The organism is Streptomyces sp. NPDC020807, from assembly GCF_040641575.1.
In the GTDB taxonomy this organism is placed as follows: Bacteria; Actinomycetota; Actinomycetes; order Streptomycetales; family Streptomycetaceae; genus Streptomyces.
In genome coordinates this window covers 1-57,671 of sequence record NZ_JBFADU010000034.1, presented here as the reverse complement: position 1 = coordinate 57,671, position 57,671 = coordinate 1, and the positions used below count along the sequence as shown (strand labels likewise).

The following is a 57,671-nucleotide window of genomic DNA, read 5'->3' as shown; positions in this document are numbered from 1 at the left end:
GACCTTGAGGTTGCCCAGCGGACCGTGGAAGTCGAGGACCGCGAGGTCGGCGGCGGCCGTGTTCGGGCCGAAGAGGAGCTTGCCCTTGCCGCTCGTGCGGAGCTGCTCGAAGGAGGACGACGGGACCATGTAGGCGCCGTCGGTCGCGCCGGACAGCAGCGCGTTCGAGCGGGCCGCCGGGTCCTCGATGAAGCTGAACTTCACCTCGTTCGACTTCGGGGCGAGCTTCGTGTCCCAGTACGCGGCGTGCTTCTTCAGCGTGATGCCGGAGCCCTGGTCCCAGGAGGCCATGGAGAAGGGGCCGGTGCAGTTCACGCCGCCCTTGGGCGTGCCGTAGTCCTTGCCCGCCTTCTTCAGGTAGGCGGCGCTCTCCACGGTGCCGGGGGAGACGGCCATCATCTCGTGGAAGAGGGCGTCGGCCTTGCTGAGGCGGACGGTCACCTCCAGGGGGCCGGTCTTCTCGATGACGTCGACGTTCTTGAAGGCCGATCCCCACGGCGAACCGGTCGCGGGGTCCATCTGGCGCTTCAGGGAGGCGACGACGTCGTCCGCCGTCATCGTCGTGCCGTCGTGGAACTTCACGCCGGAGCGCAGCGTGTAGACGAGGGTGCGCGGGTCCGGCTGCTTGTACGACGTCGCGAGCGCCGGCTCGATCCTCATGTCGGGGGTGACCCGGTACAGCGACTCGCAGACGTTGGCGAGCACGGTGTTCGGCGGGTAGTCGTACGCCAGGGCGTAGTCCATCGTGTACGGCTCGGCGTACAGAGACCAGGTGAAGGAGTCGAGCGACCCCTTCGCGGGGTCCGAGGTCGGGGAGACCGTGTAGCCGGCTCCTCCCTCGGAAGGCGTGGGGGGCTTCGTGGCGCCGGAACAGGCGGCGGTCGTGGCCGCGACGGCGGCGGTACAGGCGAGAAGCGCGATGGTTCTGTACATGCGCATGCAGACTCACCCCTTTACGGGTGTAGTGACGGGCGCTGGGGGATGCAGCGAGTATTAATGCGGGAACGTTCCCGCACAAGGCCCTGCGGGAACGGTTTTGCAAAGGTCACAGGGGTGGCAACATCGTCCTCATGACCGATGCCTCACGCCACCGCGGGCAGCCCTCGCCGCCCACCCCGCGCGTCCGTCTCGTCGATGTGGCCCGCGAGGCGGGACTCTCCAAGACGACCGTCTCGGCGGCCCTCAACGGCACCGGGAGGCTCTCTCCCGCCGTGCGCGAGAAGGCCCGCGAGACAGCGCGCAGAATGGGCTATCGGCCCAATGCCACCGCGCGCCAACTACGCGCGGGACGAGCCAAGTTGATCGGATACGTGCTCGGGGAGCTGGCCGGTGCGCCCTGGGCCTTCGTCGAGTCGCCCTACTTCGCCCGGCTGACCGGGGCGGTGGCGGCGACCGCCCTGCGGAACGGGTACGCGATGGTCCTGCTGCCCGCCGGATCGCTCCAGAGCGAGTGGGCCGACCTGCCGCTCGACGGCGTGATCGTCACCGACCCCGCCGCCGACGACCGGATCGTCGACGAGCTCCTCGCCGCCCGGATCCCGGTGTTCTCCGACCGCTCCGTGGAGGGGCGGCCCGGGGCCCACTGGGTGGACGTGGACACGGAAGCGGCCGTCCGCTCGGTCCTCGACCACTTCCGCGAGCAGGGGGCCCGCAGACCGGTCGTCGTCGTGCCGGACAGCACCACCCGCTTCCACGCCGACGTGGACGCGGCGCACCGGGCGTGGTGCGCCGAGAACGACGCGGAGGTACGGGTCGTACGGGCCGCGCAGACCGGCAACGGGGCGGTGGTCCACGCCGTCGAGACCGCGCTGACCGACCACGGGGACCGGCCGGACGGGGGAGACCGGCCGGACCCGGGGGCCCGGCCCGAGGCGGGAGACCGACCCGACCCGGCAGACCGGCCGGACGCCCTGCTCGTCGTCGCCGAGGCGAGTCCGCCGCTCGTCCTGGAGGCGGCCCGCCGGCTCGGCTACGACGTACCCGGAGACCTGCTCCTCGCCTGCGTGAGCGAGGACGTCACCGCCGAGCACACCGAACCGCCCGTGACCACCGTGAGCCTGCGCCCCGACGCCGTCGCCGAAGCGGGCGTCGAGCACATGCTCGCGGTCCTGGAACACGGCCGCGTGGAGCAGTCCGGGACGCTCGTCCCGACCAGGCTCGACGTGCGCGGCTCCTCCCTGCGGCGGGAGGGCCGGGAGCGGCAGGGATGACATGACCGGCCGGCCCCGCCCGGTCAGACCGCGTGGACGAGCTTGCCGCCGACGTAGGTCCGCTCGACCCTGGCCGCGGCGATCTCCTCCGGCGGGGCCGTGAGGATGTCGCGGTCGAGGACCACGAGGTCGGCCAGGTTGCCCGCGCGCAGGCTGCCCGCGTCCTCGTGCCCGTTCACGTGGGCCGTGCCGGCGGTGTAGGCGGCCAGCGCGGTCGGCAGGTCGATCCGCTGCTCGGGGTAGAAGACCGGCGCGTCGGGCGACTCCGGGTCCTGGCGGTTCACGGCCACGTGGATGCCGAGGATCGGGTCCGGGCTGGACACCGGCCAGTCGCTGCCCGCGGCGAGTGTGGCACCGGCGCGGACGAGCGAGGCGAACGGGTACTGCCAGGCCGCGCGCTCCGGGCCGAGGAACGGGATCGTGAGCTCGTCCATCTGCGGCTCGTGGGCCGCCCACAGGGGCTGGATGTTGGCGATGGCGCCGAGCTTCGCGAAGCGCGCCAGGTCGTCGGGGTGCACGACCTGGAGGTGCGCGAGGTGGTGGCGGTTGCCGCGGCGGCCGTTGGCGGCGACCGCCGCCTCGACCGCGTCCAGGGCCTCGCGGACGGCACGGTCGCCGAGCGCGTGGAAGTGGACCTGGAAGTCGAGGGCGTCGAGCTCGGTCACGTACCCGCGCAGCGCCTCGGGGTCGACGAAGCTCAGGCCCGAGTTCGTCGTCGCGCAGCCGCAGCCGTCCAGGTACGGGTTGATCATCGCCGCGGTGAAGTTCTCCGCCACGCCGTCCTGCATGATCTTGATCGAGGTCGCGCGGAAGCGGCCCGTGGTCAGCTTCTCGCGGCGCGCCACCAGCTCGGCGAGCTGCTCGGTGCCCCGCTCGCGGTCCCACCACAGCGCGCCGGTCACCCGGGCGGTGAGCGTGCCGTCGTTGGCGGCCGTCACGTACGCGTCGGAGGGGTCGGGCTGGCCGTGCAGCTCGCCGAGGAGCGCGTCCTGCCAGCCGGTGATGCCGAGGGAGTGCAGGAGGGTCTGCGCGCGGTGCAGCCCCGCCAGGCGGTCCGCGGCCGTGCTCGGCGGCGTCAGCCTGCTGACGAGCGCCGTGGCGCCCTCCTGGAGCATGCCGCTGGGGAAGCCGTCGGCCTCGCGCTCGATGCGGCCGTCGGCCGGGTCGGGGGTGGCGGCGGTGATTCCGGCGAGTTCCAGGGCGCGCGTGTTGGCCCAGGCGCCGTGGTGGTCGCGGTTGGTGAGCAGGACCGGGCGGTCCGGGACGACGGAGTCGAGGAGCTGCCGGGTCGGCAGGCCGCCCTCGAAGCTCTCCATCGACCAGCCGCCACCGGTGATCCACTCGCGGTCCGGGTTCGCCTCCGCATAGGCGCGGACGCGCGTCAGGTACTCGGCGACGTCGACGGTCTCCGTCAGGTCGCACTGGGACAGCTCGGCGCCGCCGAAGACCGCGTGGATGTGCGCGTCCTGGAAGCCGGGGAGCAGCAGCTTCCCGGTCAGGTCGACGACCTCGGTGTCCGGACCGATGAGCTCGCGCACCTCGTCATGGCCGACGGCCGCGATCCGCTCCCCGGTGACGGCGAGGGAGGTCGCCCGGGTACGGGCGGAGTCCGCGGTGAACACGGGACCCCGGGTGAAGACCAGATCGGCCTTGGCCATGGAACGCTCCAAACGTGCTGGACGACGATGAGACGGACGTCATATCGACGGGAGCAAGGGAAGCGTGAGCCCGTTTACACGTCAATGGTGTTGTCGTAAGGTTCCGGCCATGTCCGAACGCGTGGTCCCCGAAGTCAGCAGGCAGCGCCGCCGCCCCACCAAGCAGGGCGCCGTCCTCTCGGAGCAGCTGATCATCGACACGGCGCTCCGCCTCGTCGCCCAGCACGGCGCGGACGCGCTGTCCGTACGGCGGCTCGGAGCGGCGCTCGGGGCCGACCCGAGCGCGCTCTACCGCTACTTCCGCAACACCGACGCCCTGCTCCTCGCCATCGCCGACACGCTGATCGGCCGGGCCCAGGAGGGCTGGCAGGAGACCGGGGACTGGCGGACGGACCTGCGCACCATGGGGCTGCGTATCCACTCCTCGTACCAGAACCACCCCCAGGCGGCCGTTCTCGCCGCCTTCCGCACCACCGGACGCGTCCACGAGACCCGGGCCGTCGAACGCATCCTCGGCATCCTGCGCGAGGGTGGCTTCCCCGACCCCCTCGCCGTGCGGATCTACCACGCCTTCGTCGACCAGGCACTCGCCTTCGCCGCCCAGGATGCGGCGGCGAAGTCCCTGCCACCGGCCGCCAGGGAGGCGGACGAGGAGGTCTGGCAGTCGGTGTACGGCAAGCTCTCGGCCGAGACCCACCCGCACATCGCCGCGATCTTCCCGCTCCTCGCGGCCGACATGCGGGACAGCGGCTACCCCTTCGCGCTGGAGCTGATGCTCGGCGCGGTGGAGGCGCTCAGGCCCCCGCAGGACGGCTGAGGACCGCGATCCAGTCGTCGGCGGCCCCCGGGCCGGCCGGCGGCGAGAGGGCGTTCCCGTTTCCGAGGAAGCCGCTCTCAGTACCCGACGCGCATGCCCGTGACCGCGTGACGGTCCGTCACCCCGCCTGTGGCGCCTCCGAATCCGACCAGGACGTTCGGCGGCAGCGGCACCGCCACGTCGATCACCTGCCGGCCGTCGACGAGCACGAGCAGCCTGCCCGTCGACGACACGTTCACGTCGACGACGTGGCTGCCGGTACGGAGCGCGGGGACGGCCGTGGACGTCGCCGCGTACCTCAGGGTGGACGCCGAGCCGCCGGTCGCGACGCCGACGAAGTTCGACGACGGCTCACCCGGGTTGCGGTACGTGTCCAGGGTGACGGCGATCCCCGGCAGCCCGCTGAAGCCGAGCCCGCCGCCCCCGAAGCCGATCGCCTTCGGGGTCGTCCTCGACGCGTCGAGGAGCATCAGCGCCATCCCGTCGCCGCCCGTGCCGCCGGAGAGCGTCGCCGTGAACCGGGCCCGCAGCCGCGCCGACGGGACCGCCGTGCCCTGGATCGCCGTGCCCTTCACGTACGTCTGGGCGGGGTTGAGGACCAGGCTCGTCCCGGACAGGGCGGCCGTGCCGTTGTACGTCCAGCCGTTCGGCCCCGGTGGCGGCAGCGCGTACGAGCTCGCGCTGATCGTCACGTACCGGACGGCGTGGATGTCCGTGATCGACCCGGTCCCGCCGGTGAAGGCGATCAGCGCGGACGGCGGCAGCGAGGCCACGGTCGTCGTCAGCTTCCGCACCCCGTCCACCGAGAGCGTGAACGTCCTGCCGGTGATCGTGAACGCGACGGTGTGCGTGCCGGCCCGGAGGTTCGGGATGTCCGTGGTCGTGGCGGCGTAGGTCAGCGAGGAGCCCGAGCCGCCGGTGGCGATGCCGACGAAGTTCGCCGAGGGATCGCCCGGGTTCCGGTACGTGTCGGCGGTGACGGCCACCCCCGGCAGGCCGCTGTAGCCGAGGCCGCCGCCGACCCCGCCGAGCGCGGCCGGGGTCGTACGGGCGGGGTCGAGGAGCGCGAACGACAGCCCGTCGGCACCGGTGCCGCCGCCGATCACCGTGCGGAAGCTGACCTTGAGGCCGTCGGTGAGGACCGGCACGGGCCAGACGGCCGAACCGCGCTGGGAGGGGCTCGCCTGGGTGAGCTGGAGGTCCGCGCCGGAGACCCGGGAGGAGCCGTTGAGCTTCCAGCCGCCCGCGCTCGGGGCGGGCAGGGTGACCCCGGTTCCGGCGACGCCCGTCCCCGTCAGGGTCTCGTTCTGCGGACCGCGCCCGTCGTTCGCGGTCAGCTCGTACGCGGCCGTGACCGCGCCCAGCGAGGTCGGCGAGAAGGTGACGGACTGGTGGACGACGTCCTCCGGGCCGAGCACCTGGCCCTCGCTGATCGGGTTGGTGACGTGGAAGGGCGCGGCCGGCGGCTTCGCCTTGGTGATGGTGAGCGGGATGTTGCCGGTGTTGCTGATGTCGAAGGTCCTGGTGACGGACTGACCGACCTTCACCTGCCCGAACCCGGTCGACGTCGGGGTCACGGTGAGCTGGGCGCGGCCGGTCACGGCCGTCGCCCTCAGCGGCACGGACGCCGTGCCGTTCCGGCCGGTCACGGCGAGGGTCCCGGTGTGGTCACCGGCGGTGGTCGGCGCGTACGCCACCTGGACGGTCAGCGACTGGCGCGGCGGGACGACCGTCCCCGGCGCGGGCGGGCCCGTCGCCGAGAAGGGGGCGGACGGCAGGCCGACGGACGCCACCGTCTCGTCCTCCGTGCCGGTGTTGGTGAACGTGACGCCGAGCGACTTGCTCATCGTCGTGGCGACCGTGCCGAAGTCGAGCGAGGCGGGCGAGGCGATCAGCCCCGGCCGTGTCCCGTACCCCGTGACACCGACCGCGCTGTCACCCAGATCGGTGGTGAAGGTGACCGCCGAGGTGTCGGGACCGGGCACGGTCGGCGCGAACGTCACCCGCGCGCTGAACGACTCGCCCGTCCGCAGCGCCCGGGGCAGCCCCACGGCCGACACGGTGAAGGGGCTGCCGCCCGGGGTGCTCACGGCGGAGACCGTGACGTCACGGGTGGCGGTCACGGTCGCCGTGGCCGTACCGCTCGCGCCGACCGCCACGTCCCCGACGTCCACCGGCGAGCCCGTCAGGGCCGTGTTCGCCGGGCGGCCGAAGGCCATGACGTGCCCGTCCCGGGTGCCCACGTAGACCCGCCCGTTGTTCGTCGCGGGCACGGCGAACTTCGACGCGGTCCCGATCGGCGCCGACCAGCGCAGCCGCAGCTGCCCGCCCACCGGCACGGCGTCGTACGCGCGCAGCTGGCCGTTGGCCCCGTTCGCCCCGTCCGAGTACACCGCCCACACGAGCGCCGACCCCGCGTTCGTCCCCGTCGAGGTGATCACCGGCGAACCCGAGGTGTAGCCGAAGGTGCCCGTGCTGCTGCCGGTGTTCGTGAAGGCCGGCAGGCCGGAGCCGGTGAGCCCGTACGCGAAGGCCCGCAACGGCCCGCGGCTGCCGATCGTGTACACGTAGCCGCCCTGGCCGCCGTAGACCGCCGGGTGCCCCCACACCCCCTCGTACGGGCCGAACACGCCCACCACCTTGTCGGTGCCGCCGGGTCCCTGGGCGCGCCCGCCGAGGTTGTCCCGGTCGAGCAGGAACAGACGCCCGTCCTTGCCGATCTGGACCAGCAGCCGTGGATACCGGCTGGTGCCGAAGGGGGGCCCCGGCAGGGCGACCGGGCCGCCGGAGCCGAGGTCGGTGTCGTTGAGGTCGAGCTCGGCCGCGTTCGAGGGGCTGAAGAAGTCCTGCGCCGACATCGTGCCGTCGCTGTTCACCCCGAGCCGCACCACCGACTCGGCGAGCTGGCCGGGCGGCGGGGTGCCGGGGCCGGGGGCGGGGGAGACGCCGTTGCCCGTCGAGAAGAGGATCCGGCCCGGGCCGTCGGAGACGAGTCCGCCGCCGCTCATCCAGATGCCCGCCATGCCGTTCGCGGAGGAGTCCTCCGTCGCCCACAGCGTCGTCCTGCGGGTCGACGTGTTGACGCCCATCACGTACCCGACGTACGGCCCCCGGTCGCAGTGCGAGGCGAAGGCCGCGTAGACGGAACCGCCCATCAGGAGCAGGCCGGGCCGCTGCCCCGCCGTGTACGGGTTGAACGCGCGCCCCGGATCGTTCACCGGCGCGCCCGCCACCTTGACCGGCCAGCCGGAGCGCTCGGCGCCGGTCTCGGGGTCGAGGGCGTGCACGTACCAGTTGGGGTGCTGGACGTCGGGGCCGTCGTTCACCTTCGAGGTGAGGTAGACGGCGTCGGTCGCCGGGTCGTACACCGGGGTGGAGGTGACGCCGATGTTCGGCACGAGGTCGCCGCAGGTGATCGCGGAGGCGGGCCAGGGGGCGCCGAGGTTCCTCGTCCAGGTGATCGCCCCGCCGGCCGCGTCGATCCCGTACACCTTGTTGTTCTCGGTGGCCGCGACGAGCGTGCCGCCGACGACGAGGGGCTGGGCGTAGACCTGGCCGTCGACGGTCGTCGAGAACTGGAGGCCGAAGTCGGAGCTCGACACCTGGGAGGGGGCCAGACCGGGCTCGTCCTTGTCCCAGCCGGTGCGCAGGTCGTCGTGGGAGACGGTGTGCTGGTCGGACGGGAGCAGGGCGGGGCGCTGGGAGGCCGTCCGCAGGGAGGGGGGCGGGGCGGCGCCGGCCGGGGCCTGGACGCCTCCGCCGAGGACGCCCAGGAACAGACATGACGTCAGAACCCTTGCGATCGACCTGAGTCGGGCGGTCATCCGATCCCCTTCGCCACGGTGCGCGGGTGCGGAAACCGAGGGATCCGCCGGGGTCATCATGGTGAACCGGACACGGCGGGGGAACCCGTCGCGGCCCCCCGCCGTGTCGCGGACAACCACCCGATCGGCCCCTAGAGAATCACCTGCCTGCCGCCCAGGGTCACCACGAGACGGCCGTCCGTGGCGTACGACCAGCCGAGCGTCCCCGTGTAGGAGGAGCAGCGGGAGCCGTTCGTCCCCGACCAGAACTGGTTGGAGCCGTCGGCGTCACCGGCGATCTTGTCGGTCGTGGAACCGGTGCTGCGGCACGAGGTGTTGGTGCGGAAGACCGAAGTGCCCACGTCGAAGGCGAAGTTGCGCTGCCCGTTGTCGACGCTCAGGTTGTTCGAGACGGCCATCGTGCCCGGGTTGCTGTTGTACGTGAAGCCGTGCTTGCCGTTGTGGAAGGCGATGCTGCGCCGCACGACGTGGTTGACGGGGATGGACTCGCCGCCGAGCTTGTAGCCGTTGCGGTCGCCGGCGGTGTTCTGGGTGCCGTCGGAGAGGGTGCCGTTGTCGTAGGCGAGGGAGTCCTCGATGGTGACGACGCCGATGGGGCCGGTGTCGGTCTTGGTGTAGAGGTCCCAGCCGTCGTCGATGTTGTGGTGGGAGACGGCGTACCGGAAGACGTTGCCGGAGCCGACCGTGAGCTTCGCGGCGAAGCCGTCGGCGTCCTCGCCGTCGGAGTCGGCGTTGTCGTGGGACTCGGCGCTCAGGACGAGGTTGTTCGACGGCCACTGGCTCTGCGGGGTGCTGGAGGCGATCCTGCCGAGCTGGAGGCCGGAGTCGCGGTTGAAGCGGGTCACCGTGCGCTCGATGACGTTGTTGCTGCCGCCGACGTAGATGCCGTTGTCCCCGGCGCGCTCGACGACGACGCCGCTGACGTGCCAGTGGTCGGCGTTGAGGGCGAGGCCGCGGTTGGCCGGGTCCTCGGTCATGGCGGAGAAGTTCAGGACCGGGACCTCGCCGGGGTAGGCGGCGAGCCTGGTACGGGCGGAGGCCGTGCCGTTCTTCCCGGCCGGCACGGTGACGGTCGTGCTGTGCCGGTAGGTGCCGCCGCGCAGGTAGATCGTCCCGCCGGCGGTCACCCGCGAGATCGCCGAGGTCAGGGTGGTGGGCGCGGAGACCGTCCCCGCGGCGCCGTCGGTGCCGTTCGGTGCCACGTAGAGCGCGGTGCCGGAGGGTGGGGGCGTGGTGGCGGTGACCTCGGCGTCGAGGCGGTCGATGTTGGGGAGGCCGTCGGCGCCGGTGGGGTTGAGCCGCACGGTGTTGGCGCCCGCGTTCACCGGGACGGTGAAGGTCTTGGTGGCCCAGGTCGCCCAGGCGCCGGTCGCCTCGTAGGAGGAGGACGAGACCGTCGCGCCGTTCACGAGGAGGGCGGCGGGGCGGGCGGTCGTGGTGCCGTTCGCGAAACGGACGGTGAGGGCGGCCGTGCCGGCGGCCGGGGCGTTGACGGTGAACTGGACGTGGGCGTTGGCGGCGTTGGTGCCGTTGCAGAAACCGGTGCCGGTGAAACCGGCCCAGTTGGATTCGACGGCGCCGGTGCAGACGGCGGGGGAGGTCTCGGCCTCGTACGTGGTGGTGGCGGCCTGCGCGGCCGTACCGGTCAGGGGGACGAGCGTGCCGGCCAGCAGACCGGCACAGGCGATGACGGGTCCCGTGCGCATCGGTGTTCTCCAGGGGGTGGGGGGACGGGGAGTGGCGGCTCGTGCGGTGCCGGAAGCGATGCAGAAAGCGCTTTCCGGAGGATCTGGACGGGACGCTAGAGGTGTTGCTGTGGACGCGTCAATGGGTGTGTACGTATGTGCTGTTCATGTACGTGAACGAAAGGTGGGGGTGTCGGGGGCAGAGGCCGCGGACCCGCGTACCGTGTCCGGATGATCGGAACACCAGAGGCGTTCGCACGGGCGACGATCGGCCGGGAGGGCGGGCGGGGCGCGGCCTGGATCGCCGAACTTCCGTCTATTGTCGGCGAGTTGCTCGGCACCTGGAAGTGTGACCGGGACGGCGAGGTGCTGCACGGAGGGGTCGGGGTCATCGTCCCCGTGCGCCGGGAGGACGGCACGGCCGCGGTGCTCAAGGTCTCCTTCCCGCACCCCGGCAACGTCCACGAACCCGACGCCTTCGCCGCCTGGGGCGGGCGCGGTGCCGTCCTGCTCCACGAGCGGGACGACGCGCGCTTCGCGATGCTCCTGGAACGGGCCTCGGCCGGCACCCTCGCCGACCTCTCCGACGAGGACGAGATCCTCCGTGTCGCGGGCCGCCTGAGCCGCCGCCTCGCCGTCCCCGCACCCGCCGGACTGCCCCGGCTGCGGGACAGGGCGGACGAGTGGGAGGAGGCCCTGCGGGCGGACGCGGCGGAGTTCCCGGGCGCCCTGCCCCGGTCCGTCGTGGCGGAAGCCGCCGCGACCGCCCGCGACCTCGGCGCCGTCCAGCCCGACACCGTCGTCCACGGCGACCTGCACGCCCGCAACATCCTGCCCGCCACGCGCGAACCGTGGCTCGCCGTCGACCCCAAGGGCTGCGCCGGGGACCCCGCCTACGACGCCGGCACCCTGCTCAAGACCCGCGCCCTCGCCCTCCTCACGGCCCCCGACCTGACGGCCGCCGTCCTCCGCGCGGTCGACGTCTACGCCGAGGCGGCCGAACTGGACCGCGAGCGCGTGCGGCGCTGGGCCCAGTTCCATGCCGTCCAGGCCGCGTACTGGGGCCGCCGCCACGGCTTCCGGCGGGCGCGGGGCGGAACGGAGCGCGACGGGCTCGTCGCGTACGCCGACGCACTGGCGACACTCCTGACCGGCGGTCGACGAGCCGCCCCGTAGGTCGGACCCCGTTCCCTGTCTCTGGTCTGGACCTGTAGCCGGGAAAAGGTCAAGCTTCGGTCATGGACTTGGAGTTGAGGCACCTCAAGACGATCCGGGCCATCGCGGACGCGGGCAGTCTCACGCGCGCCGCCACCACCCTCGGACTCGCGCAGCCCGCGCTCAGCTCCCAGCTCAAACGCATCGAACGGGCCCTGGGCGGCGCGCTCTTCGAGCGGAGCCGGGAGGGCGTGCGGGCCACGGCGCTCGGCGACCTCGTCCTCGAACGCGCCCGCGTCGTCCTGCCCGCCGTCTGCGAACTCCAGGAGGAGGCCGTCCGGTTCGCCCGCGAGGGCGCCGACGGCTACCGCCTCGGCGGCACCCACGGCCCGCTCCTCGGCGGCCTCGTCGACCGGATCGCCCGTACGGATCCGGGCGCACCGGTGACCACGTACACCTCCTGGTCGGAGCGCGACATCGCCCGGGGGGTCGCCGCCGGCCGCCTCGACTTCGCCCTCGTCGGCGTCTGCGGCGAGAGCTCCCCGCCCGAGGCGGGGCGCCTCGCCTGGACCGAGATCGCCCGCGACCCGGTCCACGTCATGCTCGCGGCGGGCCACCCGCTGGCCTCCCGCGCCGAGCTCGACCTCGCCGAACTGGCCGTGGAGGCCTGGACCGACGTCCCCGGCGACGGCTGTTTCGGCGACTGCTTCGCCGCCGCCTGCGTCCGGGCGGGCTTCACCCCCGCCTGCGTCTACGAGACGGACACCGCCTCCTGCGTCCACCTCGTCCAGGTCGGCCGCGCCGTCGGCCTCTGCCGGGCCACCTTCCCCGCCACCCCCGGCCTCGTCACCCGCCCGCTGACGGGCGCCCCCCTGGTCTGGCGCCACCTCCTCGGCTGGCACCCCGAGGCCCGCGCCGCGACCCGCGCCCCGGCGGTCCTCACCCACGCGCGCGCGGCCCACGGGGAGGCACTGACACGGAGCGCGGGGGCCGCCGCGGCGGGCGGCGAGGCCCGACGCGTCCCGGCCACCGGCGGACCATAACGTCGTGGCAGGGGCCGGCCGACAGCTCCCCGCGCCCCCGCCCCTCTCCCTACGGTTCCGGCAGATCCCCCACTCTCCCCCACCGAGAACCGAGGAGACTCCCCATGCTCCGACGACACGCCCGCGCGGCGTGTACGGCCCTGGCCGCCGCAGGGCTCGTGCTTGCCGGGCTCCAGAGCGGCGCCGCGAGCGCGGCGCCCGACCCGGGGCCCGCCGCGCAGAGCGCGGCCCGGACCCTCGCCGTCGCCGACGTCCAGCCCGAGGTGCTCGCCGCCATGGGCCGCGACCTGGGGCTGACGGCAGCCCAGGCCCGCGCCCGGCTCGCCAACGAGGCCGAGGCCGGCGCCACCGCCGCCCGCCTCCGGCAGGGGCTCGGCGCCGCCTTCGCCGGTGCCTGGGTCGACGGCGCCGAGTCCGGCACCCTCACCGTCGCCACCACTCGCGCGGGCGACGCCGCCGCGATCCGCGCCACCGGCGCCCGGGCCCGGGTCGTCACCCGCGGCCTCGCCGCGCTGGAGCGCGCCAAGGACACCCTCGACCGGGCCGCCACCGCCGAGGCGCCCGTCCGCTACGTCGACGTCCGCTCCAACGTCCTCGTCGTCGAGGAGACCCGTGCCGGAGCCGGCGCGGCCCTCGTGCGCGCCACCGGCGTCCCGCGCGACCTCGTCCGCGTCGTCCGCGCCACCGAGGCGCCCCGCCCGCTGTACGACATCCGGGGCGGCGACGCGTACTACATGAACGGCAGCGGACGCTGCTCCGTCGGCTTCCCCGTCACCCGCGGCACCACCCAGGGCTTCGCCACCGCCGGACACTGCGGGCGCGCCGGGACGACGACCACCGGCTACAACCAGGTCGCCCAGGGCAGCTTCCAGGCCTCGGTCTTCCCGGGCAACGACATGGCCTGGGTCGCCACCAACACCAACTGGACCGCCACCCCGTACGTCAAGGGCTCCGGCGGCGCGAACGTGCAGGTCACCGGCTCCGTCCTGCAGGCCGTCGGCGCCTCCGTCTGCCGCTCGGGCTCGACCACGGGCTGGCACTGCGGCACCATCCAGCAGCACAACACCAGCGTCACCTACCCCGAGGGCACCATCTCCGGCGTGACCCGCACGACCGTCTGCGCCGAGCCCGGCGACTCCGGAGGCTCGTACATCTCCGGCAGCCAGGCCCAGGGCGTCACCTCCGGCGGCTCGGGCAACTGCTCCAGCGGCGGCACGACCTACTTCCAGCCGCTGAACCCGATCCTCCAGAGCTACGGGCTCACGCTGAAGACCAGCGGGAGCGGCCCCGGCCCCGGCCCGGGCGAGCCGCAGCCCGGCGGCACCTGGGCGGCGGGCAAGGTCTACGCGGCCGGTGACACCGTCACGTACGGCGGCGCGACCTACCGCTGCCTCCAGGGCCACCAGGCGCAGACCGGCTGGGAGCCCCCGAACGTCCCCGCCCTCTGGCAGCGCCTGTGACCTGATCCCTCCCTCTCCCCTTCTCCTCCTCCTGGCGATGACCGGGGGTGCCGCGGCTCCGGGGGGTGCCGCGGCACCCCCCTTCGTCAGTTCTCCAGACCGCCGCGCGCGATCGCCTCCGCGTACCACCGGGCGCTGTCCTTCAGCGTCCGCCGCTGCGTGGCGAAGTCCACGTGCACGATCCCGAACCGCTTGCTGTAGCCGAAAGCCCACTCGAAGTTGTCGAGCAGCGACCACAGGAAGTACCCGCGCACGTCCGCACCGTCCGCCAACGCCCGGTGCACGGCCCGGAGATGGGAGTCCAGATACGCCACCCGCTCGGGGTCCTTCACGTTCCCGGACGGGTCCGCGTAGTCCTCGTACGCGGCGCCGTTCTCCGTCACCACCAGCGGCACGCCCGGGAGTTCGTCCCGCAGCCGCGTCAGCACCTCGTACAGACCGTCCGCGTCCACCGGCCAGTCCATCGCCGTCCGCGGCCCCGGCGCCGGTTCGAAGCGCACGTGCCGCTCGGCGCCCGCCCACGGCGACGGCGACTCGGAGGAGCCCGCCGCGACGACGGACGGGGAGTAGTAGTTGATGCCGAGCGAGTCGATCGGCACCGACGCCGTCGCCAGGTCGCCGTCCGCGACGAACGACCAGTCGGTGACGCCGGCGGTGTCGCGGACCAGGTCCTCGGGGAGCCGGCCGTGGAAGACCGGGTCCAGGAAGATCCGGTTGCCGACGGCGTCGATCCGCCGGGCCGCGTCACGGTCCTCGGGAGCGGCGGACAGGGGGCGTACGGCGTGGAGGTTGAGGGTCAGGGAGATCTCCGACTCCGCCGGGAGCGCCCCGCGCAGCGCCCGCGCGGCGAGGCCGTGCGCCAGGTTGAGGTGGTGGGCGGCGCGCAGCGCGTCGAGGTCGCTGGTACGGCCCGGGGCGTGGACCCCGTTCCCGTAGCCGAGGAAGGCCGCGCACCACGGCTCGTTGAGCGTGGTCCAGGTCGCCACGCGGTCGCCGACCGCCCCCGCCATGATCTCTGCGTACTCGGCGAAGCGGTACGCGGTGTCCCGGTTCGTCCAGCCCCCTTCGTCCTCCAACTCCTGCGGCAGGTCCCAGTGGTAGAGCGTCGCCACGGGGCGGATGCCCGCCTCCAGGAGACCGTCGACGAGGCGGCGGTAGAAGTCCAGGCCCTTGGCGTTCACCGGGCCGCTGCCGGTGGGCCGGACGCGCGGCCACGCGATCGAGAAGCGGTAGTCGGTGACGCCGAGGCGGCGCATCAGCGCGATGTCCTCGTCGAGCCGGTGGTAGTGGTCGGCGGCGATGTCGCCGGTGTCGCCGTTGCGCACCTTGCCCGGGGTCCGGCTGAAGGTGTCCCAGACGGACGGCGTACGGCCGTCCTCGGCGGCGGCGCCCTCGATCTGGTAGGCGGCCGTGGCGGTGCCCCAGCGGAAGCCCTCCGGGAACCGGAGAACGGCGGCCGGGGCCTGGGGACGTGCGTCGAGCGCGGTCATGAGGTGGGAACTCCCGTACGTGAGAGGTCGGGTGGGGAACGGACGAGACGGTGGAGGGGCGGGCGTCAGCCCTTGACCGCGCCCTGCATGATCCCGCCGACGATCTGCCGGCCGAGGAGCCCGAAGACGAGCAGCACCGGGAGGGTGCCGAGCAGGGTGCCGGCCATGATCACCGACTGGTCGTGGACGTAGCCGCCGCCGAGCTGCCGCAGGGCGACCTGGACGGTCGGCTCGGAGGAGCTGAGGGCCACGACGGGCCAGAAGAAGTCGTTCCAGGCGGACATGAAGGTCAGCAGGCCGAGGACCGCCATGCCGGGCCGGGCGATCGGCACGACGATCGACCAGAAGATCCGTGCCGTGGACGCCCCGTCGACCCGGGCCGCCTCGATCAGCTCGTCCGGCAGCGTCTGCACGAGGTACTGGCGCATGAAGAAGACGCCGAAGGCGGAGACGAGTCCGGGCAGGATCACCGACTGGAGCTGGTTCACCCAGCCGAGCTCGGCGATGAGCATGAACAGGGGGATCACGCCGAGCTGGGGCGGGATCATCATCGTTCCTATGGTCACGGCGAGCAGCGCTCCCCGGCCGCGGAAGCGGAGCTTCGCGAAGGCGAAGCCGGCGAGCGTGCAGCAGAGCACGGTGCCGAGGGTGATCGAGCCCGACACGATCAGCGAGTTGAGCAGGGCCTTGCCGATGTCGGCCTCTTCGAGGACCGCCTCGAAGTTGCGGATCAGGTGCGGGCCGGGGACGAGGGAGGGAGGGACCTGGGCGAGGTCGGCGTTGGTGCGGCTCGCCGCGACGAGGGTCCAGTAGAAGGGGAAGGCGGAGACGAGGACGGCGAGGATCAGGATCCCGTACGCGAACGGTCCCGCGTGCAGGGTCCGGCCGGCCCGGGTGCGACCGGCCGTGCGGCCGGACGGACTCCGGCCGGCCCCGGTGCCGCCGGGCTTCGTGGGGCGCGGGCGCCGGGGGCGGGTCTCGGTGGTCGCGCTCATCGCCCGGCCTCCTTGCGGGAACGGCGGCGCGCGAGCAGGGCGTTGGCCCCGACGAGCACCACGATGAGAAGGAACATCACCCAGGCGATGGCGGCGGCGCGGCCCAGGTGGAAGAAGCCCCAGCCCTGCTCGTACATGTAGAGGCCGAGCGTCTGGTACTGGTGCGAGATGCCGCCGGAGAGCTTGCCCTCCAGGAGCAGCGGTTCGCCGAAGAGCTGGGTGGCGCCGATCGTCGACACGATGACCGTGAAGACGATCGTCGGACGGAGACCGGGCAGCGTGACGTGGAAGAACTGCCGCCACCGGGAGGCTCCGTCCATGGCGGCCGCCTCGTACAGCTCGTCGGGGATCGACTGCATTCCCGCCAGGTAGATCAGCGCGTTGTAGCCGGTCCAGCGCCAGACGACGATCGTCGAGACCGCGATCTGCGAGGCGACGGTGTCGGTCTGCCAGTCGACGGGGCCGATGCCGACCAGGTCGAGGGCGTAGTTGACGAGCCCGAAGTCGCGGCCGAAGAGCTGGGTGAAGACGAGGGTGGCGGCGGCGACCGAGGTCGCGTACGGGAGCAGGACCGCCGTCCGCAGGAAGGTCCGCCCGCGCATCCGGTAGTTGAGGAGGTGCGCGAGGCCGATGGCCATGACGAGCTGCGGGACGGTGGACAGCACGCCGATGGTGAAGGTGTTGCGCAGCGCGGTCCAGAAGTACGCGTCGCCGAGCAGCGCCGTGTAGTTGCCGAGGCCCCGCCACTCCATGGTGCCGGGGGTCTGGAGCTCGACGCGGTAGAGGGACACGTACGCCGTGTAGAGCAGTGGGAAGACGCCGAAGGCGGCGAAAAGGGTGAAGAACGGGGCGATGTACGCGTACGGCGAGGCCTTCCGCCAGGCGCGGCGGACGGGGGACGCGGTCGCGGGCCTGGCGGCCGGCGCCGCGTCCCGCGGTGCGGGCGGCCCGGGGGGTGTCGCGGGTGCGGTGAGGGTCACGGTGCGGCCCTTCGGGGGAGGGGTGGGGCGGGGGAGTGGGCGCCGGACGGGGCGCGCGGGGAGGCGGGGCCCCGTCCGGCGGGTCGGCCGACGGGTCAGCCGAGCGTGTTCGCGACGCCCTTCCGCGCGTTCTCCCAGGCCGCGTCGGGCGCGGTGCCCTTGCGCTCGACCTCGCTCAGCGCGTTGGAGATCTGCTGCGCGATGTTCTGGTCGTGCACGCCGAGGACCTGCACCGGGGCGGCCTTCGCCGCGTCGCCGAAGATCTTTCCGATCGGCGCGTTCGAGAAGTACGGGTCCTTGGCGGCGGCGACCTTCTCGATCGCGCCCGTGGAGGAGGGGAAGTTGCCCTGCTTCTCGAAGAGCCTCGTCTGCTGCTCGGGGGCGGTGAGCCAGGCGATCAGCTCGTACGCCTCCTTCTTGTGCTTCGCGGCCTTCGGCACGGCGAGGTAGGAGCCGCCCCAGTTCCCGGCGCCGCCGGGCAGCTTGGCGACGTCCCACTTGCCCTTGCCGCCCTCGCCGGCCTGGCCCTTGATGTAGCCGAGCATCCACGCGGGGCAGGGCATGGTGGCGAAGGATCCGGCGGCGAAGGCCTGGTTCCACTGCGGCGACCACTGGTCGAGCTTGGCGCTGAGCCCGGCCTCGGCGGCGGCGACGGAGTGGTCCCAGGCGGCGCGGAGTGCGGGGTTCTTCTCCCAGATCAGCTGGCCGGAGGCGTCGTAGTACCGCTCCTTCTCCTGGCCGATCATGATCGAGTAGAGGCTGCCGACGCTGTCGAGCCAGTTGCTCTTCGCGGGGGCCTTCGCCTTGTACTGCTTGCCGAGCTCCAGGTACCCGTCCCAGGTGGCCCACCGCTTGGCGAGCTCCTCGCGGTCGGTCGGGAGTCCGGCCTTCGCGAACAGGTCGGAGCGGTAGCACATCGCCTCGGGACCCACGTCCGTGCCGAGGCCGAGCACCTCGCCGTTCTTCCCCGTGGCCGCCGCCCACTTCGCCTCGGCGAACTGCCCCTTGAGGGACTCGGCGCCGTACTTCTTCAGGTCCTCGAACTTGTCGGCCTGCTGCTGGGTGACGGAGGCGATGCGGCCGACCTCGACGCCCTGGACGTCGGCGAGACCGCCGCCGCCGGCCAGGCGGGTCTGGAGGGACTTCCAGTAGTCGGCCTCGTCCTCGGTGTCCGTCTGCTTGATGGTGACGCCGGGGTGGGCCTTCTCGTACTCGGCGTAGAGCCCGGCCTCCTTGTATCCGAAGGAGCCGAAGAGGTCCACGGTGATGGTGACCTCCCCGCCCGCTCCGTCGGAGGACGCCTCGTCCGACGCGCCGCCGCAGGCGGCGAGCAGGGCGCCGCTGAGGACGACCGCCCCGAGCCGGGCGGCGACGCGGCCGGTGGACGCGGTGATGCGGGCGGATCTGGCGGCTCGGGCAGTGGTCATGGGGGCCTCCCTGGGCGACGGAGCGAGCGAGAGAACCGTTTGAGAGCGCTCTCAGCAATGCGAGTGGAGCGTGCCCGTGCGGCGCCGTTCCCGTCAAGACTTGAAGGCGTAACAGCTTGGACTCGTGACCCGGGGTCGGCCGACCCGGCTCCCGCGCGCCCTCAACTCCCCTTGTTGCCCCTTCTCTTGACACCCAGGTTTCGAGAGTTTTACGTTCTCGGCCGTCCGGACAATCTGAGAGCGCTCTCACTCATCCCCACCATGAGGACATGAGGTGCCGTACATGCCAGCCCCCCGCGCCAGATCAGCCGCCGTACTCACCCTGGTCTCCGCCCTCGCGGCCCTGGGCCTCGGCCCCGCCGCCGCCCCCGCTGCCGCCGCCACCGTCCCCTCGGGCGCCGGCAGCTACTCCGACACCCGCCCCGCCGGAACCTCGGGCCCCACCACCAACACCGGCGCCCCCGTCTCCCCGAAGCTCACCGCCGCCGCCCAGGGCAAGCCGGTGCCCACCAACGACTGGTGGTCCTCCCTGGCCTTCCAGCGCTACGGGGACAACCCCTGGTCCACCCCCATGTACGGCCACCCGCTCACCTACCAGGCCACCGCGGGCGGCCTCGACATCGGCTACCCCACCACCCCGGCCGTCGTCGGCGAGGGCCGCCAGTACGAGTACGCCCACCAGCGCGACCTCACCCTCGGCCTCACCGGGCTCAACTCCCCCGACACCAAGGTCGACGCCTGGTCCGACTGGACCGTCACGCCCTACTGGTCCGACGGCACCCGCACCCTCCGCACCACCATCGGCCACGGCATGCCCTTCGTGTACGCCAAGGGCACCGGAGGCGACGCCCGGATCACCACCGCCACCGCCCCCACCGTCTTCGCCGACCAGGGCAACGTGCTCGGCATCACCGTCGCGGGCCACCACTACGCCCTCTTCGCCCCCACCGGCACCGACTGGAACGTCTCCGGGTCGACCCTCACGGCCGGCCTCGGCGGCAAGGACTACTTCTCCGTCGCCGTCCTGCCCTCCACCGGCGCCCTCGCCGCCTACAAGAAGTACGCGTACAGCTTCGTCACCGGCTCCACGGTGAACTGGAGCTACGACGCCGGAACCGTCCGCGCCACCTACGGCCTCACCACCGAGGCCAAGGAGGGCACCGAGCGCGGCACCCTCCAGGCCCTCTACCGCCACCAGTGGCTGCACACCGCGGACCCGCTCACCGGGTACACGTACGTCTCGCCGCGCGGCACCATGAAGGTCCGCGAGGCCGCCTCCTTCACCACCTCCCAGCGGGCCGCCGCCACCCTTCCCGCCCTCCCCGGCGGCGCGGGCGTGGACACGTCCCGGCTGCGCGGCTACCTCAACGAGGTCGCGAACGCCTCCGACCCCTTCTCCGGCGCCGTCGACACGTACTGGACCGGCAAGGCCCTCGGCAAGCTCGCCCAGCTCGTCCCGCTCGCCGACCAGGTCGGCGAGAGCGCCGTCCGCGACAAGCTCCTCGGCCTGCTCAAGGGCCGCCTCCAGGAGTGGTTCACGGCCGGCGGTGCGTCCGAGTTCTCGTACGACCGGACGTGGAAGACCCTCACCGGCTACCCGGCCTCGTACGGCAGCGACACCGAACTCAACGACCACCACTTCCACTACGGCTACTACGTCTACGCGGCGGCGATCGTCGCCCAGTACGACCCGGCCTGGGCCGCCGACTCCGCCTGGGGCTCCATGGTGAAGACCCTCGTCAGGGACACCGCCAACCCCAGCCGCACCGACGGCGCCTACCCGTTCCTGCGCGGCTTCGACGTCTACGCGGGACACAGCTGGGCCAGCGGGCACCAGGGCTTCGCCGCGGGCAACAACCAGGAGTCGTCCTCCGAGTCGACCAACCTCAGCGCCGCCCTCGTCCTCTGGGGCTCGGCCACCGGTGACACCTCGCTCCGCGACCTCGGCACCTACCTCCTCACCACCGAGGGCGAGGCCATTGCCCAGTACTGGTTCGACGCGGACCAGCAGGTCTTCCCGTCCGGCTTCACCCACGACACCGCCGGCATGGTCTGGGGCAGCGGCGCGGCCTACTCCACCTGGTGGACCGCCAACCCCGAGGAGATCCACGGCATCAACGTCCTTCCGGTGACCGGCGGTTCGCTCCACCTCGGCGGACACCCCGACGCCGTCCGGCGCAACATCGCCGAGATGGAGCGCGAGAACGGCGGGCCCGCCGTCGAATGGCGGGACATCCTCTGGGAGTTCCAGTCCTTCGCCGACCCGGCCGCCGCCAAGGCCAAGTGGGACGCGGGCAACGCCGGATACACCCCGGAGGCCGGCGAGTCCCGGGCCCACACCTACCACTGGCTCACCACCCTCGACAGGCTCGGCGCCCCCGACGCCTCCGTCTCGGGCAACCTGCCGACCTCGGCGGTCTTCACGAAGGGCACCACCCGGACGTACGTGGCCCACAACCACGGCACGACCGCCCGCACGGTCACCTTCTCCGACGGCAAGACCCTGACGGTCCCGGCCCGTTCCACCGCGACCGGCACCGGCACCGGCGGAGGCACCGACCCGGACCCGGACCCCGAGCCGTCCACGGGCAACACCTTCCGCCTCCGCTCCGGCGGCACGCTCACCACGGCCACCGGCGGCACCGAGGGCAGCGACACCGTCCTCTCCGCCCAGGGCGCCAACCACGACGGCACGCCGAACCGTCCGCTCGTCTACGAGATCAGGAACGTCAACGGCACCCTCAGGGCCGGCGGCACCACCGCCTTCCGCCTCCACGTCGACGCCGCCGGCCTCGTCGGCCTCGGCCAGCAGGCCCGGATCAGCTACGACCTCACCGGCGACGGAAGCTTCGAACGGACGGAGACGTACCACTACTTCGCCACCGACCCCGTCTCCGGCTGGGAGGAGTACGCCCAGACCCGCGGCCTCAAGTCCGCCACCGGCACCCTCGGCGACCTGCGCGGCGGCACGGTCCGCCTGGAGGTCTGGGCCGCCATCGGGAACGGGGACGCGAAGCTCAGGACGGGCGCGGACCAGTCCGTGATCGTCATTCCGTACGACTGACCCAACCCCGCGAACACGGAGGAGCGGATGGCCCCGAGGCCATCCGCTCCTCCGTGCTTCCTCAGGCCGAGTCGCGCCGCACGAGCGAGGTCGGGGTGATCACGGAGGCGGGTGCCGAACCCCCGTCCCCGTCCAGGCGCCGCATCAGCAGCCTCACCATGAGCCGTCCCATGCCCTCGATGTCCTGCCGGACGGTGGTGAGGGCCGGGACGGTCAGCTCCGCGACCGAGGCCATGTCGTCGAAGCCGACGACCGCCACGTCCTCCGGCACCCGCCTGCCGCGCTCGGCCAGGGCGCGGAGCGCCCCCTTCGCCATCAGGTCGTTGGCGACGAACACGGCGTCGAGGTCGGGCCGCCGGTCGAGGAGATCGGCCATCGCCTCGGCCCCGCTCGTCTCGGTGAACGAGCCGTGGCGCAGCAGCTCCGGATCGGCGTCCGGCAGGACGTCGTGGTAGCCGTGGAGCCGGTCGACGGCCGACGTCTGGTCGTCGGGCCCGGCGATGTGGGCGACGACCCGGCGGCCCAGGCGGACCAGGTGCCCCACCGCCTCGCGGGCGCCGCCGCGGTTGTCGGCGTCGACGTACGGCACGGCGGGGTCGGTGCCGGGTCCCGGCCGCCCGCCGACGACGACGGGGATGCGGGCCCGGTCGATCAGGGCGATCAGCTCGTCGTCGCTGTGCAGCGAGAACGCGAGCGCCCCGTCGACGTGCCCGCCGTCCAGATAGCGCGAGATCCGCTCGTGGTCGCCGGGACCCTCGGCCCAGAGCAGCACCAACTGGGTGTCATGGGCCGTGAGTTCCCGGCTGATGCCGCGGACCTGCTGCTCGAAGAACGGGTCGGAGAAGATCCGGAACTCGGGCTCGGCGATGATGACGGCCACGGCGCCGTTGCGCCGGGTGACGAGGGTGCGGGCCGCGTGGTTGGGGACGTAGCCGAGTTCCTCGACGGCCCTGTTCACCTTCTCCACCAGCGGAGCGCGTACCCCCGCACCCCCGTTGACGACGCGCGAGGCCGTGGCGCGGGACACGCCCGCGCGCGCGGCGACGACTTCGAGCGTGGGGCGGGACCCCGTGGGCTGATCGGGCAAGGCGGGCGCTCCTCGTCTGCGTCTCCTGAGCTGCGGTCCGAGCCACCAGAATAGCCGTGGCTCCCGCCGCTTGAGAGCGCTCCCAGACAGGCGGCCTCAAGGCGTCAGTCCAGGAACTCGCCGTTGCGGGCCACGACCGCCCCGCCGTGCACGACCATGTCCCGCTGAGGCATGTCGACGACGACCTGAGGCGTGCACTCGCCGCGGACGAGGACGAAGTCGGCGGGCGCGCCCGGAGTCAGGTCGGCGTGGGCGAGGCCCATGACGTCCGCGCCGCCGTGTGCCGCCACGCGGTAGCAGTCCTCCAGCTCCTCGTCGAGGCGCACGTCGCGGACCCAGCCGAGGAGCTGCGCGCGGTGCAGCATGTCGGCGTTCCCGAAGGGGCTCCACGAGTCGCGGACACCGTCGGAACCGAGGCCGACCCGCACGCCGTACTCGCGCAGCCGTGCGATCGGCAGCACCAGGGAGTCCGACGGCGCCACCGTCGTGAGCGCGATGTCCTGGGCACCCAGGTCGGCGGCGAGCGCGCCGAGTTCGCGGTCCCCGAGGCCCGGCAGGCAGAACACGTGGCTGACGGTGACCTTCCCGGCGAGCGACAGCGCGCGCGTGCGGTCCACGATGCCCCGCATCGCCGCGAGGCCCTTCTCGCCGCGGTCGTGGAGGTGGATGTCCACGCCGACGCCGTGCCGGTCGGCGATGCCGAAGACGATGTCGAGCTGCTCGTCGAGGGCGTGGTCGAAGCCGATCGGGTCGATGCCGCCGATCATGTCGATGAGCCCCTCGCGCGCCGCCTGCTCCAGGAGCGCCGCCGTGCCGGGCGTGCGGACGACGCCGTGCTGCGGGAAGGCCACGATCTGCACGTCGAGGGCGTGCCGCAGCCGCTCGCGGGCCTGGCCGAGGCCCTCGACCCCGGCGAGGCCGTAGGCCGGGGCGACGTCGGCGTGGGCGCGCATCGCGCGCGTGCCCCGGGTGACGGCGTGGGACATCAGGCCGTACGCGCGTTCCGCGACGGAGCGGCGCTGGGCCTGGAAGAGCTCGACGTCCTGGGCGACGTAGTCGGCGATGGTGTCGGCCGGTCGGCGCGACACCCAGGAGCCGCCCCAGGTCGTCTTCTCGGGGTGGATGTGCGCGTCCACGAGCGAGGGGAGCGCGATGCGCCCGCCGCCGTCGACCACCTTCGCGCCCTTGGGCGCGGGGCCGCGGGCTATGCGGCCGTCGACGACGACGAGGTCGGTGGGGGTGACGGCGCCGAGCGGACGGACGTTGCGGTAGACGACGGCCTTGGCACGGCGGCCGGCCGCGCCGGACACGGCGGCCTCGTCGTGGGAGAGCGGGGCGGCCTGGGCCGCGCCGGCGGTGGCGGCCGTGGTCGCGGTGGCACCGGCGAGGGCGGCGGCTCCGGCGAGCATGGTGCGGCGGGAGAGCGCGGGGGAGGGCTGCATGGGGGCTCCTTCGGCGAGGCCGGTAGGTGGTCCCCGTTTTGTATACCAAGCGTCACCTCGCGGACAAGGGTGGCAATCGGGAGGCCGGAAAGTCCACGAAATCCGCAGGAGGGGAGATGGTGACTCGCCATCGGAAGTGCTTGAAGTTGAACTTGGTATACAAATACTCAGGCGTCGCCGAAGAGGGACCGGAGCGCGACCGCCCTGCTGTCCCGCACGTGCAGCAGCGTGCTCGCCGCCGCCGCGTCCGCATCCCCCGCGGCGATGTGCCGGAACATCTCCGCGTGCTGGGCCCGCATGTGCTCGGGCTCCTCGCGCAGCCCGAAGAGGAGGCGCAGCTGCCAGCTCAGCTGCCCCATCGTCCGGGCGAGCAGCGGATTGCCCGCCAGCTCCACGACGCTCTCGTGGAAAGCGGTGTGGGCGGCGACCTCCTGACTCGCCTCGTCCGCGGCGGCGGCCGACTCGGCCTGCCGCAGGGCGGTTTCCAGGGCGGCGAGCCCCTCCCCGCCGCCCGTCGTGAGGGCCCGCGCCGCGAGCCGGGACGCCTGGACGGCGAGCGGCTCCCACACCTCGTACAGGTGCTCCACGTCGGCCCGTTCCAGCCGGCGGACGCGCACCCCGCTGTGCGGGAGCAGTTCGAGCAGGCCCTCGGCGACGAGCGCGCGCAGCGCCTCGCGCACCGGGACGCGGGACATGCCGAGCTCCTCGGCCACCTCCCGCTCGACGAGCCGGGCGCCCTGCGCGTACCGCCGGTCGACGACGCGCTGGAGCACGGCCTCGCGCGCCCGCGCGCTGAGCGAGGCCGCTCCGGTCTTCCCGGACTCCGTCACTGGCCCTGTCCCTTCCCGAGAACCGACCCGGCGCCTCCCCTACGAAGCCACCGGCCCCGTCGACGCGCGGATGACGAGCTCCGGGTCGAAGAGGAGCTCGCCCGTCGGCACCTCGCGGTTGCTGACCAGCGCGAGCACGCTCCGGCCCACCTCCAGCGCGAGCCGGTCGGCGGGCTGGCGGACCGTGGTCAGCGCCGGGTCGGTGAACTCGGTCACCGACGACCCGTCGTACCCGACGACCGAGACGTCCCCCGGCACCGAGAGGCCCTGCCGGCGGATGCCGCGCACGGCGCCGAGCGCCATGAAGTCGCTCGCCGCGACGATCCCGGTGACACCCAGCCCGACCAGCGCGGTCGCCGCCGCCTGCCCGCCCTCCACGCTGTACGACTGGCGCACGACCCAGTCCCCGGCGTCCTCGATGCCCCGCCGGGCCATGGCCTCGACGAAGCCGCGCACCCGCCGGTCGGCCGGCCGGTTCCCCGCCGGGCCCGAGGACATGCCGATCCGGCGGTGACCGAGCCGGTGGAGGTGGTCGACGGCCAGCTCGGCCGCGAGCGCGTCGTCGGTGGAGAAGACCGGGGCGGGCACGCCGTCCGCGAACTCGCCGTTGATCCCCACGTACGGCACGCGGCGCTGCCGCAGCAGCTCGTAGCCGTCGGTGTCGGCCCCCTCCACCGTGTTGGACGCGGAGAGGAAGACGACGGCCGCGACGCCCTTGTCGACGAGCGAGGTGAGGAAGTCCAACTCCTGCACACCGCCGGGGAAGACGGGGCAGAGCACGGTCTTGAGGCCGTGCGGGGCGAGCGCCGACTCGATGCGCTCGGCGACGTCGGCGAAGAACGGGTTGGAGACGAACTCGGTCACGACCGCGACCAGTTGCCCCTGGGTGACCCGCTCGTAGCCGAGCTCCGCCATCGCCCGCTCGACCGCTTCGCGGGTCTTCTTCGACACGCCCTGCCGCCGGTTGATCACGCGGCTGACCGTGGCCTCGCTGACCTGTGCGTGGGCTGCGACGTCGGTGATACCGACCTTCATCGCGGTCCTTCCGTGAGTACGAGCGACACCAGACCGCCACGCGGGACGGTCAGGGCTCGGAGCCCTTCCGGCAGGAGCGCCAGCGGATCATCCATCATACGGCCGTCCGGCCCGACGACCCGGGCGGCCACCCGGCCGCCGCCCCCGGCGACGTCCACGACGACCCGGTCCCGGTCCGAGCCGTTGACCAGGTGGAAGCCCCGGTACGCGGCGAAGTCCAGCTCCACGACCCGGTCGCCGTGCACGCTCACCAGGCACTCGTCGCCCCGCGAGGCCCGCACGAGCGGGTACAGCTCGTCCGGACGGCCGGGCTCCACCACCCCGTCGAGCAGCAGCTCCCGGTGCGCCAGCCACGTGCCCAGCCAGAACCGCACGGTGGCCAGGTGCTCCGCCGGTGCCTCGTCGAGGCGGACGGAGAGCTGGGGCACCGCGTGGAGCGAGCCGATCAACTGGCGGGCCACCGCCTCGACCGGCGCGGTGGGCGACCACATGACCATGTCGGAGTGGACGGCCCCGCCGACGGCGAGCAGGGAGGTGTCGACGATCCGGACCCGGTTCGCCGTCGCGTCCGCCGGGCAGTCGAAGGACCGCAGCATGTTCCCGTACGGGGCCATGCCGGGCCCGACGTACGGCTGGCGCAGTTCGAGCAGCAGCCCGGGCCGTACGGCCTCCAGCGCGCGGCGCACCTCGGTGAGCAGCACGGTCATCGCGAGGCCCACGTCCCCGGCGCCGTCGCCCGCGTACACCGCGGCCTCGTCGAGGAAGTCCAGCTTGAGCCCGTCCACGCCGTACGCGCGGACCAGCCGGACGCACAGCTCGACGACGTGCCGGCGGACCTCGGGCAGGCGCGGGTCCAGGACGAAGGCGCCGGGCACCGTGGCCCGTACGGGCGCGGAGGACTCCCACCGCGCGTGGCAGTCGGCCTCGGGGCCGAGCAGCAGCGGCGCCGTCCAGAGCACGTACCGCAGACCCCGGTCGCGCACCCGTGTCACGTGGGCGGCCAGGTCGGGGAACTTGGCGGTGTCCGGCACCCAGTCGCCGACGCCGGCGTACCCCCGGCCGTTGCCGAAGCGCTGCCAGCCGTCGTCGAGGATGAGCACCCCGCAGCCGAGGCCGGCGGCGGGCCCGGCCTGCGCCTCGACGCCCTCGGCGGTGACGTCCTGGTTGAAGGCGTACCAGGTCGAGTAGACCGGCAGGCGGGCCGCGTCCGGCACCGGCATCGGCGGGAGGGCGGCGGCGAACCAGGCGCGGACCTGCCGCAGGGCGGCGGCGACGGACGGCGCGCGCGGGACCAGCAGGATCCGGTGCGGACCGTCGGACGCGGGCAGCGTCAGGTGGACGACGTGGGTGTCGTTCTCCTCCGACACGCCGTACCGGACCGTCGCCTCGGGCACCGGGTCGGCGGCGGCGAAGGCGAGGAGCGTCGCCCCGGAGTGCTCGTACAGGCAGCCGACGGCGGGCCCGTCGACGAGGCAGACCCGGCTGAGCCCCTCCCAGTCGGCGACCAGCGTCCGCCGCCAGCCGCCCTGCGGATGCCAGTAGCCGGCGGCGTCGCCGAGCGGCACCGAGAAGCGGATCTCGACGGGCAGCCCGTCGGCCCGCACGGAGAGCATCCGGGTCCCGTCCGGGAGCCCGGCCAGCTCCCAGCGGGGACGTACCTCCGGGTGGCCGGGGGAGAGGACGGCGATCGACACGTCGTCGAGCAGCGGCTCGGCGGGGGCGGGGGCCGCGTGCGCGGTGGTCACGGTGGCGGCCGGGGTCTCGTTCACGATGATGCTCATTCCTTCACCGCGCCCGCGAGGAGCCCGGACACGAAGTGGCGCTGGAGCGCGAGGAAGACGATCGCCATCGGCACGGCGGCGACGGCGGTGCCGGCGAGGATGGCGCCGTAGTCGGTCTCGTCCAGGCCCTGGAGGGAGGCGAGCGCGACCGGGATGGTGAAGGTGCTGTCGTCGCGCAGCACGATCAGCGGCCACACGAAGTCGTTCCACTGGTAGAGGAAGAGGAACAGCGCGAGCGCGGCGAGCGCGGGGCGCATCGGGGGGAGCGCGACCCGCCAGAACAGCCGGAACTCCCCGCAGCCGTCCATCCGCCCCGAGTCGAGCAGCGCCTGCGGCAGCCCGGCCATCGACTGGCGCATGAGGAAGATGCCGAAGGGCAGGGCCAGGTTGGGGGCGATGACGGCCTGGTAGGTGTTGAGCCAGTGCAGGTCGGCCATCATCTGGAAGAGCGGGACGAGGGTGATCTGCGCGGGCACGACCAGGCCGAGCATGAGCAGCCCGAACAGGGCCTCGCGGCCGCGGAAGCGGTACGTGGCGAAGCCGTAGCCGGCGAGGGTGCACACGGCCCCGGCGAGCAGGGTGTAGACGGTCGCGATGCCGAGGGAGTTGAGGACGACCCGGCCGAAGTCCGCCGTGTCCTGGAGGGTGGCGAGGTTCCTGGCCAGCTGCCCGCCGGGCAGCAGCGGCGGCGGGCTGTCGAAGATCTCCCGCGAGCTGTGGGTGGCGCCGATGGCGAGCCAGTAGAAGGGGACCGCGACGGCGGCGAGGGCGATGGCGAGCCCGGAGGTGAGCAGGATGCTCCGGCCGGGCTGGTGGAGCCGGCCGGTTCGACCGGGCTCGTCGGGCTTGCGGGTGCGGTCGGCGGTCACGACTTCTCCCCGAGGAGACGGAACTGGAGCAGGCCGAGGACTCCGACGAGGAGCGTGAGCGCGTACGCGATGGCGGAGGCGTAGCCGAAGTCGAAGTACTTGAAGGCGTTCTGGTAGAGGTACACGCCGACGGTCAGGGTCGCGTTGTCGGGTCCGCCGCCGGTCAGGACGTACGGCTCGTCGAAGAGCTGGAGCGTGCCGATCGTCGACAGGACGGTGGTGAGCAGCAGCGCGGGCCGCAGGCCGGGCAGCGTGACGTGCCGGAACGCCGCGAACGCGCCCGCGCCGTCGACGGCCGCGGCGTCGTACAGCTCGCGCGGGATCGTCTGGAGTCTGGCGAGCAGGATCACCGCGTTGTAGCCGGTGTAGTGCCAGGTCAGCGCGAGGCCGAGGGAGATGCGGGCCCACATGCCCTGGGTCAGCCACGGCACCGGGTCGATGCCGACGAGGCCGAGCAGCCAGTTCACGAGCCCGTACTCCTCGTTGAGGAGGACGGAGAAGACGATGCCGTACGCGACGAGGCCCGTGACCATCGGCAGGAAGAAGCCGAGCCGGAAGACGGGTCGACCGCGCAGCAGGGTCGAGTCGAGGGCGACCGCGAGCCCGGTGGCCAGCGCCAGCATGAGCGGCACCTGCACGAGGAGGATCACGGCGGTGTTGCGCAGCGCGGTCAGGAACAGCGGGTCCTCGGCGAGCCGGAGGTAGTTGTCGGCACCCACGAACGTCTCGGTCGCGCCGACCTTGCGGTGCAGGCTGAGGACGAACGACCAGGCGATCGGGTAGAGCTTGAACCCGGCGAAGAGGAGCAGCGCGGGCAGGACGAAGAGGTACGGGGCGGCCGTGCCCCGCCGCCTCCGCTGGCGCGCGGAGGGGCGGGACACGGCGGCACCGGTGGTGCTCGCTGTCATCAGGCGTTCTTCCGGCCCGTCTGGCGGGCGAGCTCGGCCGCCGCGTCGCCGAGGACCTTCGCCGGGTCGGCGCCCTTGAGCAGCACCTTCGTCTGGGCGTCGGTGACGAGCTTGAGCGCGCGGGCGTAGTCCGACGTGTAGTTCACGGCCGGGCTCGGGGCCTTGAGCGCGGCCAGGAAGACCTCGCCCTTGCGCTGGCCGCTGAAGAAGGGCGACGGCTCGTGGAAGACCGCGTCGTCGTACGCCTTGAGGAGCGCGGGCGCGATGCCCTTGCCCCGGTAGATGCCGACCTGCGAGGCGGGACGGGTCAGCGCGAACTCGACGAAGGACCAGGCCGCCGCCTGCTGCTTGCTGCTGCCGGATATGGCGAGGTGCGTGGAGTTCACGGTGGCGGCGGTGGGGCCGCCCCGGCGGACGGCCGGGGGCAGCCGGACCTTCCACTTGCCCGCCTCCTCCGGCACCTGCTCCTGGATGATCCCGCCGAACCAGGTCGGCCACGGCAGGACCGCCGCGGTGCCCTTCGTCAGGGAGCTCATCAGGGCGTTCCAGCCGCCCGCGAGGTCGCTGACGAGCCCGGCGTCGTTCATCTTCTTGATGATCGTCATCGCCCGGACCGCCTCGGGCGAGTCCAGGGTGATGTTCCCGTCCAGGTCGAAGTAGAAGGCGCCCTGGAGCTGGAGCAGCATCTGGAAGAAGTTGGCGGCGTCGGGCTGTGAGGCGGGCTTGTCGATGCCGAGGAGGTGGGCGCCGGTCTTCGCCTTGAGCTTCTTGCCCGCCTCGATCGTCTCGTCCCAGGTCTGGAGCGCCTCGACGTCGACACCGGCCTTCTCGAAGAGGTCGGCGCGGTAGTAGAAGCCCGCCGAGTTCGCCTCCCAGGGCAGGGCGTTGACCCGCTTGCCGTCGGGGGCGACGGTGGCCCAGAGGCCGTTGGCGAAGGCGTCCTTGTGGGCGGTGGCGCCGAGCGGGGCGAGGTCGGCGAGGCCGCCGGGGAACTTCTCGACGTATCCCGGCAGGTAGTCGACGCCGATGTGCAGCACGTCGGCGAGCCCCTGGCCCCCGGCGGCGAGACCGGCGGTGATCTTGTCCCAGATCGCGGGGTTGCCGATGTCCTCGACGGTGACCTGGATGTCGGGGTACTTCCTGTTGAACTCGGGGAGCAGCGCCTTGAGCTCGACGGCGGGGCCCTGCCAGGACCAGACGGTGATCTTGCCCTTCTTCGGGTCGCCCGCGGAGCCCGCGCCGCCGGCGCCGGTGTCCCCGCTGCCCGAGCAGCCCGTGAGGCCGAGCCCCGCGAATCCCGTCGCCGCGAGGGCGCCGCCTCCGAGGAGCACCTGCCGGCGACCGGGCCGCGGGCTTCCGGGCTGCTGTCTGTCGCTGGTCTGGTCCGTCATGTCGGGTCCCCTTGCTCACGTGGTTCGTCGTGGTGACGGAGCGGGACGTTACAAGCAAGGCGGCTGGACTTGCAATTCATCGGTGAAAACTTTCAGTCTGAGCGACTGTTGATCGATGACGTGTCCATTGTCATCCCGTCACGGCAGTTGCTAGCGTGCGCCCCGCCCCACCCCGCCCCACCCCACCCGCCCCGCCCACACCCGGGAGAGACCTCGCATGTCGCGCACCCGCCTGTCGCTGCTGTCCGCCGTCGCCCTGCTCGCCTCGCTGGCCCCGCTCGCCGCGACCGGAATCCCGGCGGCGGCGGCCACGCCCTCCCAGGGCCCCGCCGACGCGCCCCTGACCGTCGCCAACCCCGGCTTCGAACACGGCGTCTCCGGCTGGGAGTTCACCTCGGGGGCCGGAGTCGGCACCAACTACCCGCATGCCGGGAACCGGCAGGCCTACCTCGACGCGGGCAGCGGCCGGAAGGTGTCCCAGACCGTCACCGCCACCGGCCGCGGTGACTACCTCGTCTCCGCCTGGATCGCCACCGGCGGCCCCGGCGCCCGGTACGTCCTCCGCGTCGACGGCACCACCGTCGCCGAACGGACCCTCCCCGCCGCCGCGAACTACCGCCGCCACACGCTCGGCCGGATCGCCCTCGCCCCCGGCGACCGCCTGGAGATCGCCTTCGAGTCCGGGGAGGGCTGGGTCAACGTCGACGACGTGATGATCTCCCCGGCCAGCCCCGCCGACCCCCGCGTCACCTCCAGCGACCCCGAGATCGTCGCGATGTTCGACTGGGCCAAGTCCAAGGCCAACAGCTGGGTCCACCTCCCCGGCACCCGCGGCCCCCTCAATGCCGACGAACGCCAGACCGGCGGCATCGGCAACGCCGTCTACGGCCCCTCCTACTGGGCCGGCTACGCCAACCGCAGCGGCTACTACTCCCGCGACATGGCCCACCAGCTCTCCGGCGCCGGAGTCCTCGGCCTCCACGCCGAGAACAAGGAGATGCTCCGCGCCTTCGCCGCCTCCGCGACCGACGAGCACGCCTACTACCCGGTGTGGGCCCTCAACTTCGACAACCGGACCTACCTCTCGATCGACTACCGCGACCGGGACGTCTTCGTCCGCGAGGTGCCCGCCCCCTTCGAGCTGGTCCAGAAGGCCGAGGAGGCGTACCGCTGGAGCGGCGACCCCGCCTACCTCGACGACCCGGCCCTGTGGGAGTTCTACCGCCACGCCACCGAGGAGTTCGTCACCCTCCACGACGGACAGAAGGACAACGGACCGGGCGTCGACGTCGCCGAGGGCACCGGCAAGGGCATCTTCCAGGGCGTCGCCAGCTACAACGAGACGAGCGACGAACCCCTCGCCGAGGCGGGCGACGCCATCGGCTCCCAGTACCAGGCCTACCGGGCCATGGCCTCCCTCGCCCGCGCCAAGGGCGAGCACGCCCTCGCCGCCCGCTTCGACGACCGCGCCCGCGACCTCAGGACGTACTTCAACACCACCTGGAGCGGCACCGGCACCGGCGCCGACATGGTCCGCGGCTACACCACCGACGGACGCGCCCTCACCGGCTGGGGCAAGGAGAACAGCTGGTTCATGCCGATGAAGCAGATCGTCGACCCCGGCGAGCGGCGCGAGGCCTACCTCGACTACATCGACCAGCAGGCCGAGGGCGCCGGCCGCCCCGACAACATCGAGGCCCTGACCTACCTCCCCGACACCTTCCTCACCAACAACCGCCCCGACACCGCCTGGAAGTGGATGCGGCACATCTACGCCCAGAAGGACGTCCAGCACGTCAACGCCCGCCAGGGCACCAACGGCGACTACCCCGAGGTCTCCTTCACCCTCGTCGGCCAGACCGTCCAGGGCCTCCTGGGCGTCACCCCGGACGCCCCCGCCCGCACCCTCGCCACCCAGTCCCGCCTGCCCTCCGGCATGGAGTGGCTCGGCGTCGAGGACCTGCGCGTCGGCGACTCCGTCTTCGCCCTCCGCCACGACACGGACCGCCGCTCGACCCTCACCCACACCTCGGGCACCGCCCCGTACACCTGGGAAGCCCGCTTCCCCGGCGCGCACCCGGCCGTCGCCGTCGACGGCCGGGTCGTCGAGGCAACCCGGACCGAGGTGATCGACGGCGCGACCTACACTGTCGTCCGTACGCGCGTGGCCCCGGGCCGCACTGTCACGATCGAGGTCCGATGAGCACGACAGCCCCGTTCCCCGAGGGCCGCCCGCCGGCCGCGTTCCCCGGCGGGGCCGAGCTCTTCGGCCTCACCCCGGCCGTCGCGCACCTCAACCACGGCTCCTTCGGCGCCGTGCCCCTGCCGGTCGCCGAGGTCCAGCGGAGGCTCGCGGAGGAGGCCACGGCCGATCCCGACGCCTTCTTCATCGGCGTCCCCGACCGCATCGCGGCCGCCAGGGAACGCGTCGCCGCCCACCTGGGCGCCGACCCCGAAGGCCTGGCCTTCGTCGCCAACGCGACCGAGGCCGCCAACCTCGCGCTCGACGCCCTGCGCCTCGACGCCGACGACGAGGTCCTCGTCACCGACCACGGCTACGGAACGGTCGTCGCGGCGGCCGAGCGGCGCGCCCGCACCACGACCGTCGAACTCGGCCTCGACCTGCCGGACGAGGACGCGGTCCGCGAGGCCGTGCTCGCCGGGGTCACGCCCCGGACCCGCGCGGTCCTCCTCGACCACATCAGCTCGCCCACGGCCCGGCTCCTCAGCACGCCCCGGCTCCTCGCCGACCTCCGCGAGCGCGGGATCGCCACCGTGATCGACGGCGCCCACGCGCCCGGCATGCTCGCCGACCCCCTCGCCGGAGAACCCGACTTCTGGTTCGGCAACCTCCACAAGTGGGCGTACGCCCCCGCCGGCACCGCGGTCCTCGCGGTGGCCCCCGCGTACCGGGCGCGCGTCGCGCCGCCCGTGCCGTCCTGGGAGGACGGGCGGGGCTTCCCCCGCTCGGTCGAGTTCCGGGCCACCGTCGACTACACCGGCTGGCTCGCCGCGCCCGAGGGCCTCGACCTGATCGAGCGCCTCGGCGCCGCCGACGTCCGGGCCCACAACGCCCGGCTCGCCGCGTACGGTACGGAGTCGCTGCTCGACGGCCTCCCGGGCGCGACGCCGCTCCCGTACGGCGAGGGTCTCGCGATCCGCTCCCTGCGCCTGCCCGGCGGGCTCGCCCGCACGAAGGCGGAGGCGGCGGCGCTGCGCGAGGAGATCGCCGCCCGGCTCGGCCACCGCGTCCTCGTCTGGAACTGGCCGACCGGTGGCGGGATTCGTCTCTCCGGGCAGATCTACAACCGGCCCGAGGAGTACGAACGCCTCACCGCCGACCTGCGGAAGCTGCTGGCCGGCGGCTGAGCGGACGGGACGCCTCCGCTACCCGGCGTACGTCTCGAACTCGGCGACCCGCGGCGTGGCCGACGAGCCGGTGATCTCGAAGGTGACCTTGCTCAGGGTGACCGGGGCGAAGGCGATGGAGCCCGCGCCGGTACCGGTGGCCAGTACGGCCCCGGTGTCGGCGTTCAGGAGCCGCCAGGTCCCGATCCGGCCGGTGGCTCCGCTCGGCTCCTTGACGACGGCCTTCGAGATCGCCGTCGGGGAACCCCACTTGACCGAGACCGATCCGGTGGACCCGCTGGGCGACCAGTAGGTGGCGAGGTCACCGTCCCGGACGTTGCCGTAACTGGTCCCGTCGGCCTTGCTCGACCCGTCGGAACCGGCACCGATGCTGAGGTTGGTGCCGGTGGGGGCGGACGTGGTCGGCGCGGGGGTCGTGGGTGCCGGGGTGGTCGGTACCGGGGTGGTGGGCGTGGGCGTCGGCGTGGTCGCCGTCGGCGTCGGGCTCGGCGTCGTCGGCGTGCAGGACCCGTCCGACACCTGAAGTCCCCTGCCCGCACCGGCGGTCCGGCTCACGACGTCGGGGACGCAGCTCGCCGGGTCCAGGGTGTAGGCGTACGGGACGGAGATCGTCGTGTTGGACTGCGGGTTCGGCCCGGCGGGCCGGTACTCGGTGCTGGGGCTCGACCAGGTCACGTTGTCGAAGACGTTCCCGCCGACCTGCCAGTACCCGGTGGTGTCGGTATAGAAGGTGCCGAGGACGTCCTTGGAGTCCTCGAAGTAGTTGTTGTCGACCTTGGCCCGGCCGCCGGCGCGGGAGTTGATGCCGGACTCGTTGATGCCGGAGTAGTGGTTGTCGTAGATGTGGGCGGTGCCGCCGCGCAGGAGGGGGACGCGGGAGTCGAGGTTCTCGTAGAGGTTGTGGTGGTAGGTGATGAAGCTGTTCGACAGCTCCGTCTCGCTCGACCCGACCAGTCCGCCGCGCCCGGAGTTCCGAAGGACGCTGTAGGACAGCGTGACGTACTGGGTGTTGTCCTTCATGTCGAAGAGCCCGTCGTACCCGTCCGACTCGCCGCCGGAGGCCTCCAGGGTGACGTGGTCGACCCAGACGTTCCGCACGTCGCTCTCCATGCCGATGGCGTCGCCGCCGTTGGAGGTGGGCGAGCCCGACTTCTTGACGTTCCGCACGGTCACGTTCTGGATGACGATGTTGCTCGACTGACGTATGTGGATGCCGAGTTGGTCGAAGACGGCCCCGGCTCCGACGCCGATCAGCGTCACGTTGCTGATCTGCTTGAGCTCGATCACCCCGGCGGCGGTGTTGCAGCTCGGCCCCGACACCTGGGCGGTGTTGGCGTGGTTGATCGTCCCCTCGACCTCGATGACGATCGGGGTGCTGCTGCTGGCCCGCCCGCAGAGGGCCGCGTGGATCGCCGTCCCCGTGGTGGCGCGCACGGTCTGGCCGCCGGCGCCGCCGGTGGTGCCGCCGTTCTGCGTCGCGTACCCGGTGGGCCCGCCGGTCGCGGCGGACGCCTCGGGGGCCGCGACCACGGCCCCGGCGGCCGCGGCGAGGGCCAGCGCGGCGAGCGTGGCCTGGAGCCTTCGCGTGACCGGGCGTGTGGCATGTCGTCTCATGGATGGCCTTCCCTGCTTCCCGCCGCATGGCGGGACTCGGTCGTCTGTGTCGTCCTCACACCTCCTGGAAAGCGCTTTCTGCGTGGGTGACGATAGGGCGGTGGCACCGGCCTGACAAGCCTCCGCGCACGATCACGGGCGCATCGGTCAGTACACGTCCCGTACGTACCGCCTGTCGGCGGCCAGCTGCTTCACGTACACCGCGGCCGAGCCCTCGTCGTGGCCGCCGTGGGTGATCGCGACGTCCCGGAGGGCCCGGTCCACGTCCTTCGCCATGCGGGCCGCGTCGCCGCAGACGGCGACATGGGCGCCGGACCGGAGCCAGGACCAGAGCTGCGGGCCGTGTTCGCGCATGCGGTCCTGGACGTAGACCTTGGCCCGCTGGTCTCGGGAGAAGGCCGTGTCGAGACGGGTGAGGGTGCCGTCCGCCAGGAGGGCGGTGAGCTCGTCCTCGTAGTAGAAGTCCGTCGCCCGGTGCTGCTCGCCGAAGAAGAGCCAGTTCGGGGCGCGGTGGCCGAGCGCCCGGCGCTCCTCCAGGAAGCCGACGAACGGGGCCACGCCCGTGCCGGGACCGACCATGATCAGCGGGGTCGAAGCGTCCGCCGGTGGACGGAAGTTCGGCGTGCGCTGGACGAAGACCGGGACCTCCGCGCCCGGTTCGGCGTCCGCGAGGAACGGGGAGCAGACGCCCTTGCGGGCGTGGCCGTGGAGGTTCTCGTACCGGATGACGGAGACCGTGAGGGAGACCCGGTGCGGGTCGGTCAGGGGGCTCGAGGAGATCGAGTAGAGACGGGGCTTCAGGCGGCCCAGGACCTCCGCCCACTCCTGCGCGCTCGCCCGGACCGGGTGCTCGGCGAGCACGTCGACCGCCTGGCGGCCCCACGTCCACTGCGCGAGGCCGTCCTTGTTGTCGGGACGGAGCAGCCGCTTGAGGGTCCGGTCGCCGGTCCGCTCCGTCACGAAGGAGAGGAAGGCGTTCGTCGTGCGGGTGATGTCCAGGTGGCGGTGGAGAGCCTCGCCGAACGCCACCGGCCTTTCCACGGAGGGGAGTTCCACCGGGGCGTCCGCCGGCAGGCCCGTCGCCGCCAGCCATTCCGCCACCAGGTCCGGGCAGTTGACCGGCTGCACGCCGAGCGCGTCGCCCGCCTCGTACCCCAGCGGCGCACCCCCGCCCTCGCTCGTGTCGAAGGTGAACCGCCGCACCTCCTTGCCCGCCCCCGGCAGGCTCAGCAGCCGGTTGCCGACCAGGCGGGCCGGGGTGGTGACCGGGCCCGTCCGGCGCTTCGGAGCCGGAGGCGCGGTCGCGGTCGCGGCCGCGGCCGCGACCGCCGGCCCGGCCGCGTCGGTCGTCGCGTGCCCGTCGCCGAGCTCCGCGAGCACCTGGTCCAGCCACGCCAGAGCCGACGGCTCGAAGTCCGGCTCGCAGTCCGTCCGCGGTGCCAGGCGTACGCCTCCGAGCTCGCCCAGCCGGTCGTCGAGGCGCCGCCCGTGCCCGCAGAAGTCGCCGTACGAGGAGTCCCCGAACGCCAGGACCGCGTACCGCCGCCCGTCCAGGCGCGGCGAGTCGGGCGCGGCGAGCGCGTCCCAGAACCCGGCGCCGTTGTCGGGGGCGTCCCCGTCGCCGAAGGTGCTGGTGATGAGGAGGAGGTCGGCCGTGGGGGAGAGGGCCGCGAGGTCCGTCGCGTCCATGCCCGTCAGGGCGGGACGGTGTCCCGCCGCCTGCAGCCGCGCCGCCGCCGTCGCCGCGAACTCCTCCGCGTTCCCCGTCTGCGAGGCCCAGAGGACCACGACCTCACGTCCGGCCGTGACCGGTTCCGCCGCGGCCCCGGGCGTCCGGGAGTACATGCCGGCGAGGACCCCGTCGACCCAGCGCGCGTGCTGCGCCCGGAACGGCGCCCCCGGCGGCAGCACCGGCACTCCGGGCGCGCCCTGCTCCAGGCCCGCCAGGAAGCCCACGAGGTACTGCCGCTCCTCCGCGCTCAGCACCGGCGGCGGTTCCGGCGCGAGGCCGAACGCCCCGAGCGCCGCCGACGGCCCCGCACCCGCGCCAGGCCCCGCACCCGCGCCCGGCCACGGCCCCGGCCGCGACCCCGGACCCGGCTGGACGACGCCGCTCGGGACGAGCACGCGCGGGGCGTCCCGCGGCACCCGCGCGGGTGCCGCCACCCTCCGCAGCGCCACGGCGCACACCTTCAGCTCCGGCTGGAACGACAGCGGGTCCACCGCGTCGTTCGTCACCGCGTTCACGCACAGGTCCTCGCCGAACAGGTCGTTCCAGTGGAACGGCGCGAAGCAGCACCCCGGCCGCACACGGTCCGTCACCACCGCCGGCAGGACCACCTTCCCCCGTCGCGACACGACCTCGACCGCGTCCCCCTCCGCGATGCCGAGCTCCCGCGCGTCCTCGGGGTGCACCTCCACGAAGGGCGCCGGGTTCAGCTTGTTGAGCTTCGCGACCTTCCCCGTCTTCGTGAGGGTGTGCCACTGGTGCTGGAGACGGCCGGTGCTGAGGACGAAGGGGTGATCGTCGTCGGGCATCTCCGCCGCGTCGACGTGGGGGCGCGGGAAGAAGACCGCGCGTCCGCTCGGCGTCGGGAAGACGGGCCCCGGAGCGTCCTCGGAGACGTACCGGATCGGGTTCCGCGCCGGTCCGCCGACCGCCGCCGGCCACTGGACCGGCGTCTCGCGCAGCCGCTCGTACGTGACCCCGCCCAGGTCGTACCCCGTCCTCGGGTTCCCCGCGCGCCGGATCTCCTCGAAGACCTCCTCGGCGCTCTCGTACGCGAACGCCTCCCCGTACCCCATCGCCCGCGCCACGCCCGCGATGATCCGCCAGTCGGCCAGCGCCTCGCCGGGCGGGTCGGCCGCCGGGCGGGCGAGGGTGAGGCCGCGCTCGCTGTTGACGAGGACGCCCTCGGTCTCGGTCCACAGGGCCGCCGGGAGGACGACGTCGGCGTACGCGTTGGTCTCCGTCTCGGCGAACGCGTCCTGTGCGACGACCAGCTCGGCGGCCCGCAGCGCCGCCACCACCGTGGACCGGTTGGCGACCGACGCGACCGGGTTGGTGCAGATGATCCAGCAGGCCTTGACCTCGCCGTCGGCCATGCGCCGGAAGAGGTCGACGGTGCCGGTGCCCGAGCCGTCCTCGCGGATCGTGCCGGCCGGGAGCCCCCACAGCTCCTCCGTGAAGGCCCGGTCCTCGGAGACGAGGACCGACCGCTGCCCGGGGAGGCCGGGGCCCATGTACCCCATCTCGCGTCCGCCCATGGCGTTCGGCTGGCCGGTGAGCGAGAAGGGGCCGGAGCCCGGTCGGCAGATCGCGCCGGTGGCCAGGTGAAGGTTGATCAGGGCGTTGGTGTTCCAGGTGCCGTGCGTGGACTGGTTGAGGCCCATGGTCCAGCAGCTGGTCCACTCCTTCGCCGTGCCGATCCACTCGGCCGCCGTCCGCAGGTCCTCCTCCGGTATGCCGGTGAGCGCGGCGACCGTCGCGGGCGGGTAGTCGGCGAGGAACGGGACCATCGCCTCCCAGCCCTCCGTGTGACCGGCGACGAAGGCGGGATCGGTGTGCCCGTTCTCGTGCAGGAGGTGCAGGAGCCCGTTGAGGAGCGCGAGGTCCGTGCCGGGCCTCACCCGGAGGAACAGGTCGGCCTTCTCGGCGGTCGCGGTCCGCCGGGGGTCGACGACGATCAGCTTCGCCCCGGCCTTGACCCGCTCCATCATCCGGAGGAAGAGGACGGGGTGGCAGTCGGCGATGTTGGAGCCGATGACGAGGAAGACGTCCGCCCGGTCGAGGTCGTCGTACGAGCCGGGCGGGCCGTCCGCGCCGAGGGACAGCTTGTAGCCGGTCCCGGCGCTCGCCATGCACAGCCGGGAGTTCGACTCGATCTGGTTGGTGCCGACGAAGCCCTTGGCGAGCTTGTTGGCGAGGTACTGCGCCTCCAGGCTCATCTGGCCGGAGACGTACAGCGCGAGGGCGTCCGGGCCGTGCTCGTCGACGATCGCCCGGAGCCGGCGCCCGGTCTCGGCGATCGCCGCCTCCGTGCCGGTCGGCACGGGCTCCGCGGCCCGGTCGGCGCGGACGAGCGCCCGGGTCAGGCGGCCCGGCGCGGCGAGCATCTCGGCGGTCGTGGCGCCCTTGGTGCACAGGCGCCCCCGGTTGGCGGGGTGGTCCTTGTCGCCGGTCGCCTTCAGGACCGTACGGCGGCCGTCGGCGCCGATCCCGATGTCGAGGAGCAGTCCGCAGCCGACACCGCAGTACGAGCAGACGGACCGCACCTGCGTGTCGTGTGGGGTCACCGGGGCGCCTCTCCGTGGAACCAGCCGATCGGGAACCGATCGGGTCGATCGGTTCCCGACCGTACGGAAGGGCCGTTACGCCCGTGTCAACCGATCGGATCATGGTCCGTAACGCCGGTCACACAGTCCCCCGGAGCCCGGTGTGAGCTCGCCCCCTACGGGCCGCTCGTGTACCGGAACCGCACCCACAGCGGCAGCGCGAACCAGCAGAGCAGGTACCAGGCGAAGACCCCGGCGACCAGCCAGGGCACGTACGCGTCGTCCGTCGCCACCCGCAGGATCAGCAGGAGCGCGGAGACGAGGGTGGCGAGGAGGAGCACGATGCCGGTGAAGGTGAGCCGGGAGGCCCAGACCACCGCCTGCGGCTTGACCCGGCGCCCCGACACGATCCGGTGGAAGGCGACGGGGCCGATGAGCGCCCCCGTCGCCAGGGAACCGAGGACGACGGTGACGATGTAGATCGTCTTGTCGGTCTGGCCGAGTCCCTGGAAGTGCGGGGTGAAGACGACCGTGAGGAGGAAGCCGAGCAGGATCTGCACACCGGTCTGCGCGACGCGGATCTCCTGGATGAGCTCCTGCCAGCGCCGGTCCGCCCGTTCGTTCTCCGTCTCGTTCCGGCCGTCGCCCCTGCCCGTACGGCTCCTGCCCGTACGGCTCCGGCCCTCCTCGCTCCGGCCGCCGTCCCCGCCCGTACGGCTCCGGTCCTCGTTCTCGGCTCCCATGGAGCACCACCCTCCGATCGCGGCGACACGGCTCAGGCCCGCCCCGCCGCCTTCTGGCTGCGCCGGGACAGCGAGTCGACGACCACGGCGGCGAGGAGCACCGAACCCGTGATCATGAACTGGACGGCGTTGCTGACTCCCATGATGTTCATGCCGGACTGGATGGAGCCGATGACCAACGCGCCGAGCAGCGCGGACCAGACCGATCCGCGCCCGCCGAACAGGCTCGTGCCGCCGATGACCGCCGCCGCGATGACGTTCATCAGCAGGTTGCCGCCGCCCGAGGTCTGGCTCGCCGACTGGATCTGGCCGGCGAGGAAGACGCCGCCGATCGCGGCCATGGTCCCGGCGATCGAGAAGACGGTGATCCGGACGAACGGCACGCTGACGCCCGCCCTGCGCGCGCCCTCGATGTTCCCGCCGACGGCGAAGATCCGGCGCCCGTACGTCGTGCGGCGCAGGACGAAGTCCAGGACGACGAGGAGGACCAGGAAGATCAGGAGGGCGAGCGGCAGCCCCTGGTACCGGTTGAGGACGTACGCCGCCGCGAAGGCGATCGCCGCGATCACGGCCGTACGCAGCACGATCTCGGCCACCGGCCGGTACGGCACACGGGCCGCCCTGCGGCGCCGCGCGTCCAGGAGCGAGGCCGCCAGGAAGAGCCCGACGCCGACGGCGGCCGTCACGTACGCGGCGGCGGGGCTGTGGTAGATCGTCGAGTAGAGCCGCGAGACGATGCTCTCGGCGGGGATGTTGACCGTGCCGCTGGTGCCGAGGACCTGGAGCATCAGGCCGTTCCAGGCGAGGTTTCCGGCGAGCGTGACGACGAACGCGGGCACGCCGACGACGGCGAAGAAGAACCCGTGGATCAGCCCGACGACCGCGCCGCCGCCGATGGCGACGAGCAGCGCCAGCCACTCGTTCATGCCGTTCAGCACGTTCAGGACGGCGAAGATCGCGGCGCACAGGCCGCTGACCGAGCCGACGGAGAGGTCGATCTCGCCGAGCAGCAGGACGAAGACGATCCCGACGGCGATCATGCCGGTGCCGACGATCTGCTGGCTGAGGTCGGAGAGGTTCTGCGCGGAGAGGAAGGCGCTGTCGAGGCTGCCGAAGACCGTCCAGATGACGACGAGGGCGAGGACGACGGGCAGCGAGCCCAGCTCGCCGCTGCGCAGCTTGCGCCGGAACTCGTCGACGTACCCCTTGACGCCCTCCTCGCGGACGAGGAGCCGGGCGTCGACGGCGGGCACCGCGCCCTTCGCGGGTTCCTGGGCGGCGGAGTCGTCGGAGCGACGGCGGTCACGGCCCCGGTCCGGGCGGCCGTTCATGATCCATCCGCCTCCTCCCCGCGCTGACGGGCCCGGCGGCGGGTGACCGCGCTGTCCGTGGCCCCGGTGATGGCGGAGATGATCTCCTCGGTGGTGGTGGACCGCTTGTCGAAGACGCCGTTGTTCCGGCCGAGCCGCATGACGGCGATCCGGTCCGCGACCGCCATCACGTCGACCATGTTGTGGCTGATCAGGATGGTCCCGAGCCCCTGGTCCCTGAGCCGCTCCACGAGGTCGAGCACCTCGGCGGTCTGCTCGACGCCCAGCGCCGCCGTCGGCTCGTCGAGGATGACCACCTTCGGCGCGCCGATCAGCGACCGGGCGATGGCGACCGTCTGGCGCTGGCCGCCGGAGAGCGAGGCGACGGGGATGCGGACGCTCGGGATGCGGATGGACAGGGTGTCGAGCAGTTCGCGGGCGCGCCGGTCCATGCGGACCTCGTCGAGCACCCCGAAGCGGCGCAGCTCGCGGCCGAGGAACAGGTTGGCGACGACGTCGAGGTTGTCGCAGAGCGCGAGGTCCTGGTAGACGGTCGCGATGCCGAGGTTCTGGGCGTCGTGCGGCCGGTTGACGGCCACCGGGCGGCCCTCCCACTCGATGACGCCCTCGTCCGGCGGGTTGACCCCGGCGATGGCCTTGACGGCGGTGGACTTCCCGGCGCCGTTGTCGCCGACGAGCGCGACGACCTCGCCGGAGCGCACCTCCAGGTCGAACCCCTTCAGGGCCTGGACCGCGCCGAACCGCTTGGAGATCCCCCGCAGGGTGAGCACGGGTGGCTCCGGCAAGGGAACCGCCTCCTCCGTACGGCAGCGGACCCCGGGTCAGCGGAGTCCGGCCTCCTCGCAGGCGGCCGCGTAGGTCGGCGTGCAGATCTCCTCGACCGTGTACAGCCCGTCCTTGACGACCGTGTCCTTGATGTTGGTCTTGTCGACCACGACCGGCGTCAGCAGGTTGGCCGGGACCTTCTGGCCGCTTCCGCTGGTGACCGTGGTGGGGGTGAGCGAGTCCGGGAGCTCCTTGCCCTCGGCGAGGTCCACCGCCATCGTCGCGGCGATGTCGGCCTCCGGCTTGTACGGCTTCTCGACCGTGATCGTCTGCGTGCCGACGAGGATCCGCTGGATCGCGTCGAGCTGGGCGTCCTGGCCGGTCAGCGGCACGTTCAGGCCGGCGGCCTTGAGCGCGGTCGCGATGCCGGCGGCGAGGCCGTCGTTGGCCGAGTAGACGCCGACGATCCGGTCCTTGCCGAGCGCGCTGATGGCGCCGGACATCTGCTGGTTGGCGTTGTTGGGGTCCCAGTTCGGCGTGTCGTACTCCTTGCCGATCTTCACCTTGCCGTCGAGGACGGAGTGCGCGCCCGCCTTGAACTCGGCCGCGTTCGGGTCGGTCGGGGAGCCGTTGTGCATCACGATCTCGCCGTCGCCGGCCTTGTCGCCGAGCGCGTCGAGGAGCGCCTTGCCCTGGAGCTCGCCCACCTTGCGGTTGTCGTAGGAGACGTACGAGTCCACCGGGCCCTGCGCCAGGCGGTCGTACGCGACGACCTTCACGCCCGCGTCATGGGCCTTCTGGACGGAGGACTGGATCGACTTGGCGTCCACGGCGTCCAGGATGAGGACCTTGTCGCCCTTCGCGAGCGCCGTGTTCACCTGCTGCTGCTGGGTCGTCGCGCTCTCCGCCGCGTTGTAGTAGTCGATGGTCGCCCCGGGCGCCAGCTCCTTGATCTTGGCCTCGATGTAGGGCCGGTCGAACTTCTCGTACCGTGTGGTCTTGCTCTCCGGCAGGAGCAGGCCGATCCGTACCTCGCCCTGCGCCGCGCTCCCGGCGCCCGGCTCGGCCGCTCCGATCTGCGACGCCGCCCCGAGCGCGAGAGCCGCGGCTCCGGCGAGGGCGACGGCGCTCCGCACTGTCCGGGTCATGGTCATGGAAGGCCTCCTCTCGTACGTCCCCACTCCGGGTTCTCCCGCGAGTACCCGGACGGAGATGCACCTATGGCCTCTCTCTCGACCCTAGTCGCAACCTGGGGACCGGCAAGCGGGTGACGCAACCGACCGGTAACCTTGCCGCTGAGCTGGGCGGAAGTGATCTGGGTCGCATCGACGCGAGGGCGTCGGAGGAGGCACCATCTCAGTTCCGGCTCTTCGCGAAAACACTTGTCCCGGAAAGAGGTCGACGATGACCAACCTGGCCCTCAACCTCGCGCGTACGGCAGCGGCGCGGCCGGACAGCGTGGCGATCCAGCTGGACGACCTGGCGCTCGACTACCGGTCGCTCGACGAACGCAGCGCCCGCGTCGCCGGCTGGCTGGCCGAGCGGGGGGTCGGGGCCGGGGACCGGGTGGTGATCATGCTGCCGAACATCCCGCACTTCGCCGTCGCCTACTACGGCGTCCTGCGGACCGGCGCGGTCGCCGTACCGATGAACCCGCTGCTCAAGACCGGCGAGATCGCGTACGGCGCCGGGGACTGCCAGGCCCGCCTGATCCTCGCCTGGGGCCCCGCCCTGGCCGAGGCCGGTCCGGCCGCCGCCGAGCTGGGCATCGACTGCGTCGACGTCACCGACCCGGCCTTCGGCGAGGTCCTCGCCGCGGTCGACCCGCGCCACCAGGTCGTGGAGCGGGGCGCGGACGACCTCGCCGTCCTGCTCTACACCTCGGGCACGACCGGCCGCCCGAAGGGCGCCCGGCTCACCCACGGCAACCTCGGCTCCAACACCGACGCGGTGGCCCGCGTCCTCGGCGTGACCTCGACCGACACCGTCTTCGGCGGCCTGCCGTTCTTCCACGTCTTCGGCCAGACCTGCGGGCTGAACGCGGCCGTCCTCACCGGCGCCCGGGTGACCCTGCTGCCGCGCTTCGACGCGGCGAAGGCGCTGGAGATCCTCTCCCGCGACAAGGTCACGGTGATGGAGGGCGTGCCCACCATGTTCCTCGGCCTGCTCGCCGCCGCCGAGGCGGCCGGCTCGACCGGCCTCGCGGACGGCGGCCCGCGCCTGAGCGTGACGGGCGGCTCGGCGATGCCGGTGGAGGTGCTGCACCGCTTCGAGAACGCCTTCGGCTGCGTGCTCGTCGAGGGGTACGGCCTCTCGGAGACCTCCCCGGTCGTCACCTTCGGCGCGCTCGAAGGGCCGCGCAAGCCCGGTTCCATCGGCACCCCGATCGCCGGCGTCCAGGTCCGGCTGGTCGACGACGAGGGCAAGGACGTCCCCGAGGGCGATGTCGGCGAGATCGCCGTCCAGGGCCCGAACGTGACGCCCGGCTACTGGAACCGCCCGGAGGCCGACGCCGCCGCGTTCGTCGACGGCTGGTTCCGCACGGGCGACCTCGCGCGGCGCGACGAGGACGGCTTCTACTTCGTCGTGGACCGCAAGAAGGACCTCGTGATCCGCGGCGGCTACAACGTCTACCCGCGCGAGATCGAGGAGGTCCTGTACGAGCATCCGGCCGTCGCCGAGGCGGCCGTCGTGGGCGTCCCGCACGAGGTGCACGGCGAGGAGGTCGCGGCCGTCGTCACCCTGCGCCCGGGCGCGGAGGCGACCGCCGACGAACTGCGCGCGTTCGTGAAGGCGCGCGTGGCGCCGTACAAGTACCCGCGGATCGTCCAGCTCGTGGAGGGACTGCCGAAGGGCCCGACGGGCAAGATCCTCAAGCGCGAGATCAGCGTGGAGAACTGACGGGCCGTCCGGCGCGGTCCGCGCCGGACGTCACCAGCCGAAACGGCGGTCCACGACGGCGGCGAACTCCTCGAACGAGAGGAGTTTGTCGCCGTTCTGGTCGCACGCGTCGAACAGGGCCGCCGAGTCGTCGACGTCCCCGACGCCCCACATCGGGATGACGCCCTGCGCGGCGAGCGTCGGACCCTTGGACCGCAGCGCGCTGATCACCTCGGTGCGCGTGAGGCTGCCGTCGTGATCGAGGTCGAGCGCGTCGAAGAGTGTGCGGGCCTTGTCGCTCATGGGGTGTCCTGTTCGCTGGGCGGGGCTGGTGGCTGGGGGCTGAGACGCGGTGCGTCACCGTACGGGATAGGACGTCGGCGGCGCGCCCCGGGTTGCGCGGGCGGACCCGGCGGCTCTTATGTCAACACCATTGACCTTGATCTGCCCGGACGGTGTCATGGCGGTACTTGGAGGCTCGTACCTCGCCTCCGCGACCAGCGCAAGGAGCTCGCCGCCATGGATCCACTCGCCTCGCTCCGGGACGCCGAACCGACCCCGTTCTGGCTCGACAGTCCCGAGAAGCCGCACGCCGCCACCGCCCTCGTCGGCGCGACCTCGTGCGACCTTCTCGTCGTCGGCGGCGGGTACACCGGCCTGTGGACCGCGCTCGTCGCCAAGGAGCGCAACCCGAACCTCGACGTCGTCCTCGTCGAGGCCGAGGAGGCCGGCGGAGCCGCCTCCGGACGCAACGGCGGCTTCGTCGAGGCCAGCCTCACCCACGGCCTCCAGAACGGCATCACCCGCTGGCCCGAAGAGATGGGCCTCCTGGAGCGCCTCGGCCGCGAGAACCTCCAGGCCATGGAGGACACCCTCGTCCGCCACGGCATCGACTGCGACTGGGAGCGCACCGGCTCCCTCGCCGTCGCCACCGAACCCCACCAGGTCGAGTGGCTCAAGGAGGAGGAAGAGGCCGTCGCCCGCTACGGCGGCTCCTCCGAGTACCTCGACGCCGACGCCGTACGGGCGGAGATCGACTCCCCGACCTTCCTCGCCGGCCTCTGGAACAAGCACGACGTCGCCATGGTCAACCCGGCCCGCCTCGCCTGGGGCCTGCGCGCCGCCTGCCTCGCGCTCGGCGTCCGCCTCCACGAGAACACCCCCGCCCTCTCCCTCGACGAGCACGGGCACACCGTCACCGTCCGCACCCCGTACGGCAGCGTGGCCGCCCGCAAGGTGGCCCTCGCCACCAACGCGTACCCCTCGCTGCTGCGCCGCCACCGCCCGTACACCATCCCGATCTACGACTACGCGCTCATGACGGAGCCGCTCAGCGAGGAGCAGCTCGCCGCGGTCGGGTGGAAGAACCGCCAGGGCTTCGCGGACATGAACAACCACTTCCACTACGTCCGGCTCTCCGCCGACGACCGGATCCTGTGGGGCGGCTACGACGCCATCTACCACTACAACGGCAAGGTGCGCGCCGAGCACGACCAGCGGCCCGAGACCTTCGCGACCCTGGCGAAGCACTTCTTCACGACGTTCCCGCAGCTCGAAGGGGTGCGCTTCAGCCACACCTGGGGCGGCGCCATCGACATGAGCACCCGCTTCTGCGTCTTCTTCGACACGAGCCACCGCGGCAAGGTCGCCTACGCCGCCGGCTTCACCGGCCTCGGCGTCGGCGCGACCCGCTTCGGCGCGGAGGTCATGCTCGACCTCCTCGACGGCGCCCGCACCGAGCGCACCCAGCTCGAACTGGTCCGCCGCAAGCCCCTCCCGTTCCCGCCCGAGCCCGTCCGCTCCGTCGGCATCGGCATCACCCAGTGGTCGATGACCCGCGCGGACCACAACCAGGGCCGCCGCAACCTGTGGCTGAGGACCCTGGACAGCCTCGGCCTCGGCTTCGACAGCTGACCTGAGAACCCCGGCGGACCGCACCCGCCGACACGAACGACCGGACGGGCACCCACGGGGGGATGCCCGTCCGGTCTTCGGCGTCGTGCCGCGCCGTCCCGCCTGAGGGTCCGGTACGGCGCGGCTTGAGCCGTCCCGTGTGCGGCCGTCCGGTGCGGCGCGGCCCGAGCCGCACCGGACCCCTCACGCCCCCGCGCGCGCCTGCTCCCGCACCGCCCGCGGCGACAGGCCGAACTCCGCGCGGAACACCCGGCTGAAGTGGCTCGCCTCGCCGAGGCCCCTGCGCGCCGCCAGGACGTACGCCGGGAGGTGGGCGAGCGCCGGGTCGACGAGGTCGCGGCGGATGCGCTCCAGGCGCCGGCGCCGTACGTGATCGCTCACCGTCACGCCCGACTCCCGGAACATCGCGTGCAGATGACGGACCGAGATGTGGTGCGCCGCCGCGATCGTCCCCGGTGACAGGTCCTCCGCGAGGTGGTCGTCGATGTAGGCGAGGACGCGGTCGACGGCACCGGAGGAGCCCCGGTCGGAGGAGACGCCCGCGCCGCCCGCCTCGCGCAGCAGCGTCCCGAGGATCGCCGAGACGTGCTCGCCCATCTCCCGGCGCGCCAACGGCCCGAAACCGTGCGCCCGCTCCGCCAGTTCGCCCACCACCGCCGACAGCACCCGGCCGCTCGGCGAACGCGGCAGCTCCGCGTTGGCCGTCACCGCCCCCGCCGCCGTCGCGACCCGGCCCGCCGTCCCCTCGTCCAGGGACAGGACGAAGTACCGGTGCGAGGTGCCCAGTTCCAGACGGAACGGACGCGCCCCCGTGTACAGGACGAAGTCACCCGGTGCGAGCTCCGCCCGCCGCCCGTCCTGCTCCAGCTCGCCCCGCCCCGACACGAGCAGGCCGAGGAGGTGACCGGGCCGCCGCGCAGCGGGAGAGGGCCGGGGCATCACCCGGATCTCCTGCTCCCCGCTGATGTCGCAGCCGTTCAGCGCCCCGAAGCGGCTCGACCGCATGTCGGCCGCGTACCCCGAGTCGCCCGCCCGTGCCCGTACGAGCACCGTGTCGAAGGCGCCCGCGCGGTCCGCCGTCGCGGTGTCGAGATAGCCGAAGACCAGGTTGCCTTCGTCCCGTCGCTCCACCGGCATGTCGTACTCCCTCCCGATCCCCGTGCGCCCCGGACGCGTCCTTCGCGCCGTCCGGGCCGCGCACTGCGGGCACAGAACTCTGCGCTGCCGGACCAGTGCTCACCACGGGATTGCCAGATGCTCGCAGAGTCCTCGCTGTACCTGAAGCACACAGGCGGTAACAGATGGATGTACTTCTGGCCATCCTTGGCCAGTTCGGTCTCTACGGGCTGCTCACCGTCGGGATCGCGGTGATCTTCGCGGCCACACGGGTCGTCAACCTCGCCCAGGGAGACCTGGCCATGGTCGGCGCGTACGTCGCCGCGACCGTGACCACCGCCCCCTTCGGCCTGCGGACCCTGCTCGCCCTCGTCGCCGGCGTGCCGCTCCTCCTCCTCGTCGAACGGCTGCTGCTGCGCCGCATCGGTGACGACGGCCTCGCCGCCATGCTCGTCACCTGGGGCCTCGGGATGGCCCTGCGGCAGGGCGCGGAACTCCTCTTCACCGGGACCTCGCGCACCGTCGCCGTACCCGTGGACGGCACCCTCACCGTCCTCGGCACGCCCTACCCCACCTACCGGCTGGTGTGCGCGCTCACCGCGGTCGTCGTCATCGGCCTCGTGCTCCTCGCCGCGCACCGCACCGACTGGGGCCTCCGGCTCCGCGCCGTCGCCGACAACCCGTCCATGGCGGCCCTCCTCGGCACCGACCCGCGCCGCATGCGCGCCACCGCCTTCACCGTCGGCGGCCTCCTCGCGATCCTCGCCGGAGCCCTCTACAGCCCCGTGCTCGCCGTCAACCCCAGCATGGGATTCGGCCTGCTCGTCCCCGTCTTCTTCGGCCTGCTGCTCAGCCGCCCCGGTGCCCTGGCGACCGCCGCCGGCGCCGCCCTGCTGATCGCCGCGCTGTCGGTCCTGCTGCGCACGTGGCTCTCCGACACCGTCGCCGAAGCCGTCTTCTACGCCGTCGTCGTCGCGATAGCCGCCCTGCGCTCGCGCCCCTGGATCGGAAGGTTCACCCCATGGTTCCGTCGCTGGTTCCGTCGTCCCACCGCGCCCGTGAGCGCCGCGTGACGCCCGCCCCCCGCCCCACCGCGCTCGCCGCGGCCGGCACCCTCGCCCTCACCCTCGCCCTCACCGGCTGTCAGGGCGCGGCCCTCGACGACGACGCGGCCCCCGCCACCGGCGGCCCCGTGAAGATCGGCGTGGTCGTCCCCCTCACCGGCCCCGTCTCCCAGGTCGGCACCGCCCTCCGCAACGGCCTCGAACTCGCCGTCAAGAAGGTCAACGCCGACGGAGGCGTCCACGGCAAGCCCGTCGAGTACGTCGTCGTCGACGACGCCGGCGACCCCGCCAACTCCACCCAGCTCGCCCGCCGCCTCATCCGCCAGGACAAGGTGACGATGCTCTTCGGCACCATCACCGGCGACACCGCCGAAGCCGTCGGCCGCGTCGCCGACGAGGCCCACGTCCCCTTCGGCACGGCCATCCTCGGCGACACCGACCGCTGCTTCGCCTACCAGTGGGGCTTCGGCGAGTCCACCCGCCAGATGCTCGTGCCCACCGTCCCCGGCCTGGTCAAGAAGTACGGCAAGAAGATCGCCATCACCGGCTCCGACTACAACTACCCGCGCTTCTACGCCGACATCGCCGAGGAGCTCGTGAAGAAGGAAGGCGGCACCGTCGTCGCCAAGGAGTTCAGCCCCCTCGGGCAGACCGACTGGCAGCCCGTCATCAGCCGCGTCAAGAACGCCGGGCCCGACGCCGTCCTCTCCATGGTCGTCGGCGCCGACGCCGTCACCTTCAGCAAGCAGGCCCAGCAGTTCGGCCTCCTCACCCCGAAGCTCGGCTACGAGGGCGCCCCCCTCGACGCCGACTTCCAGCCCGCCCTCGCCGACCTCGTCGCGGGCCGCACCCACACCGTCCGCTGGAGCGACGGCGTCGACGACGCCGAGAGCGCCGCCTTCACGAAGGCCTACCGCGACGCCCACCAGTGGAAGGCCCCCATCCCCGAGGTGGCCGGAAACGCCTACTTCGGCGTCAAGTTCTTCCTCGCCGCCGCCGAGAAGGCGGGCTCCGGCGAGCCCGAGGCCGTCAACAAGGCCATCGGCGGCCTCTCCTACGACAGCCCCCTCGGCAAGGGCACCCGCTTCGACCCCACCAACCACGTCCTCCAGGCCGACATGCGCGAGGTCACCATCGGCCGCGACGGCTCGTACAAGGTGACCCGTACGCACCCGATGGTCGCCGACACCACCCCGAAGAAGGGCTGCTCGTGACCGTCCCCGCCGGGTCGGCGGCCGCCACCGGGTCCGCCGCGGCGACGGGGTCCGCCCCCGCCGCCGGGGCGGCCCCGGCCCACGGCCCCGCCACCGCCACCGCCGCCACCCCACCCGCGGACCGCCTCCGCCGGACCCTGCGCGTCGCGCTCCCCGGCCTCGCCGCCGCCGGCCTGCTCGCCGCCCCCTTCGGCCTCGACGCCTTCGCCGTCGCCACCCTCACCCTCGGCCTCTGCCACGGCCTCTTCGCCTACGGCCTCGACCTCTCCTGGGGCCGCGCCGGACTCCTCAGCGTCGGCCACGCCGCCTTCTTCGGCCTCGGCGCCTACGCCGTCGCCCTCGCCCAGGAGCACGACCTCCCCCTGACCCTCACGGTCACCGCGGCCGTCGTCGCCGCCGTCCTCGTCGCCCTGCCCGTCGTCCGCATCGGCCTCGCCGCCCCCGTCCCCGACGCACCGCTCATCCTCCTCACCATCGGCGTCGGCCTGCTCCTCCAGCGCGCCGCCACCACCCTCACCCCCGTCACCGGCGGCACCAACGGCCTCTCCGTCTCCGGACCCGACGTCGTCACCTCCTACTACGTCACCCTCGGCGCCGTCGCGGCCGTGGTCGCGGTCTGCGCCCTCGTCCTCACCCGGGGCCGCTTCGGCACCCGGCTCGTCGCCGCCGCCCGCAACCCCGAACGCGCCGCCCAGAGCGGCATCGACGGCACCCGCGTCCGGTCCGCCGCCTTTGCCGCGAGCGCCGCCGTCGCCGCCCTCGCCGGAGCCCTCTACGCCCCCGTCGCCGGACTCGTCTCCCCGCAGGTCTTCGGCCTCGGCCTCTCCACCTCCGTCCTGATCTGGCTCGCCCTCGGCGGCCGCGAGTCCACCGTCGGCCCCTTCGTCGGCGCGGTCGCCGTCACCGTCGGCCAGCAGTACCTCGGATCCACCTGGCAGGGCTGGTACGTCCTCGCCCTCGCCGCCCTCTTCCTCCTCGTCGTCCAGGTCGCCCCGGCCGGCCTCACCGCCGCCCCGCGCCGCCTGCTCGCCGGCCCCGGCCCGGACCTGCGCCTCCCCGCCGCCGCACGCCGAGACCCCGGCCGTACACCCCGGAAGACGGCGAAGGCCGCCGACACCACCCCCGTCGCCCCCCTGGTCGCGACCGGCATCAGGAAGTCCTTCGGCCCCGTCGACGTCCTCACCGGCATGGACCTCACCGTCGAGGCCGGGAAGTGCGTCTGCCTCATCGGCCCGAACGGCGCGGGAAAGAGCACCTTCCTCAACGTCGTCGCCGGACAGCTCGCCCCCGACGCGGGCAGCCTGCGGCTCTTCGGCACCGACGCGACCGGACTCCCCGTCCACCGCCGGGTCGCTCTCGGCGTCGGCCGCATGTTCCAGATCCCCAGCGTCGTCGCCGACCTCTCGCCGGCCGACAACCTCCGCCTCGCCCGCGTCGAGGCACCCGAACCCACCGACCCGCCCGCCGAGTTCGCCGACCTCGTCGCCGACGAACTCCGCCCCGCCGGCACCCTGCCGCTCGCCGACCGGCGCCGCCTGGAACTGGCGATGGTCCTCTCCGCCGCGCCCCGGCTGCTCCTCCTCGACGAGCCCGCCGCCGGACTCGGCCCCGACGACGCCCGCCGCCTGACCCGCGAACTCCGCGAGCTGGGCCGGCGTACGGGCTGCGCCCTCCTCGTCGTCGAACACGACATGGACATCGTCCGCGAACTCGCCGACGAGGTCGTGGTCCTGGCCGGCGGCACCGTCCTCGCCCGCGGCTCGCTCGACGAGGTCGCCGCCGACCCCGCCGTCCGCGCCGCCTACCTGGGAGCGCACTGATGCTCGAACTCACCGGCCTCGCCGGGGGATACGGTCAGGCCCCCGTCGTCCGCCCCACCGACCTGACCGTACGCGGCGGCGAGATCACCGCCCTGATCGGCCGCAACGGCGCGGGCAAGACGACCCTGCTCCGCACGGTCTTCGGCCTCGCCGACCGGCACGGCGGCACCGTCACCCTCGACGGCACGGCCGTACCGCCGGGCCGCCCCGAACTGCTCGCCCGGGCGGGCGCCACCCTCATGCCCGAGGACCGGGGCGTCTTCCCGGCCCTCACCGTCGCCGAGAACCTCCGCCTCGCCCGGCGCAAGGACGTCACCCCGGCCGTCGACCCGTACACCGTCTTCCCCCTCCTCACCGACCGCGCGGGCCAGCAGGCGGGCACGCTCTCGGGCGGCCAGAAGCAGCAACTCGGCATCGCCCGCGCGATGCTCGCGGGCCGCACCCTGATCGCCGTGGACGAACTCACCCAGGGCCTCCAGCCCTCGGTCGTCACCGACGTCCTCGAAGCGCTCGGCACCATCGCCGCGGCGGGCACGGCCGTCCTCCTGGTCGACCAGCACGCCGGCGCGCTCCTCGACCACAGCCGCCACGTGGTGGCGATGGAGGCGGGCCGCGTCGTCCTCGACGAACCCAACGAAGAGGGCCTCCGCGACCGTCTGAACGCGATCCTCGCGGTGAGCTGACCCGCGGAGCACCGCCCCGGGGGGGCGAGTGCCCCGCCCATGAAGCGCACCCCGCCGAGGGCTCGTCCGCCCCCGCCCGAGCGGACCCCCTACCCCCGCCCCCAAGCGGGCCTTTCCACCCCCTCCGCCCCCAAGCGGACCCTCCTGCCCCCGCCCCGCCCCCGTCGCCCCAGGAGCCACCACCATGGACCCCTTCTCCTCAGCCACCGATCTCGCCGCGGCCGTCCGCGGTCGTGAGCTCAGCCCCGTCGAGATCGCCGAGACCTACCTCCGCCGCATCGACGCGCACAACCCCGAGCTGGCCGCGTTCACCTGGGTCGACGAGGAGGCCGTGCTCGCCGCCGCCCGCCGGGCCGAACAGGCCGTCGTCGACGGGGAGGCCCTCGCGCCGTTCCACGGAGTGCCCGTTCCCGTCAAGGAGTTGACGCAGGTCGAGGGGCAGCCCGCGACCTACGGGTCGTACGGGGTCGACGACCGGCCCCGCGACCTCACCGAGCCGGTGGTCGGACGGCTGCTCGACGCCGGGTTCCTGCTCATGGGACGCACCAACTCCCCGGAGATGGGGCTCCTTTCGACCACCGACAACAGCCGCTTCGGCAGCACCCGGAACCCCTGGAGCCCCGAGCACTCCTCGGGCGGCTCCAGCGGCGGCGCCGCCGCGGCCGTCTCCGCCGGACTCGCGCCCGTCGCACACGCCAACGACGGCGGAGGCTCCATCCGGATGCCCTCGTCGTCCTGCGGCCTGGTCGGTCTGAAGCCGAGCCGGGGCCGCGTACCGCAGCAGGTCCCCGGCTGGGAGCACGCCACCGTCGAGGGCGCGATCACCCGGACCACCCGCGACGCCGCCGCGCTGCTCGACGCCATGTCCGTACCGGACCGCCTCGCCATGTACCAGGCGCCCGCGCCCGAACGGCCGTACCTCGACGAGATCGGCCGGGACGCCGGCCGCCTCCGCATCGGCCTGCTCACGGAGGCCCCCACGGGCCTCCCCGTCGACCCCCAGTGCGTCGCCGCCGCCGAGCACACCGCCCGCCTCCTCGTCGCCCTGGGCCACGACGTCGCCCCCGCCGCGCCCCGCTTCTTCAGCGAGCGGGCCATCACGGGGTACGCGCAGACCGTCCTCGACGCGGCGCTCTGGGCCGCGCCCTACCAGCAGCCCGAACTCGCCGAACCGCACCTGCGGTTCCGCATGGACCGGGCGGCCGGCAAGCACTCGGGGGAGTACACCCGCGCCGCGAACCTCCTCGCCGAGGAGTCCCGCGGGATCCGCGCGCAGTGGGGCCAGGAGTTCGACCTCCTCCTGACGCCCACCATGGCCTGCCTGCCGCCACCGGTCGACGCCCTGCTCAAGGAGGCCAACGCCGACCCGGGCGGCCCCCGCACCACCGAGACGCGGATGATCTCCTTCACCGCCCTCTGCAACATCACCGGCCTGCCCGCCATCAGCCTCCCCACCTTCACCTCGGCCGAAGGCCTCCCCGTGGGCAGCCAGCTCATCGCCGGCCCCTGGGACGAGGCCGCCCTCCTCCGGGTCGCCGCCGAGCTGGAGACCCTCGACGGCTGGCCGACCCGCCGCCCCGCGCGCTACCTCGGCTGACCCACCGCCGTTCGCGCGAGGCCCTTTTCACGTCGGCGGTGACAGCCCGTCACCGCCGTTCCCGGCCTTCCCCCACCCAGGGAAGCCCGGCCCCCCTCCGGAAGGAGCCGTACATGGCACGCACCGCCCCGGCCCGCATGCTGCGCCGGATCGTCGCCGAACACTCCACGGACGCCGACCTCACCACCGGCGCCGGACCCAGCTCCGCCCTCTCCCGCCGTTCCGTCCTCGGCGGGATCGCCGCCGGTGTCGGCCTGGCCGCCACCACCGCCGTCGGGGCGGCGGGCACCGCCCGTGCCGACTCCGCCGGCGCCCCCGTGATCGCGATCGTCGGCGCCGGCATCGCCGGCCTCAACGCGGCCCTCCGCCTCGCCGACCACGGCATCACCTCCGCCGTCTACGAGGCCGACACCCGCGTCGGCGGCCGCATGTACTCGAACCCGGCCGGCGCCTACTGGGCCGACGGCCAGGTGTCCGAGTGGGGCGGGGAGATGATCGACACGGGCCACGCCGTCATGCAGGGCCTCGCCGCCCGCTTCAACCTGCCCCTCGACGACATCCGCGCCGCCGAGCCCACCGGCACCACCGAGGTGTACCGATTCGACGGCGCCTACTACACGTACGCGCAGGCCAGCGCCGACTTCAAGAAGCTGAAGCCGGTCATCCAGCAGGACCTCGCCTCCTTCAACTGGCCCGTCGTCTGGAACTCCTCCAACAGCCCCGGCGCCATCGCCCTGTCCAACATGAGCATCCGCGACTGGATCGCCAGCCGCGTCCCCGGCGGCCTCGCCTCCCCGTTCGGACAGCTCCTCGACGTCGCCTACACCACCGAGTTCGGGGTCGACACCGCCGTCTCCTCGGCCCTCGGCATCCTGGGCGTCCTCTCCTACCAGCCCGACCCGAACGGCTTCGCCCTCTTCGGCGAGAGCGACACCCGCTTCCACGTGCGCGGCGGCAACCAGCGCATTCCGCAGGCCATCGCCGCCGCCCTGCCCGCCGGAACCGTCCGCCACGGCTGGCGCCTCCAGAAGGTCGCGGCCGCCCCCGGCGGCAGACAGCTCCTCACCTTCACCGCCGCCGGGTGTACGCAGACGGTCCTCGCCGACCACACGATCCTGGCCCTCCCGGTCGGTGTCCTCCAGCGGCTCGACCTCTCCTCCTCCGGCTTCGACGCCCGCAAGCTCGCGGGCATCGCCGCGATGCGGATGGGCCAGAACTGCAAGCTCTCCCTCCAGTTCGACACCCGCCACTGGAACGCCACCGGCCCCTGGGGCAAGGCCACCGGAAGCACCATGAGCGACACCGGCTACCAGACCTCCTGGGAGACCACGCGAGGCCAGTCCGGCACCAAGGGCATCCTCACCGTCTACGCCGGCGGCAGCCACGCGGCCGACTTCACCCCGTCCTCGCCCTTCCGGACAGCGGCCGACCCCCAGGTCCACGGCTACGCGCAGGCGGCACTCGCCCAGCTCGAACCGGTCTTCCCCGGCATCACCTCGCACTGGACCGGCAAGGCCACGCTCGCCGCCTGGCCCCTCAACCCGAACGCGTACGGCTCGTACTCGGCGTGGCCGCCCGGCTACGCCCACCAGTACGCCGGCTACGAGGGCGTCCGCCAGGGCAACACCCACTTCGCGGGCGAGCACACCTCGGAGCTCGCCCAGGGCTTCATGGAGGGCGGCGCCGAGTCCGGCCTCCGCGCCGCGGACGAGGTCCTCACCGACCTCGGCGTGACGGTGAGCGGCTGACCGGGCCGAACCGCCGCGATCCGGCCCCCTGACTTTTAGACCGGCCGAGTCTGGGCAGACGCCCGGCACGGGTCAGGGGGTTCACCGAATCGAGGCACGTCATGATCCTTCTCGGAATCGTTCTGCTCATCATCGGATTCGTCACCGGCATCTCGATCCTGTGGACCATCGGCATCGTGCTGGTCCTCATCGGCGCCGTCCTCTGGATCATGGGCGCGGCCGGCCACGCCGTCGGCGGCCGGAACCACTACTGGTGACGGTGACGACGCGTGACGGCGGGGGAGCGGACGCACCACCGGGCCGGGAAGGCGGCGGCGCCGTGATCGGAAGAGCCCACGGCGGAACTCCAGTCACAGTCTCCGAGATCGGGGAGGCCGTCCTCGGCTG

Annotated in this window: 41 protein-coding genes (1 of these 41 running past the window's edge); 17 read left to right on the top strand and 24 right to left on the bottom strand. The window is 73.0% G+C overall.

Translation table 11 applies throughout. The annotated features are described in order from the left end of the window. Positions 1-939, bottom strand: the 5' portion of a protein-coding gene (locus tag AB0G79_RS31020; protein ID WP_360812367.1) for an ABC transporter substrate-binding protein. 699 nt of this gene lie to the left of the window's left edge; the window shows 939 of its 1,638 coding nt (coding positions 1-939); the start codon lies at positions 937-939; its stop codon lies beyond the left edge, outside the window. A gap of 131 nt (positions 940-1,070) precedes the next feature. Here AB0G79_RS31020 and AB0G79_RS31015 point away from each other — a divergent pair, with 131 nt between their 5' ends. Beyond that, on the top strand, positions 1,071-2,210 hold the full coding sequence (locus AB0G79_RS31015; RefSeq protein WP_360812365.1) for a LacI family DNA-binding transcriptional regulator: 1,140 nt from the start codon (positions 1,071-1,073) through the stop codon (positions 2,208-2,210). A 23-nt stretch (positions 2,211-2,233) separates the two neighbouring features. Here AB0G79_RS31015 and AB0G79_RS31010 read toward each other — a convergent pair whose 3' ends face one another. Continuing rightward, the gene (locus AB0G79_RS31010; RefSeq protein WP_360812363.1) at positions 2,234-3,868 is read right to left on the bottom strand and encodes an amidohydrolase; all 1,635 of its coding nucleotides are present in this window, start codon (positions 3,866-3,868) and stop codon (positions 2,234-2,236) included. Between the two features lie 109 nt (positions 3,869-3,977). On the opposite strand from AB0G79_RS31010, the gene AB0G79_RS31005 reads away from it, so the two are divergent. Beyond that, on the top strand, positions 3,978-4,685 hold the full coding sequence (locus AB0G79_RS31005; protein WP_360812361.1) for a TetR/AcrR family transcriptional regulator: 708 nt from the start codon (positions 3,978-3,980) through the stop codon (positions 4,683-4,685). 77 nt (positions 4,686-4,762) lie between these two features. On the opposite strand, the gene AB0G79_RS31000 is transcribed toward AB0G79_RS31005, so the two are convergent. Next, positions 4,763-8,509, bottom strand: a complete 3,747-nt coding sequence (locus AB0G79_RS31000; protein WP_360812358.1) for a choice-of-anchor D domain-containing protein — start codon at positions 8,507-8,509, stop codon at positions 4,763-4,765. Between the two features lie 131 nt (positions 8,510-8,640). Beyond that, the gene (locus AB0G79_RS30995; protein ID WP_360812356.1) at positions 8,641-10,215 is read right to left on the bottom strand and encodes a CBM35 domain-containing protein; all 1,575 of its coding nucleotides are present in this window, start codon (positions 10,213-10,215) and stop codon (positions 8,641-8,643) included. 210 nt (positions 10,216-10,425) lie between these two features. Here AB0G79_RS30995 and AB0G79_RS30990 point away from each other — a divergent pair, with 210 nt between their 5' ends. The 3 genes from AB0G79_RS30990 to AB0G79_RS30980 all read left to right on the top strand — a co-directional run bounded on the left by AB0G79_RS30990 (position 10,426) and on the right by AB0G79_RS30980 (position 13,852). Beyond that, entirely contained in the window at positions 10,426-11,370 is a 945-nt protein-coding gene (locus AB0G79_RS30990; RefSeq protein WP_360812354.1) for an aminoglycoside phosphotransferase family protein, read from the top strand. A gap of 62 nt (positions 11,371-11,432) precedes the next feature. Further along, positions 11,433-12,392 (top strand): LysR family transcriptional regulator, encoded by a 960-nt coding sequence (locus tag AB0G79_RS30985; protein WP_360812352.1) that lies wholly within the window; start codon positions 11,433-11,435, stop codon positions 12,390-12,392. Positions 12,393-12,496: 104 nt separating this feature from the next. Then, complete coding sequence (locus tag AB0G79_RS30980) at positions 12,497-13,852, top strand: carbohydrate-binding protein (RefSeq protein ID WP_360812350.1); 1,356 nt, start codon at positions 12,497-12,499, stop codon at positions 13,850-13,852. An 86-nt stretch (positions 13,853-13,938) separates the two neighbouring features. Here the strand turns inward: AB0G79_RS30980 and AB0G79_RS30975 are convergent, their stop codons facing one another. The 4 genes from AB0G79_RS30975 to AB0G79_RS30960 form a co-directional block, all read right to left on the bottom strand. After that, positions 13,939-15,342 (bottom strand): GH1 family beta-glucosidase, encoded by a 1,404-nt coding sequence (locus AB0G79_RS30975; RefSeq protein WP_360812348.1) that lies wholly within the window; start codon positions 15,340-15,342, stop codon positions 13,939-13,941. Positions 15,343-15,407: 65 nt separating this feature from the next. Then, positions 15,408-16,337: a carbohydrate ABC transporter permease gene (locus AB0G79_RS30970; RefSeq protein WP_360812346.1), complete on the bottom strand. Its 930-nt coding sequence runs from the start codon at positions 16,335-16,337 to the stop codon at positions 15,408-15,410. Further along, positions 16,334-17,317 carry a sugar ABC transporter permease gene (locus tag AB0G79_RS30965; RefSeq protein WP_360812344.1) on the bottom strand — a complete coding sequence of 328 codons (984 nt, stop codon included), beginning with the start codon at positions 17,315-17,317 and terminating at the stop codon, positions 16,334-16,336. Before AB0G79_RS30965 ends, AB0G79_RS30970 begins: the two co-directional genes overlap by 4 nt. A 95-nt stretch (positions 17,318-17,412) precedes the next feature. Next, positions 17,413-18,744 (bottom strand): extracellular solute-binding protein, encoded by a 1,332-nt coding sequence (locus AB0G79_RS30960; RefSeq protein WP_360812342.1) that lies wholly within the window; start codon positions 18,742-18,744, stop codon positions 17,413-17,415. 283 nt (positions 18,745-19,027) lie between these two features. Between AB0G79_RS30960 and AB0G79_RS30955 the strand changes: the two genes are divergently transcribed. Further along, positions 19,028-21,808 carry a glycosyl hydrolase gene (locus AB0G79_RS30955; protein WP_360812340.1) on the top strand — a complete coding sequence of 927 codons (2,781 nt, stop codon included), beginning with the start codon at positions 19,028-19,030 and terminating at the stop codon, positions 21,806-21,808. 61 nt (positions 21,809-21,869) lie between these two features. Here AB0G79_RS30955 and AB0G79_RS30950 read toward each other — a convergent pair whose 3' ends face one another. From AB0G79_RS30950 to AB0G79_RS30915, 8 genes are all read right to left on the bottom strand, one after another. Beyond that, entirely contained in the window at positions 21,870-22,895 is a 1,026-nt protein-coding gene (locus tag AB0G79_RS30950) for a LacI family DNA-binding transcriptional regulator (protein WP_360812338.1), read from the bottom strand. 104 nt (positions 22,896-22,999) lie between these two features. Then, a complete protein-coding gene (locus tag AB0G79_RS30945; protein WP_360812336.1) occupies positions 23,000-24,337 on the bottom strand; it encodes an amidohydrolase in 1,338 nt (445 codons plus the stop codon). A 167-nt stretch (positions 24,338-24,504) separates the two neighbouring features. After that, positions 24,505-25,167: a GntR family transcriptional regulator gene (locus AB0G79_RS30940; protein WP_360812334.1), complete on the bottom strand. Its 663-nt coding sequence runs from the start codon at positions 25,165-25,167 to the stop codon at positions 24,505-24,507. A 39-nt stretch (positions 25,168-25,206) separates the two neighbouring features. Beyond that, positions 25,207-26,202 carry a LacI family DNA-binding transcriptional regulator gene (locus AB0G79_RS30935; protein WP_360812331.1) on the bottom strand — a complete coding sequence of 332 codons (996 nt, stop codon included), beginning with the start codon at positions 26,200-26,202 and terminating at the stop codon, positions 25,207-25,209. Then, positions 26,199-27,983 (bottom strand): glycoside hydrolase family 36 protein, encoded by a 1,785-nt coding sequence (locus tag AB0G79_RS30930; RefSeq protein ID WP_360812329.1) that lies wholly within the window; start codon positions 27,981-27,983, stop codon positions 26,199-26,201. Before AB0G79_RS30930 ends, AB0G79_RS30935 begins: the two co-directional genes overlap by 4 nt. Next, positions 27,980-28,852, bottom strand: coding sequence for a carbohydrate ABC transporter permease (locus tag AB0G79_RS30925; protein ID WP_360812327.1), 873 nt, complete (start codon positions 28,850-28,852; stop codon positions 27,980-27,982). The genes AB0G79_RS30930 and AB0G79_RS30925 overlap by 4 nt, the downstream gene beginning before the upstream one ends. Next, positions 28,849-29,760 (bottom strand): sugar ABC transporter permease, encoded by a 912-nt coding sequence (locus AB0G79_RS30920; protein ID WP_360812325.1) that lies wholly within the window; start codon positions 29,758-29,760, stop codon positions 28,849-28,851. The genes AB0G79_RS30925 and AB0G79_RS30920 overlap by 4 nt, the downstream gene beginning before the upstream one ends. Beyond that, on the bottom strand, positions 29,760-31,151 hold the full coding sequence (locus AB0G79_RS30915) for a sugar ABC transporter substrate-binding protein (protein ID WP_360812323.1): 1,392 nt from the start codon (positions 31,149-31,151) through the stop codon (positions 29,760-29,762). The genes AB0G79_RS30920 and AB0G79_RS30915 overlap by 1 nt, the downstream gene beginning before the upstream one ends. A gap of 217 nt (positions 31,152-31,368) precedes the next feature. Here AB0G79_RS30915 and AB0G79_RS30910 point away from each other — a divergent pair, with 217 nt between their 5' ends. Both AB0G79_RS30910 and AB0G79_RS30905 read left to right on the top strand, forming a co-directional pair. Then, a complete protein-coding gene (locus AB0G79_RS30910; RefSeq protein WP_360812321.1) occupies positions 31,369-33,354 on the top strand; it encodes a hypothetical protein in 1,986 nt (661 codons plus the stop codon). Continuing rightward, the gene (locus AB0G79_RS30905; RefSeq protein ID WP_360812319.1) at positions 33,351-34,520 is read left to right on the top strand and encodes an aminotransferase class V-fold PLP-dependent enzyme; all 1,170 of its coding nucleotides are present in this window, start codon (positions 33,351-33,353) and stop codon (positions 34,518-34,520) included. The genes AB0G79_RS30910 and AB0G79_RS30905 overlap by 4 nt, the downstream gene beginning before the upstream one ends. Before the next feature lie 18 nt (positions 34,521-34,538). Here AB0G79_RS30905 and AB0G79_RS30900 read toward each other — a convergent pair whose 3' ends face one another. The 6 genes from AB0G79_RS30900 to AB0G79_RS30875 form a co-directional block, all read right to left on the bottom strand. Next, positions 34,539-36,134 carry a pectate lyase gene (locus tag AB0G79_RS30900; protein WP_360812317.1) on the bottom strand — a complete coding sequence of 532 codons (1,596 nt, stop codon included), beginning with the start codon at positions 36,132-36,134 and terminating at the stop codon, positions 34,539-34,541. Between the two features lie 147 nt (positions 36,135-36,281). Next, positions 36,282-40,430 (bottom strand): molybdopterin-dependent oxidoreductase, encoded by a 4,149-nt coding sequence (locus AB0G79_RS30895; protein ID WP_360812315.1) that lies wholly within the window; start codon positions 40,428-40,430, stop codon positions 36,282-36,284. A 155-nt stretch (positions 40,431-40,585) separates the two neighbouring features. Then, positions 40,586-41,152, bottom strand: a complete 567-nt coding sequence (locus AB0G79_RS30890; protein WP_360812313.1) for a DUF6328 family protein — start codon at positions 41,150-41,152, stop codon at positions 40,586-40,588. A 32-nt stretch (positions 41,153-41,184) separates the two neighbouring features. Beyond that, the gene (locus tag AB0G79_RS30885; protein ID WP_360812311.1) at positions 41,185-42,483 is read right to left on the bottom strand and encodes a sugar ABC transporter permease; all 1,299 of its coding nucleotides are present in this window, start codon (positions 42,481-42,483) and stop codon (positions 41,185-41,187) included. Further along, entirely contained in the window at positions 42,480-43,268 is a 789-nt protein-coding gene (locus AB0G79_RS30880; protein WP_360812309.1) for an ATP-binding cassette domain-containing protein, read from the bottom strand. The genes AB0G79_RS30885 and AB0G79_RS30880 overlap by 4 nt, the downstream gene beginning before the upstream one ends. A gap of 36 nt (positions 43,269-43,304) precedes the next feature. Then, positions 43,305-44,396, bottom strand: a complete 1,092-nt coding sequence (locus AB0G79_RS30875) for a substrate-binding domain-containing protein (RefSeq protein ID WP_360812375.1) — start codon at positions 44,394-44,396, stop codon at positions 43,305-43,307. 256 nt (positions 44,397-44,652) lie between these two features. On the opposite strand from AB0G79_RS30875, the gene AB0G79_RS30870 reads away from it, so the two are divergent. Continuing rightward, positions 44,653-46,149 carry a long-chain fatty acid--CoA ligase gene (locus AB0G79_RS30870; RefSeq protein WP_360812307.1) on the top strand — a complete coding sequence of 499 codons (1,497 nt, stop codon included), beginning with the start codon at positions 44,653-44,655 and terminating at the stop codon, positions 46,147-46,149. A 30-nt stretch (positions 46,150-46,179) separates the two neighbouring features. Here AB0G79_RS30870 and AB0G79_RS30865 read toward each other — a convergent pair whose 3' ends face one another. Beyond that, a complete protein-coding gene (locus tag AB0G79_RS30865) occupies positions 46,180-46,431 on the bottom strand; it encodes an EF-hand domain-containing protein (protein ID WP_360812305.1) in 252 nt (83 codons plus the stop codon). A 216-nt stretch (positions 46,432-46,647) separates the two neighbouring features. Here AB0G79_RS30865 and AB0G79_RS30860 point away from each other — a divergent pair, with 216 nt between their 5' ends. Next, positions 46,648-48,042, top strand: coding sequence for an FAD-dependent oxidoreductase (locus AB0G79_RS30860; RefSeq protein ID WP_360812303.1), 1,395 nt, complete (start codon positions 46,648-46,650; stop codon positions 48,040-48,042). A 183-nt stretch (positions 48,043-48,225) separates the two neighbouring features. Here AB0G79_RS30860 and AB0G79_RS30855 read toward each other — a convergent pair whose 3' ends face one another. Continuing rightward, positions 48,226-49,179, bottom strand: a complete 954-nt coding sequence (locus AB0G79_RS30855; protein WP_360812301.1) for a helix-turn-helix domain-containing protein — start codon at positions 49,177-49,179, stop codon at positions 48,226-48,228. Between the two features lie 164 nt (positions 49,180-49,343). Here AB0G79_RS30855 and AB0G79_RS30850 point away from each other — a divergent pair, with 164 nt between their 5' ends. The 7 genes from AB0G79_RS30850 to AB0G79_RS30820 all read left to right on the top strand — a co-directional run bounded on the left by AB0G79_RS30850 (position 49,344) and on the right by AB0G79_RS30820 (position 57,541). Next, positions 49,344-50,231, top strand: a complete 888-nt coding sequence (locus tag AB0G79_RS30850; RefSeq protein ID WP_360812299.1) for a branched-chain amino acid ABC transporter permease — start codon at positions 49,344-49,346, stop codon at positions 50,229-50,231. After that, positions 50,180-51,436, top strand: coding sequence for a substrate-binding protein (locus AB0G79_RS30845; protein WP_360812297.1), 1,257 nt, complete (start codon positions 50,180-50,182; stop codon positions 51,434-51,436). Before AB0G79_RS30850 ends, AB0G79_RS30845 begins: the two co-directional genes overlap by 52 nt. Then, positions 51,433-53,256 (top strand): ATP-binding cassette domain-containing protein, encoded by a 1,824-nt coding sequence (locus AB0G79_RS30840; protein ID WP_360812295.1) that lies wholly within the window; start codon positions 51,433-51,435, stop codon positions 53,254-53,256. The genes AB0G79_RS30845 and AB0G79_RS30840 overlap by 4 nt, the downstream gene beginning before the upstream one ends. Further along, positions 53,256-53,939, top strand: coding sequence for an ATP-binding cassette domain-containing protein (locus AB0G79_RS30835; protein WP_360812293.1), 684 nt, complete (start codon positions 53,256-53,258; stop codon positions 53,937-53,939). The genes AB0G79_RS30840 and AB0G79_RS30835 overlap by 1 nt, the downstream gene beginning before the upstream one ends. A 184-nt stretch (positions 53,940-54,123) precedes the next feature. Beyond that, positions 54,124-55,536, top strand: a complete 1,413-nt coding sequence (locus tag AB0G79_RS30830; protein ID WP_360812291.1) for an amidase — start codon at positions 54,124-54,126, stop codon at positions 55,534-55,536. A 113-nt stretch (positions 55,537-55,649) separates the two neighbouring features. Continuing rightward, on the top strand, positions 55,650-57,284 hold the full coding sequence (locus AB0G79_RS30825; RefSeq protein WP_360812289.1) for an NAD(P)/FAD-dependent oxidoreductase: 1,635 nt from the start codon (positions 55,650-55,652) through the stop codon (positions 57,282-57,284). 101 nt (positions 57,285-57,385) lie between these two features. Next, complete coding sequence (locus AB0G79_RS30820; RefSeq protein WP_360812287.1) at positions 57,386-57,541, top strand: hypothetical protein; 156 nt, start codon at positions 57,386-57,388, stop codon at positions 57,539-57,541. Positions 57,542-57,671 lie beyond the last annotated feature (130 nt).

Excerpts from the sequence above, each read along its gene's own strand:
- AB0G79_RS30870 (WP_360812307.1), top strand. The coding sequence starts at position 44,653 with ATGACCAACCTGGCCCTCAACCTCGCGCGTACGGCAGCGGCGCGGCCG.
- AB0G79_RS30990 (WP_360812354.1), top strand. The coding sequence starts at position 10,426 with ATGATCGGAACACCAGAGGCGTTCGCACGGGCGACGATCGGCCGGGAG.
- AB0G79_RS30855 (WP_360812301.1), bottom strand. The coding sequence starts at position 49,179 with ATGCCGGTGGAGCGACGGGACGAAGGCAACCTGGTCTTCGGCTATCTC.
- AB0G79_RS30850 (WP_360812299.1), top strand. The coding sequence starts at position 49,344 with ATGGATGTACTTCTGGCCATCCTTGGCCAGTTCGGTCTCTACGGGCTG.
- AB0G79_RS30995 (WP_360812356.1), bottom strand. The coding sequence starts at position 10,215 with ATGCGCACGGGACCCGTCATCGCCTGTGCCGGTCTGCTGGCCGGCACG.
- AB0G79_RS30865 (WP_360812305.1), bottom strand. The coding sequence starts at position 46,431 with ATGAGCGACAAGGCCCGCACACTCTTCGACGCGCTCGACCTCGATCAC.
- AB0G79_RS30845 (WP_360812297.1), top strand. The coding sequence starts at position 50,180 with ATGGTTCCGTCGCTGGTTCCGTCGTCCCACCGCGCCCGTGAGCGCCGC.
- AB0G79_RS30820 (WP_360812287.1), top strand. The coding sequence starts at position 57,386 with ATGATCCTTCTCGGAATCGTTCTGCTCATCATCGGATTCGTCACCGGC.
- AB0G79_RS30860 (WP_360812303.1), top strand. The coding sequence starts at position 46,648 with ATGGATCCACTCGCCTCGCTCCGGGACGCCGAACCGACCCCGTTCTGG.
- AB0G79_RS31015 (WP_360812365.1), top strand. The coding sequence starts at position 1,071 with ATGACCGATGCCTCACGCCACCGCGGGCAGCCCTCGCCGCCCACCCCG.
- AB0G79_RS30935 (WP_360812331.1), bottom strand. The coding sequence starts at position 26,202 with ATGAAGGTCGGTATCACCGACGTCGCAGCCCACGCACAGGTCAGCGAG.
- AB0G79_RS30955 (WP_360812340.1), top strand. The coding sequence starts at position 19,028 with ATGCCAGCCCCCCGCGCCAGATCAGCCGCCGTACTCACCCTGGTCTCC.
- AB0G79_RS30910 (WP_360812321.1), top strand. The coding sequence starts at position 31,369 with ATGTCGCGCACCCGCCTGTCGCTGCTGTCCGCCGTCGCCCTGCTCGCC.
- AB0G79_RS31005 (WP_360812361.1), top strand. The coding sequence starts at position 3,978 with ATGTCCGAACGCGTGGTCCCCGAAGTCAGCAGGCAGCGCCGCCGCCCC.
- AB0G79_RS30930 (WP_360812329.1), bottom strand. The coding sequence starts at position 27,983 with ATGAGCATCATCGTGAACGAGACCCCGGCCGCCACCGTGACCACCGCG.
- AB0G79_RS30890 (WP_360812313.1), bottom strand. The coding sequence starts at position 41,152 with ATGGGAGCCGAGAACGAGGACCGGAGCCGTACGGGCGGGGACGGCGGC.
- AB0G79_RS30920 (WP_360812325.1), bottom strand. The coding sequence starts at position 29,760 with ATGACAGCGAGCACCACCGGTGCCGCCGTGTCCCGCCCCTCCGCGCGC.
- AB0G79_RS30825 (WP_360812289.1), top strand. The coding sequence starts at position 55,650 with ATGGCACGCACCGCCCCGGCCCGCATGCTGCGCCGGATCGTCGCCGAA.
- AB0G79_RS30970 (WP_360812346.1), bottom strand. The coding sequence starts at position 16,337 with ATGAGCGCGACCACCGAGACCCGCCCCCGGCGCCCGCGCCCCACGAAG.
- AB0G79_RS30915 (WP_360812323.1), bottom strand. The coding sequence starts at position 31,151 with ATGACGGACCAGACCAGCGACAGACAGCAGCCCGGAAGCCCGCGGCCC.
- AB0G79_RS30885 (WP_360812311.1), bottom strand. The coding sequence starts at position 42,483 with ATGAACGGCCGCCCGGACCGGGGCCGTGACCGCCGTCGCTCCGACGAC.
- AB0G79_RS31000 (WP_360812358.1), bottom strand. The coding sequence starts at position 8,509 with ATGACCGCCCGACTCAGGTCGATCGCAAGGGTTCTGACGTCATGTCTG.
- AB0G79_RS31010 (WP_360812363.1), bottom strand. The coding sequence starts at position 3,868 with ATGGCCAAGGCCGATCTGGTCTTCACCCGGGGTCCCGTGTTCACCGCG.
- AB0G79_RS30985 (WP_360812352.1), top strand. The coding sequence starts at position 11,433 with ATGGACTTGGAGTTGAGGCACCTCAAGACGATCCGGGCCATCGCGGAC.
- AB0G79_RS30830 (WP_360812291.1), top strand. The coding sequence starts at position 54,124 with ATGGACCCCTTCTCCTCAGCCACCGATCTCGCCGCGGCCGTCCGCGGT.
- AB0G79_RS30980 (WP_360812350.1), top strand. The coding sequence starts at position 12,497 with ATGCTCCGACGACACGCCCGCGCGGCGTGTACGGCCCTGGCCGCCGCA.
- AB0G79_RS30875 (WP_360812375.1), bottom strand. The coding sequence starts at position 44,396 with ATGACCCGGACAGTGCGGAGCGCCGTCGCCCTCGCCGGAGCCGCGGCT.
- AB0G79_RS30905 (WP_360812319.1), top strand. The coding sequence starts at position 33,351 with ATGAGCACGACAGCCCCGTTCCCCGAGGGCCGCCCGCCGGCCGCGTTC.
- AB0G79_RS30975 (WP_360812348.1), bottom strand. The coding sequence starts at position 15,342 with ATGACCGCGCTCGACGCACGTCCCCAGGCCCCGGCCGCCGTTCTCCGG.
- AB0G79_RS30900 (WP_360812317.1), bottom strand. The coding sequence starts at position 36,134 with ATGAGACGACATGCCACACGCCCGGTCACGCGAAGGCTCCAGGCCACG.
- AB0G79_RS30835 (WP_360812293.1), top strand. The coding sequence starts at position 53,256 with ATGCTCGAACTCACCGGCCTCGCCGGGGGATACGGTCAGGCCCCCGTC.
- AB0G79_RS30960 (WP_360812342.1), bottom strand. The coding sequence starts at position 18,744 with ATGACCACTGCCCGAGCCGCCAGATCCGCCCGCATCACCGCGTCCACC.
- AB0G79_RS30945 (WP_360812336.1), bottom strand. The coding sequence starts at position 24,337 with ATGCAGCCCTCCCCCGCGCTCTCCCGCCGCACCATGCTCGCCGGAGCC.